The following is a 57,671-nucleotide window of genomic DNA, read 5'->3' as shown; positions in this document are numbered from 1 at the left end:
GGAGAGGGTTGTTGCGGCGCACGCGTACGGTGTGTCGTTGGTTGCATCATTCGCACCTGTCGCACCATGCGAAACTCCTTCGTTGGGCTGATTCGGTGTGAGATGGTAACGGTTTGACGCGCGGAGTAACAGGACTGCCGGCAGAACCGTGCGCCGGTCGAGATCGGCCGGCGCACGGTTTACACCACTTCAATACTTCGCATTTACTCGTAATCAGCCACAGGCACGCACGAGCAGAACAGGTTGCGATCGCCGTACACGTTGTCGGCGCGGCCAACCGGCGGCCAGTACTTCTTCGCGACAAGCGACGGCAACGGATACGCTGCCGTTTCGCGCGCATAGCCATGCTGCCATTCGTTCGCGACGACGACCGCTGCCGTATGCGGCGCGTGCTTCAGCGGATTGTCTTCGCGATCGCTGCGGCCTTCCTCGACGTCGCGGATTTCGTTGCGAATCGCGATCATCGCTTCGATGAAGCGATCCAGCTCTTCCTTCGATTCCGATTCGGTCGGCTCGACCATCAGCGTGCCCGGCACCGGGAAGCTCATCGTCGGCGCGTGGAAGCCGTAATCCATCAGACGCTTTGCGACATCGTCGACGGAAATGCCGCTCGTTTCCTTGATGGGACGCAGATCCAGAATGCACTCGTGCGCGACCAGTCCGCCCGGGCCCGAATACAGCACCGGGTAATGCGGCGCGAGCTTCTTCGCGACGTAGTTCGCGTTGAGGATTGCGGTTTCGGTGGCAGCCGTCAGATTCTTCGCCCCCATCATCGCGATGTACATCCACGAGATGGGCAGGATCGACGCCGAGCCATACGGCGCAGCGGAGACAGCACCGATGCCGCTTGCGTCGCGCTCATAGCCCGTCGAGGTTTGATTCGGCAGGAACTTGGCCAGATGCGCGCCGACGGCGACAGGGCCGACGCCCGGACCGCCGCCGCCGTGCGGAATGCAGAACGTCTTGTGCAGGTTCAGGTGCGAGACATCGCCGCCGAACTGACCCGGCGCCGCGAGGCCGACCATCGCGTTCATGTTCGCGCCGTCCACATAAACCTGGCCGCCGTGTGCGTGCACGATCTCGCAAACTTCGCGGACGTTCTGCTCGAACACGCCGTGCGTCGACGGATACGTGATCATGATGGCTGCGAGCTTGGCCGAATGCTGTTCGGCCTTCTTCGTCAGGTCTTCGATATCGACGTTACCTTGCGCGTCGCAAGCAACGACGACGACCTGCATGCCCGCCATCTGCGCCGACGCCGGGTTCGTGCCGTGCGCCGAAGCGGGAATCAGGCACACGTTGCGATGACCTTCGCCGCGCGATTCGTGATACGCGTGGATGATCAGCAGACCCGCGTACTCGCCTTGCGAGCCCGCGTTCGGTTGCAGCGACACGGCCGCGTAGCCGGTTGCGGCGACCAGCATCTGTTCGAGCTGATCGATCATTTCGCGGTAGCCGACGGTTTGCTCCGCGGGCGCGAACGGGTGAATCTGGCCGAACTCGGGCCACGTGACGGGCAGCATTTCCGACGTCGCGTTCAGCTTCATCGTGCACGAGCCGAGCGGGATCATCGAGCGGTCGAGCGCGAGATCCTTGTCCGACAGGCTGCGCAGATAGCGCAGCATTTCCGTTTCCGAATGGTGACGGTTGAACACGTGGTGCGTCAGATACGCGCTTTCGCGTTCGAGCGCTGCCGGGAAGGTGTTCGACGCGCCGAGCTTTGCATCGAGTTCGTCGATTTGCGGCACGGCTTCGACGAATGCAGCTTGCGCGAACGCGGCGAGCAGATCGGCGAGATCGGCGCGCGTGGTCGTTTCGTCGAGCGACAGACCGACGCGCGTGTCGCTCACGTGGCGCAGGTTGATGCCCTTCGCCGTCGCGGCGTCGTGCAGTGCTTGCGTGCGCGCGCCCGTTTCGAAGGTGAGCGTGTCGAAGAACGATTCGTTGACGAGCGTATAGCCGAGTTGCTTCGCGCCTTCCGCGAGCAGCGCGGCGATGCGGTTCACGCGTTGGGCGATCATCTTCAGTCCACGTGGGCCGTGATAGACCGCGTACATGCTGGCCATGATCGCGAGCAGCGCCTGCGCCGTGCAGACATTCGACGTCGCCTTTTCGCGGCGGATGTGCTGTTCGCGCGTTTGCAGCGCGAGACGCAGCGCGGGATTGCCTTGTGCATCGACGGTGACGCCGACCAGACGGCCCGGCATCTGACGTTTAAATTCGTCGCGCACGGCGAGATACGCCGCGTGCGGGCCGCCGAAGCCAACCGGCACGCCAAAGCGCTGCGAGTTGCCGACGGCCACGTCCGCGCCCCATTCGCCCGGCGGCGTCAACATGGTCAGCGCGAGCAGGTCGGCGGCGGCGACGACATGGCCGCCCGCTGCGTGGATCGCTTCAGCGAGCGCGCGGTAGTCGTGCACATCGCCGTTCACGCCCGGATATTGCAGCAGCACGCCGAACGCATTCGAGCCCGCCGCATCGGCAGCCGGGCCGACCTTCACTTCGATGCCGACGGGCTTCGCGCGCGTCTTCACGACTTCGATGGTTTGCGGCAGCACGTCGTCTGCCACATAGAAAATGTTCGACTTGGGCTTGCCCACGCGTTGCAGCAGCGTCATCGCTTCGGCGGCGGCCGTCGATTCGTCGAGCAACGACGCGTTCGAAATTGCGAGGCCCGTCAGGTCGACGATCATCTGCTGATAGTTCAGCAGCGCTTCGAGACGGCCCTGCGAGATTTCCGGCTGATACGGCGTGTAGGCCGTGTACCACGCCGGATTCTCGAGCACGTTGCGCAGGATGACGGCAGGCGTGTGCGCGTTGTAGTAGCCCTGGCCGATATACGAGCGGAACACCTGGTTCTTGTCCGCGAGTTCGCGCAGCGCGGCGAGCGCTTCGGCTTCGCTCTTCGGCTGGGCGAAGGGGCCGAGCGGCAGCGCGTCCTGGCGGCGAATCGCCTTCGGAATCACCGCGTCCATCAACGCGGCGCGCGATGCAAAGCCGAGGGCTTCGAGCATCGACTGCTGATCGGCCGTGTCCGGGCCGATGTGCCGTTCGGCGAAGGCGTCATGCACTTCGAGCGCGGCGAGCGAGAGAGGAGTGCGGTTCATCAGACGATCCGGGTGTTCGAGCTTCATGGAATGTTCCTGCTGGCGCGGCTTGCGTCTGTCATTGCGAACGCCGCGCCGGTCGTGAGTAAGTGGCTTATTCGCCGATCGACTTGCCGTACGCGGCGGCGTCCATCAGACGGTCTTCCGACGCGCCCGCTGCCGGCTTGATCTTGAACAGCCAGTTGTCGTACGGCGCGCTGTTCACGGCGTCGGGCGTATCGGCGACGTTCTGGTTCGCCTCGATGATCTCGCCCGAAACCGGTGCGTAGATATCGGAGGCGGCCTTCACCGATTCGATGACGGCGACGGTATCGCCTGCCGAGACGGTCTGGCCCAGCTGCTGCACTTCGAAGAAGACGATGTCGCCGAGTGCTTCCTGCGCGTGGTCGGTGATGCCGACCGTCAGCGTGCCGTCCGCCTCGGTGCGGACCCATTCGTGCGATTCGGTGTATTTCAGATCGGCCGGGATGCTCATCGGATGCTCCTATGCGGTAATTCGGTTGATTTAAATGGTGGGACGCACGCGACGTTTTCGTGTCTGTCCGGTGTCTGTCTCGTGACGCTCATCGTGTGACCGATCAGCCGACGAGCACTTTGCCGTTGCGCACGAATGGCAGTTTAACCACGCTGGCGGGAAGTGCCTTGTCACGGATCTGAACGTGGACGACATCGCCCGGCTGCACGCCCTTCGGCACGCGCGCAAACGCAATCGATTCCTGCATGGTCGGCGAGAACGTGCCGCTGGTGATTTCGCCGTCGCCTTGAGGCGTGACGACCTTCTGATGCGCGCGCAGCACGCCCGCTGCCTTGCCGTTGTCCTTGTGCAGGATCAGGCCGACAAACGACGACTTCGAACCGTCCGCTTCGAGCTTCGCGCGGCCGATGAAATCGCGCGGCGCGGACAGGTCGACCGTCCATGCGAGGCCGGCGTCGAGGGGTGACACGTTGTCGTCCATGTCCTGGCCGTACAGGTTCATGCCGGCTTCGAGGCGCAGCGTGTCGCGCGCGCCGAGACCGGCCGGGCGCACGCCCTGTGCCTGCAGCGCGTTCCACAGCGCTTCGACGTGATCGGCGGGAACGATGATTTCGAAACCGTCTTCGCCCGTGTAGCCGGTGCGCGCGACGGTAAGTTCGCCAAACGGCGTATCGGTGACGCGCGCGGCGTTGAACGGCTTGAGGGCTTCGCTGGCGGCGCGCGCGTGGGGCACGGTCGCCCAGACTTTTTCGCGCGCATTCGGGCCTTGCACGGCGACGATTGCGTAGTCGCGGCGCGGCTTGATGGTCAGGCCGAAGCCTTGTTCGTCATTGAGCTTGTTGAACCACGCGACGTCTTTCTCGGCCGTACCGGCATTCACGACGACGCGGAAATGATCTTCGCCGAAGTAATAGACGATCAGATCGTCGATCACGCCGCCTTCGGGGTTGAGCAGACAGGAGTAGAGCGCCTTGCCCGGGGTTTGCAGCTTGCCGACGTTGTTCGCCAGCGCGTGCTCGAAGAACGCGCGCACACGCTCGCCCGTGAAATCGACGACGCACATGTGGGATACGTCGAACATGCCGGCGTCGGTGCGCACGGCGCGATGTTCTTCGATCTGCGAGCCGTAGTTGACGGGCATGTCCCACCCGCCGAAATCGACCATGCGGGCATTGAGCGCACGGTGCGTGGCGTGGAGCGGGGTGTGTTTGAGTTCGGTCATCGGGGCCTCGGGGCGTCGCTAAACAGGAAAGGCCATGCGGCGAAACCCCTCGCGGCCTGATCCCATCTCGGGCCAACGAGCGATAACTGCATGCCCCCTCTGTCCTCGATACCTGAGAGATTGCGCTGCCGTCAGCGAGTGCTGATGGGCTGGCGCGCGCCCCTTCGGTGGGCAGCCTGCGCGTGCGGGTTAGTGCACGGGCGCTACTGCCGCTCTCCAGAGTGCGAAAAACGGGCGCTCATTCGAATGAGGTCGTGATGACCGGATGACGAGCGGGTTTTTCGACGCGGTCGGTCCTTTTGCCTGAGAGTTTGCGGGTGTGCCCCTTCGGCGGCGCTGGCTGCTGGGCGTTCTGAAAACGACAGCGGACGGCGCGCTCTCCCGACGCGTGCGGCGAATGTACGCGAGGGCCGGAGGGATGTCAAATCGGGGCGAGGGACCTTTTGGGAAGGCGGCTCGGCGGGCGGCGCAACCCCTCGCACAGTCAAAAAAACCCGGGCTGCGCGTTGCGGTCTGACATGGGGCGCGATCGACCGAACTGGTGCCGGATCTACCGGCTGATCGAGTAATTGGCTTGCCGGATTGCCCCGGATACTTGCAAAACGGCTGCATGCGGCCACTCGTGTCCACCCATCACCATCCAATCGATGACCAAGGCGCACATTTACCAGATCTACTATTCGGATCAGACGCGCAGCGGCCTGGACGAAGGTTTCATTCCGCTCGACAACGTCGGACAGCGGCCCGACTGGCGCGAGTACTGGCCAATCCGCCGCTTTCTGCAAGAGCAGACGCTGGACGACACGGCATTCTACGGTTTCCTGTCGCCCAAGTTCGCCGTCAAGACGAATCTCGAAGCAAGCGACGTTCATGCGTTTCTTGCCACGGTACCGGAATCGACGGATATCGTGTCGTTCTCACCCTTCTTCGATGCGGGTGCATTGTTTACGAACGTCTTTCTACAGGGCGCGCAGGGACATCCGAACGCATGGGGGCCGTTCGATGAAATCGTGCGACTGTTAAAGCCGGGCATCGAACTGAGCACGCTCATCATGGATTCGTCGAACAGCGTGTATTGCAACTACTTCGTCGCGAAGCCGCGCTTCTGGCGGCACTGGCTGGGCCAGGCGGAGATCGTGTTCGGGATCGCGGAATCGAACAGTACACCGCTCGGCAAGGCGCTCAACGCGTCGGGCCGCCACGCAATGGGCGATACGCCCGTGAAAACGTTCCTGATAGAGCGGCTCGTATCGTTGTTGCTCGCAACCGAGAAGCACTGGCAGGTGGCATCGTTCAATCCCCTACAACTGCCGCTGGTGTATCCGGGTTCAGGAAAGGTCGCGCAGGAACTCGTGATGCTGGATGCACTCAAGCGCGCTGCCGTCGGAAGCGGACGCGCCGAGTACATGACCGTGTGGTCTCAGTTGCGCGAGCGCGTCGTGGCCACGATAACGGGGCCCTGATCCCGCTCGCGCCGAAGTGCGATCAGCGGTTGATGGCCGCCGACGCCGTGTCCAGTTCCTGATTCAGCACGCGCTGCTCGTCGCCCGTGAGGCCGCCGCCGTGCTGTCCGGCCATGTCGTGCGCTTCGTGGCGGATCGTGTCGAGCCGGCGGTGCAGCGCGGCGCCGTCGGGCGGCGGAAAGTGACCCTGATTCACGCGCGCATCGATGCTGCGGCCCATGTTGTCGATGCGGCCGTCGACCTGTTCGAGGCGATGCACGGCCATTTCATGTGGATTCGGCGCGCGAGACGGCTCGGCGAGCTGCTGCGACGGGGAGACCACGCACGCGGCGAGCGACGAAACCAACGCGAAACAGCCCAGCGCGCGGACGATATGCTGCATATTCCTTCCTTTCTTTCTGTTTGATCCACATGGATGCGGGAGGGCCACGAAGGCCCATACCTGACGGGTGGCAGCGAAATCGCCGCCCCCCGACTGCTACGCCTCGCGCCTGAACGCCAGCCTCGCCCCTTCCTTCTCACTGCGATCCGCCAGTTCGATGATGGCCATCACGTCCACCGCGTCAGCCGCGCTGACCGGGAACGGCGCGCCATCACGAATCGACGCCGCCAGCGCGCGGTAGAACTCGACGTACGCGCCGTCGCGCGTCGGCAGTTCGCGCTGCACTTCCTGTTCGCCTTCGAGCACGCGCAACGTGCCAGCGTCATTGCCGCCGCCGAAACCGGCGTCGCCCGGACGCAAGCCCGCCTTCAGCTGATCTTCCTGCGTGTCCAGTCCGTATTTCACATAACTGCCGCGCGTGCCGTGGATCGTATAACGCGGCGCGACGATCGCCGTCAGCGCGCTAGCGTGCAGCACCACCTCGTGATTCGCGTAGCCAAGCAGCAGATGCACGTAGTCCGGCGCGCTCGCGTTGTCGCGATACGCCTTCACCGTTGCATAGACCGTTTCGGGCGCGCCGAACAGCGTCAACGCCTGGTCGATCAGGTGCGGGCCGAGATCGAACAGCAGGCCGCCGCCACGCGATGCTTCTTCGCGCCAGCGTTGCCGGATGCCCGGTCGAAAGCGGTCGAAGTGCGATTCGAAATGCGTGATGCGGCCGAGTTCGCCGCTCGCGATCAGTTCGCGCACGGTCATGAAGTCGCCGTCCCAGCGACGGTTGTGGAACGGCGCGAATACCAGCCCCTTGCTTTGCGCGAGATCCGCGAGCGTGCGGGCATCGGCGGCGGAGAGCGTGACGGGTTTGTCGACGACGACATGCTTGCCCGCTTCGAGCGTGCGGCGCGCAAGGTCGAAGTGCGTGTCGTTCGGTGTCGCGATGACGACGCATTCGATGTCCGGCAGCGCGAGCAGCGCGTCGATATCGGCGACGATCGTTGCGTTCGGATAATCGGCGCGCGCCTTGTCCGGCTGGCCCGTGGCGATCGCGGCGACGCTCGCCCGCGAGCAGTGTTCGATCACCGGCGCGTGAAATGTGGCGCCGGCAAAGCCGTAGCCCATCAAGCCAATTCTCAGCGATGAAGACATGCGTGTTCCCTGCAAAACCGGCGCGCCGCGGGGGCGGCGCACAACGTCGCAATTTTGGCATAGCTGCGCAGCGCATCGTGGCGCATCGGGCGGCGCGCGCCGGGAGGATGCCGTCCGAAAGGTATAAGCCGAGGCATCGGAAAGGGCATTCGTGTTAACATCGCGGTTCTCACGCGAACGGCAAAAAGCGCATGGAATCAATTGCGTGGCGCATCGGCGGCGGGTTGGCGGCGCGCCGCGCGGCCACCTGATCCGACGCGTCGCAAGCGCCGTCGCGCTGGATGTTCTCGGGCCGTTCGTAACGAAGCGCCCTCAATCCCTTACTCATCCACACACGATGTCCGCAGGCCTGAATTCCGCCCAAAGCGAAGCGGTGCGCTATCTCGACGGTCCGTGTCTCGTGCTCGCGGGCGCGGGCAGCGGCAAGACGCGCGTGATCACGCAGAAGATCGCGCATCTGATCGAAAACAAGGGCTTCGAGCCGCGCCATATCGCCGCCGTCACCTTCACGAACAAGGCCGCTGCGGAAATGCGCGAGCGCGTGAGCAAGCTGCTCGAAGGCAAGACGCTCACGACGCCCGGCAAGGAAGGCCGCAAGGTGCCCGTCAACCAGCTGACGGTGTCCACGTTTCATTCGCTCGGCGTGCAGATTCTGCGTCAGGAGGCGGAGCACGTCGGCCTGAAGCCGCAGTTCTCGATCATGGATTCCGACGACTGCTTCGGCATGATCCAGGAGCAGGTTGGCTCGACGGACAAGGGCTTCATCCGCAAGATCCAGACGATCATCTCGCTGTGGAAGAACGGCCTCATCATGCCGGACGAAGCAATGGCGATCGCCTCGAATGAAGACGAGCATCAGGCGGCGATCGTCTATCGCAACTACGTCGCGACGCTGCACGCCTATCAGGCCGTCGATTTCGACGATCTGATCCGCCTGCCCGCCGAGCTGTTCAAGAACAACGAGCAGGTGCGCGACCGCTGGCAGAACAAGCTGCGCTATCTGCTGATCGACGAGTATCAGGACACCAACGCGTGTCAGTACGAGCTGGTGAAATTGCTGGCCGGGCCGCGCGCCGCGTTCACGGCCGTCGGCGACGACGATCAGGCCATCTACGGTTGGCGCGGCGCGACGCTCGAAAACCTCGCGCAGCTCGGCAAGGATTTTCCGAAGCTGCACGTCATCAAGCTCGAGCAGAACTACCGCTCGACGGTCCGCATCCTCACGGCCGCGAACAACGTGATCGCGAACAATCCGAAGTTGTTCGAGAAGAAGCTGTGGTCCGAACACGGCATGGGCGACTCGATCACCGTCACCGGGTGCAACGACGAGGAGCATGAAGCGGAGTCGGTCGTGTTCCGGCTGTCGGCGCACAAGTTCGAGCGACGCGCGCAGTTTCGCGATTACGCGATCCTCTATCGCGGCAACTTCCAGGCGCGCATCTTCGAACAGGTGTTGCGCCGCGAGCGGATTCCGTATGTGCTGTCGGGTGGCCAGTCGTTCTTCGACAAGGCCGAGATCAAGGACATTTGCGCGTACCTGCGCCTGATCGCCAATGCCGACGACGATCCCGCGTTCATCCGCGCGATCACGACGCCGCGCCGGGGCGTCGGCAATACCACGCTCGAAGCGCTCGGCGCGTTCGCGGGGCAGGCAAAGGTGTCGCTGTTCGAGGCCGTCTACATGGGCGGCATCGAGGCGCGATTGTCGGCGCGCCAGGTCGAGCCGTTGCGCGTGTTCTGCGATTTCATGCAGCGTCTGCGAGACCGGGCCGACAAGGATGCGGCGACGTCCGTGCTCGACGACATGATGGAAGCGATCCACTACGAAGCCTATCTGTACGACGCATTCGACGAGCGCCAGGCTCAGTCGAAATGGCAAAACGTGCTGGAGTTCCTGGAGTGGCTGAAGCGCAAGGGCACGAAGCCTGAGCCGGCAGCGGGCGCGGAGCAGACCGGCTACGACAACGCCGATGGTCTGGCCGACACTGGCAAGAATCTGCTCGGACTGATTCAGACGGTTGCGTTGATGTCGATGCTCGAAGGCAAGGACGAAGACCCCGATGCGGTGCGGTTGTCGACGGTGCATGCGTCGAAGGGGCTGGAATATCCGCATGTATTTCTGGTTGGCGTCGAGGAGGGCATCATGCCGCATCGCGGCGGCACGGAAGACGACGGCCCGATCGACGACGAGCGCATCGAGGAAGAGCGGCGGCTGATGTATGTCGCGATCACGCGTGCGCAGCGCAGCTTGCATCTGAACTGGTGCAAGAAGCGCAAGCGGGCGCGTGAGACGGTGGTGTGCGAGCCGTCGCGGTTTATCCCCGAGATGGGTCTCGACGAAGCGCCGCCGCCGACACCGGAAGAAGCGCCGATGTCGCCGAAGGATCGCCTGGCGAGTCTCAAGGCGCTGTTGCAGAAGGCCTGACTGGCGCGAACGCGCGCTGTGTGTTCATGCTGAAGGCATAAAAAATCCCCGCTCAAGGCGGGGATTTTTTGTTTGCGCGTTGAACGATGGATGCGCGCTGCTTATTTCGACGCGTTGACCATGTAATCGACGGCGGCCTTCACGTCGGCGTCCGACGCGCTCGATCCGCCTTTCGGGGGCATCGCGCCCTTGCCGTGCAGCGCGTAGTTGTAGACGGTTTCCATCGGCTCCTTCAGGCGCGGCGCCCAGGCTTCCTTGTCGCCGAACTTCGGCGCGTTCAGCACGCCCGCCGCGTGACAGGCCTGGCAGACCTGCTGATACAGCGCCTTGCCCGCCTGCGATGCGTCCGCGCTCTGCGTCGCGCCCGATGCGGGCGCCGCGTTCTGCGGAACATTGGCCATGGCGGCCATCGCGGCGGCGGCCTGCGTGCCTGCTGCATCGGACGCGCCTGCTGCGGCTGCGCCTGATGCCGCTTCGGCGCCGGAAGCCGCTGCTGCACCCGAAGCGCCCGCCGGACCTGCGGCTGGCTGGCCCGGCACAGGCTTCGGCGGATCTGCGAACTTCGCGCCCGCGTTGTTCGCCATGTACGCGACGGCGAGGCCGATTTCGTAGTCGCTGTAGTCGTCAGGGCTCGTGCCGCCGCGCGCGGGCATCGCGCCCTTGCCCACTAGCGCGTTGTGCCAGAGCGTGTCGAAACCTTCGGCGATGCGCGGCGCCCAGTCGGCCGTGTTGGTGAATTTCGGCGCGCCCGCCGCGCCCGCCGCGTGACACGCGGAACACACGGCTTTGTAGACTTCCTCGCCCGTCTTGTAGACGCGTGGCGCGTTGGCGTCGCGGATGTCGACTTTGGCGAGGGGCGCGGTGCGCGCGTCGACTGCGGCGTCGGACAGACCGTCGGTGCCCGCGCCCGTGCGGGTCGAGTTGTCGACGTAATAAGCGAGCAGGACGATGATGACGATGGGGACAGCAAAACCAGCGATGACTGCGGCGATCAGCTGTCCGGGGGTTTTGATCGGGGCTCCGTGTGGTGCTTCGCTCATGCTTGTCTCGTCTCCCGTGGGTATTGTGAGCGGTACAGCGCGACGGCAACAACTTTGTTCTTGATCAGCCACGGACGATTATAGACGGAAGGTTTCGGCGTCGGCGAGCGGGCCCGGGAGGTCTTCAGTAGGCGTTTACGCGAACACTTTGAGCGATTGGGCGGCGTTTAATGCGTGGCTGGCTGGGGCCGGCGGGCTGTCATGAGCCGTTCGGCGGCGCTTTAGGCCCTGCGCACGCCCGCTCCGGTGGACGGGCCGTCCGAAACCGGGTATGCTCTCGGTCTCGCTTTAGCGCCATAACTCGCATCAACTGCGTGATTTTGCAGCGCTTTTTGCCGAATGCGCCCGTAGCTCAATGGATAGAGTACTGCCCTCCGAAGGCAGGGGTTGCTGGTTCGATCCCAGCCGGGCGCGCCATATCTGTGGGGACGTGATCAGCAATTGATCCGTCGCTTCATCCATTCCCCCCAAGCCCTCTATCTCTGCTTTCCGTTCGCGCGATCTACCGAGCGTGCTTGCATCGCGTAGTTCATGCCGCGTGTAGAACCGCCGGTAAAGGTTTTAGCGCGATGCCTCCGGCAGTGCGCCATGCAACAAGCGTTCGTGCCGAAATGGCACCGAAACCCGATTCTTTTCACCTGATTGCCGCCCGGCGATCGCCGCTATGCTTGAGACCATTGAAATTCCGGCGCGGCGATCTGTGTTTGCGGCGCTCAGCAGTGAGTTTGTGCTGCGAGCGCCATTCGATACGCATCGATCGTTCGGCACTAACTCGCGTAATACTCCTTCCTGAATGGCTTGCACGAATGGAATACCCGAAATCCGACTACAAGGAGTATCCGAAGACCCTGCCTCCCGACGACCTTTGGGGACAAGTGCGGCGCACGGTTTACGGAAAGCCGGTATCAGACGACCAGATCCAGATGATCGTCGATTCGATTCGCTCCGGACTCGCTCTGACAGGCGAAGACCGACTGTTGGAACTGGGTTGCGGCAACGGTGCGCTTTCGCAGTTCCTGTTTGACGGGTGCAGCGAATTTGTCGGCGTGGATTTTTCGGACTATCTGATTTCGGTGGCGCAGCGCAAGTTTCAGCGGGCTGGCTTTGCTTTCGTCGCAGGCGACGCGATGGCGTATCTCAGCGCTGAAAGTCTCCCCGCGCGCTTTACCAAGGCGCTGTGCTACGCAATGCTGTCCTATTTGAGCGATGACCAGGCGGAAGCGTTACTGACTGGACTGTCGAACCGCTTCACGGGCATCACGACTGTCTTTCTCGGCAATTTGCCGGATCGCGACCGCGCGCATCTGTTCTTCCCAGACGGCAAGGATTTCAGCCGAGAACTCGACGATCCAGCGTCGCAGATTGGCAAGTGGCGCTCGCCCGCGCAACTTGAAGCGCTCGCCGCCCGAAGCGGCTGGCGCACACGTATCGAACTGATGCCCGAGGATTTCTATCAGGCGCATTACCGCTACAACGCCGTGCTTGAACGTGCACGCTAACCGGATTTTGGGGTAACCAATTCATGTTCGGCAAGACTCAGCCTGCTGATCTCGCAATCTTCGGCGGCGCGCCGCTTTTCGATACGATCCGCTCGATCTCGAATCTGGTGCAGCCCGATGTCGAGCAGTTCCTTTTGTATTCGAAGCTGTTTCATGATGCGCGCCAATATACAGACCATGGGCGCGTCGAGCACATGCTGGAACGTCGGCTTGCCGAATTCCATCAGGTGGAGCATTGCGTCTCGTTCGCCGGGGGCTTCTGGGGGTTGGTGCTATCGATGAAGTGCCTGGCCCTGCCGGGCAAGAATGAAGTTGTAATGCCATCGCTGACGTACCGGCGGCTCGCTGACATTGTGGCGTGGGCCGGTCTGGTCCCACACTTTTGCGAAGTCGACCCTGTCACGCTCGCGATTACCGCCGAGACGGCGGCGCCCTGCATCAACGAGAACACCGCACTGATTCTAGGGGTCCACCCCATCGTCAATTGCTGTGACGTCGACGGTCTCGAGCGACTCTCTGTGCAGACGGGCATTCCGCTCCTGTTCGATGCCGTCGAGTCGGTCTACGAAACCTACCGGGGCCGCAAGGTTGGCTCCTGCGGACGGGCCGAGTGCTTTTCAATGCAGTCCAGCAAGCTATTCAACGCGTTCGAAGGCGGCTATGTAACGACTAACGACCATGCGCTCGCGGCGCGATTGCGCGACATGCGTCACTTCGGCATCCGGGACGATGGTTCGCTCGACGATATAGGCATCGACGCCAAACAGAATGAGATGCACGCCGCGATGGCGCTGGCCGCGATCGACGACGTAGAGGCGCAGGTCCTTCGCAATCGCGACCGCTATCGCGCCTACCAGCGACTCATTCCAGCGGTGCCTGATATGCGTTTGGTGCCGTTCGACGAGAGCGAACGCTGCGGCTACAAGAACATCGTCGTGGAACTGAAAGACGGCTGGCCCGTGAAGAGAGAGCGCGTACTCGCGATCCTGCACGCCGAGCACATGCTCTCGCGTCCGTACTATTTCCCGGCGCTGCACCAGAAACGCGTCGATTACCCGACCGTCGCGGGCGATTTGCGGGCGACCGAGCAATTGGCAGAGCGCTTCCTGATGCTGCCGTGCGGTCACTTCGTCGACGAAGCCGACATCGCGCAGATCGTCGCGCTGCTGGGATTCATTCACAAGCATGCCGTGCAAATCAACGAGCGCTACCCGACATGAGCACAAGCACTTTCACCACTGGCAACCTCGCGGTTCTGGGCGGGGTCCCGGCGCTTCCGCAGCGTCTCGCGTTGGGTCAGCACAATTTCCCGTCCTGGGATCGCTACGAAGCTGCATTTCGGGATATCTTCGCGCGGCAGTACTACACGAATCACGGTCCGCTTGCCCAGGTGCTCGAGGCTCGCCTCGCGGAGCGCCTGCAGGTACGCCATGCGATGTGCTTGACCAACGCCACGATCGGTCTCGCGCTCGCCGCCCAGGCACTCGGGTTGAAGGGTAAGGTCATCGTGCCGGCCTTCAGCTTTGTGAACACCGCACAGTCGCTCGCCTGGGCCGACGTCGAGGTTGAGTTCTGCGATGTGTCGCGCGAAACCGGGCATCTGAGTCCGGAGACTGTCGAGCCGTTGTTGAGAGACGGCATCAGCGGCATTCTGGGCGTCAACCTGTGGGGCGACGCCACCGATGTCGAAGCTCTGCAGGCTCTCGCCGCGCGGCATGGCGTTGCACTCTATTTCGACTCTGCACAGGGGTTTGGGTGTGAGATCTCGGGCAAGCCGCTTGGCGGCTTTGGCCGGCTCGAAGTGATCTCCTTTCATTCAAGCCAGATTCTTGGCTCGACGGAAGGCGCGGTGATCTGCACCGACGACGACGACCTGGCGGCCCATATTCGCAATATCCGCAGCAACTACGGAATGGGACGCCCGGTACCGGTCGGCAAGACCGGCAACGGGCGGCTGTCGGAAGCCCAAGCCGCGATTGCACTGATGAATCTGGATGATCTGCCGGAACTCATCGCGCGCAACCGTCGCGTGTTCAATGCATATGAAGCGTTGTTGCGCGACGTGCCGGGCCTGCGACTGAGAAAACCGGAGCAGGTCAGCGCGAGCAATTTCCAGAATGTTGTGTACGAGATGGACGCGAGCGCGTTCGGCCTGTCCCGCAATGCGCTGATTGAGGTACTTCGCGCGGAGAATATTGAAGCCGCTGGTGACCGGGGCCTCGGCGCGCAGCGCGGCGCGGCCAGCGTTGTGCTGCCGAATACCGGGTATTGGTGTGACTCGATCCTGCAGTTGCCAACGGGCGCGCAGGCAGATGAAGCGGTGGTCGAGCGTATCGCCACGGTGATACGAACGGCGCAATGTCACTCCGCGCGCATTGCAGCAATACTCGGAGCCTGATGTGAAGCTCGGCATCATGCAGCCGTATTTCTTTCCGTACCTGGGGCATTTTGCACTGATTGCCTGCACGGATGCGTGGGTGGTATTCGACATCACGCAGTACACGCCCAAGACCTGGATGAATCGCAATCGGGTCTTGCATCCGAAGGAGGGCTGGAATTACGTCAGCGTGCCGTTGTCGAATTCGACGATCTCGATCAAAACTAGCGAGGCACGCGTACTCAATCTGGCGGACACACGCCGCAGCGTGCTCGGCAAGCTCAGTCACTACCGGCAGAAGGCGCCGTACTATCGCGCTGTTGATGAGTTGGTGAAGGCCGCGATGGCGGATGACACGATTGACCAATTGACGCATCTGAACGTGCGTGGGTTGCGTGTCGTCTGTGACTACCTGGGACTGCCTTTCAACTACCGGATTTGCTCCGAACTCGACTTGCGCTTGCCGGAGAAGCTTCCGCCGGGCGGATGGGCGCCCGCCATATGCTCGACGCTAGGGGCGAGCGGGTATGTGAATCCCGTCGGGGGACAGGCCTTGTTCGACCCGGATGACTTTGCGTCACGCAATATCTCGCTGGAGTTTCTGTCCTTCGAGCACTTTACGTATGACACTGGCACGTACCAGTTCGAACCCGGTCTTTCGATTCTCGACGTCCTGATGTGGAACTCTCCACAGACGGTCGTCGATGCATTGCGTGCCGGCGCGACGCTGCTCCCCCCAACAGCCCGCAATAGCCCGCAATAGCCCGCAATAGCCCGCAATAGCGTTATGCGGCAGCTTCGCGCAGCGCGGCTATCACCAGATCGATTTCGCTTTCTCCATAACGCTGATCGCACGGCAGCGCGAGGCATTCGGTTGATAGCCGGAACTCGAGGTCATTTGGCGTGCCGCTGCGGCCGCGCGTGTTGGGCCAATATTTCGCGACGAAGATACGCTGCTCCGACAAGGCGGCGTGCAGATCCGTCCGATGATTCCAAAAGGGGTAACAGAGCGGCGCCCGCGCTCGCGCGTCGAGCGATGTAAGTGCATTCGCGTTGCCAAGCAGCCGGTGATAGCGCGCGAAATTCTGCTTGCGGCGCTCGAACGCGGCGGCATAGTCGATATGGGCGAGCAGGCGTTGCGTGAGCGTGGACATGCGCTTCGGACGCTGACCTCGCAACGTGGCGCGGGCCATCCGAATGCCTTCATAGCCCGCTTCGGGTCCTTTATCGATACGGATCAGCAGTGGCTGCAAACGCTCGATCGAACTGCCGTCCTGCTCTTCGGGTTCCGGAATGGGCAGATCGGTTATCAGATAGCCGCCGTCTGGAATGCCGAAAAACTTGCGTGGGGAATACAAAGTTGCGAGGCAGGCAGTCGGAGGAGAAAAGAAAGCCTGCGAATTATCGATCACGACCTGCGTGGGCGGAAATTGTGAGAGAACCCGTTCGACCTGGGCGTCGCATACGCCGAAATAGTTGACGTAAAGCAGCCAGTCATTTTCGCCAAGGACGATGTCTTCGGCGATTTCGAAGTGCTCGTCGATCTGGTATCGATGAACCGGGATGCCCGCCATTGCCGGCGGTTCGAGCATCGTTTCGCAGTTGTACCACGGCATCCAGATACGTTGAGGCGGGTGCGCCGCGAGCAACGCCAGAAGCGCGGCGCGGGCGGACTGGAAGCGCTGCGCACCGGGGTAGCGTTCGCCGTTGCCAGGCGGCAATTCCAGTTCAAGGTATCCGCCGATTGCGTCGCGATTCATGGTCCTGCCTCTGAGGTTCGAATGGTCGTCGGGCAGGCGCCGACTTCGTCACTGCCAAACATCCGTTCAGCTCGCTCGACGATTATGGTGCGCGCACGCAAGGATCACGTCGATGATCCGATCCTGTTCGCTTTGCTCGAGCGCCGGGAAGATGGGCAGGCACAGCACCTGGCGCGACAGCTCCGTAGAAACCGGCAGGTTGTGCGCCCCGGAGGAAGGCAGACCTCGGTACATCGGGAACTCGCTGATAAGAGGATAAAAATAGCGGCGGGCGGCGATCCGGTGCGTCCTCAACTCACCGTACAGTTCGTCGCGGTCGAGTGGAAACTCGGGCCGGACAAGCAGCGGGAAATATGAGTAATTCTTAGTGCAGTATTCGGGCACCTCATGCATGGCAAGGCCGGGCACGTTGCGAAATGCCCGGCGGTAACGCTCGTCAATGAGCGCGCGTTGTGCAAGCACGCGATCCATGTACTTCAATTGCAGGAGGCCGAATGCGGCCTGTACCTCGTTCATCTTTCCGTTGATGCCAGGCGCCACCACGGTCGTTTCGTCGACGAAGCCGAAATTCTTAAGATTGTCGATGCGACGCTTGGTCCTCTCGTCCCGGCAGATAATTGCACCACCCTCGAACGTGTTGAACACTTTTGTGCCGTGAAAGCTCAGCACCGACATGTCGCCGTATTCGAGAATCGAGCGATCGCGAATGCGAACGCCAAAGGCGTGGGCTGCGTCGTAGATGACACGCAGGCCATAGGTATCTGCGATCGTTTCGATACGCTCCACATCGCACGGATTTGCGTACACATGGACCGGCAAGATTGCGGTGGTCTGCGGCGTGATGGCCGCTTCGATCCTTTCCGGATCGAGGTTCATGGTGACGGGGTCGATGTCTGCAAATACCGGTTTGATGCCATTCCAGTGCAGCGCATGAGTCGTAGCCACGAAGCTGAACGGTGTCGTAATCACTTCGCCTGTGATCTTCATCGACTGCAACGCGGTAATGAGCGCCAGCGTGCCGTTGGAGAACAGGGAGAGGTGTTCGATGCCGAGGTACTCGCACAGTTGCTTTTCGAGTTCCCGATGGAAGACGCCGTTATTCGTTACCCATTTGCGCTCCCAGATTTCCTCGAGGTACGGCTGAAATTCGTCGAGCGGCGGCAGGAAGGGCTGCGTGACGGGGATCGGGCTGCCGGGCGCGCCGAGTCCGGACACGCTATGCGAGGCGTGGCTGGCAAGCGCCCGAGCGTCTGGCTGTGCCGGGGCTTCCACCGCGTGAGGATGGGCAAACAAGGTATCGGTGGTCATGAAAGGGATCCGCCTCTTGAGTCGATTTCGTCCGTGCTCGCGCCTCGGAGCAGGAAACTTCGCCTTCAATCAGGGTCGAAGGCGGGCTATTTCAAGTTTGTCACCGACGCGTAAGAGACAGTCGGTGAATTAGCGGGGCGAACACGTGTCAATTCGGCGAAAAGAGGGCGGGCATGCGTTGGCGTCCCTGCAAGTCCAACCACCCGGCTCAGTTCAGGAATGCCGGTGCGGGCCCCTTTGCGAAGAGGAAGAAAGGCTCGCGTTCATTGCAGCCCCAGGCGTTCGGGTCGATATCGCCAAGCACCGTCGTGTGGGGATACAGGTCGCCGTTCAATCCTGCTGCGCGAATGCGGCTGAGAAGATCGCTGCCGAAAAGGCGCACGTGATCACCTTGCCCGAAGTACCGCGTGGCAAAAGGCTTGGACGGGAAAACATTGAGCTCAAACGTGTGCTTGAGTAACGGCGAATAGGGCGTTTGCGCGACAAGATGGCCGCCTGGTGCGAGGCATCGGGTGAATTCGGCGAGCGCTGTATCCGGCCTGTCGACGTGCTCCAGCACATGATTGCAGACGATCAGATCGAAGTAGCCGTCGGGGTAGTCGATCCGCTCGACGTTGATCGCACGGTGGTCGGGCTTTTGTGGAGAAAGATCCCCAGCGACATATTCGAGCGGCGCCAGCGCGCGTACGCGCCGCTCGATCCCGGCCTCGGGCGCAATGTGCAGGATGCGCTTCTGGGCGATGCCTTTGAGGATCTGCGCCCGATCGAGATACAGCCATAGATGCCGCTCGCGATCGTTGCAGTTGCAATGCGGGCATAGATGATTTTCGAGCGTGGAGCCGACCGCACCCATCTGCTGCATGAAGTCGCGGCTGCTATTTGCTTCGGGGTGGGGTATCCAGCCATCAACCGGAGTCTCGCAGACCGCGCAGAATTTTTGTGCTGGCGAGGCCGAGGCTGCCTTCCTGCGGGCTGCTATACGCGTGGTCAAGGCCTTGCGCGCGTGAGCGAGGTCTGCCTGGAACTGGACCGAATCAAGCAACTCGAGCGGATTGCTTTCGACCAGTTCGTCGAGATTGGCGGCAAAGCGCGCAATCTCTGGCAACGGAACGGCCCAGTGCGTATAGAGTTGCGCGAGTTGACGTTTCACAACTTCAAGCGCGGCGCCGCTCAGATGTCCAGCAGCGGCCTCACTACGTGCGATCAGTTCCCATTCGTACAGTCCTGCGCTGATATGCGGGCTGAACTGATTGGAGGCCTGTTCGGCGTGCCGCCTGAACGCACTGAAGTATCCGCCGACGGCGACGATAGGCGCCTGCTCGGACGCGTTCAGATATGTCGCCACATCGCCAAGGTAGTCAAGTCGCTGCGACCGGTATTCGAATAGTCGCGCCGGATCGAACCGCTCACGATCGAGCATGACATTGCTCGGCTCGCCGATGAAGTTGTTCATCCCGCCCACCATGTTTTGGACCAGGAAGCCACGTTCAATGCGGGCGATCTGGCCATCAGCGAGCAGGCGCGGCGGGGCCGACGTCACCTTGTCGTCGGCGTCGACGAACACCCGCTCGTGAAAGGCCAGCAGCGAATCCGGGTTGGCACGCAGCCCGGCGACCAGCGTCTCAACGGAGGTCGGCAAGAGGATGTCGTCGTCGAAGAGAAACTTGATGTATTTGCCTTTCGCGCGCTCCCACAGTGCAAGGATATTGCGCGTGCCCTTCTGAAAGCCGTGGTGAAAGTAGTGGAGACGAGCGTCGCTCACACCTTTGACGATTCCTTCCAGATTTCCGTCGGGCGTGTCGTCGCCCACGAGAATCTCAATGTCTGTGAATGTCTGATGCTGCGCGCTGATGATCGCCCGCACGAGGTATTGCGGTTTGTACGCAGGTATCAAGATACTGACCGTTGCCATTAAAACGAACTCTCCCGTATTCAGTCTGTTGTGGGCGTCACGGCTTTGGTCGGCTGCAGGCCGTTGAGTAGCCTGTACGCGAGCACGGTAGACGCAGCCTGTCAGCGATGCGTCGAGACTACCGCTGGTTGCCGCGCCTTAATCCGGGAAACAGACCACTATTTGACGCTTAATTCGCAGGTCTCAACGTGAAGGCCGCGTGTCACGGGCTTCGCAAACCTGATCAGAGGGCGCATTTGCGTTTTTGCTTGCGCCCATGTCGCGCTTGGGTTTCGCGCCGGCGCCGTCAATCCAGCTGTCAGTCCGCTTCTAACGCGCGTGCTGGTCGAGGTTTGGCCGTTTGAACAGTACGGGGAATAGCGACCGTTTACATGGCCTTATCCATCGATCAAGCGCGGCTTGTAGCAACCAGAATGGCGGCAAGGTTCATGCGTCGCGTGATCCGAAGTTTGGTGTCGGGGCGGCAGCGGCGTAGCTTCCTGCGTGACGACAGCATGCACCCGTGCGGGCGCGCCCCGCTGTTGCTGGATCATTCGTCTTTTCCTGGATTTTCCTTTCATGAAGCCCATTCGCCTGGTTTGCGGCACGCGCGCCTCTTACGACGATTTCCCGCAGAAGACCGCGCTCGGCCGGTCGCTTTCGCTGTTCCGTCACGCGAGCCCGCCGCAGTTGATGCTGTTCGACGACAACCGGGCCGGCCTTTCGTCGATCTACAACTACGCGATCGAACAGTCCCGCAACGACCCGGCGATCCTCGTCTTCCTGCACGACGACCTGCATCTGTGCGACTTCTACTGGATGGACCGCATTCGCGACGCCGTCACGCAATTCGACATCGTCGGTCTGGCGGGCAACACGCGCCGCTTGCCTGGCCAGCCGTCCTGGTACTTCAGGGACGCGTCGTTCACACGCGACGACGCTCAATATCTGAGCGGTGTCGTCGGACACGGCAGCGGATTTCCGTGCACGAACATGTCGATCTACGGGCCGCCCGGCCGCGAATGCAAGCTGCTCGACGGCCTCCTGCTCGCCGCCGATAGCGAGCGCCTGATCGACAGCGGCCTCACCTTCGACGAGCGCTTCGACTTCCATTTCTACGACCTCGATTTCTGCCGCCAGGCAGAGTCGCGCGGACTGCGCATGGGAACGTGGCCGATGAGCGTCGTCCACGAAAGCGGCGGATCGTTCGGCACCCCCGCGTGGCGCGGCGGCTACGAGCGCTACATGCAGAAGTACATGGGCGTGTAAGCGCGTCGTTTCGCGTCACGTCAGGATCCCCGATGCAAGCGCCTGCCGACCACGAATCCCGCTCAAGCGGCGACGTCCAGATGGACGGGACGGCGCACGCGCCGTCGTCGGCTGCGCCCGCATTCGATGCCGCCGCCGTGCTGCAAGCCGCATTCGCGCATCATCAGGCGGGCTGCACGGCCGAGGCCGCCGAGTGCTACAAACTGATTCTCCAGCACGACGGCGCGCATGCCGACGCGCTGCATTTTCTCGGCGTCCTCGTGTGCGACGTCGGCAACCTGCCGGCCGGCATCGACCTGATCGAAAAGTCGATCCAGCTGCATCCGAACGCGATCTACCTGAACAATCTCGGCAACATGCGCGGACGCGCAAGCAATCATCAGGGCGCGATTGCTGCATATCGTGCGGCGCTGTCGCTCGCACCCGATTACGCGGAAGCGCACAGCAACCTCGGCCATGCGCTGCGCCAGGCGGGGGATTCTCTGGCCGCGGTCGGCAGTTGCACGCGCGCTGTCGAGCTCAAGCCGGAGTTCGCGCAAGCCTGGATCAACCTCGGCAACGCGTTGCTGGATCTGGGTAGCGACGAAGACGCGCTCGGCAGTTACATCAAGGCGCTCGCGCTGAATCCGAATGACGCGAACGCACACAACAACGTCGGCAACATCCTGGAAAAGTACGGCCGCGCCGCGCGCGCCGCCGAGGCGTACCGGCGCGCGCTCGCGCTGGAACCGGGGCGCGCGCCACTGCACAACAACCTCGGCAACGTGCTGCGCGATCAGGGCTTGCTCGATCAGGCGACGGCCAGCTACCGGCAGGCTGTCGCGCTTGATCCCGGCTTCGCGCAGGCGCACAGCAATCTGCTGCTGTTGCTGAACACGCGGCCCGATGTGAGCTTGCGCGAGCAGTTCGATGAAGCGCGGGCGTTCGGCGAGCGTCAGTCGGCGAAGGTGCTGCGGGTCGGGCATCCGCCGCACGCCAGCGAGATAAAAAAGCGCCTGCGCGTCGGCTTCGTATCCGGGGATCTGAACTCGCATCCCGTCGGCTTTTTCCTCGAAAGCGTGCTCGGCCATCTCGACCGGGAACGCATCGAACTCGTCGCCTACGCGACGCGCCAGCGCGACGACGCGGTATCGCAGCGCCTGATGCCGCACTTCAACGCGTGGCACGACGTCTCGCGGCTCGACGACGAAACCTGCGCACGCCGCATCCGCGACGACGCGGTCGATATTCTCGTCGACCTGTCCGGGCACACGAATCACAACCGCCTGCCCGTGTTCGCGCGGAAGCCCGCGCCCGTTCAGGCGACGTGGCTAGGCTACTTCGCGACGACGGGCCTCGCGTCGATCGACTACGTGATCGCGGATCGCCACGTGTTGCCGTCCGACGAGTCGTCGCAATTCGTCGAAGCGCCATGGCATCTGCCCCACAGCTATCTGTGCTTCACGCCGCCGCCTTTCGATATCGAGGCCGGTCCTCTGCCCGCCGGCGCACACGGCGCGATCACGTTCGGCTGCTTCAACCATCTGGTGAAGCTCAACGATGCCGTCATCGCGTTGTGGTCGCGCGTGCTCGACGCCGTGCCCGGGTCGCGTCTGCTGTTGAAGACGCGCCAGCTCGACGATCCAGCCGCGCAGCGCGCCACGCTCGAACGGTTCGCCGTGCACGGCATCGACGGCGCGCGTCTGCTGCTCGAAGGCCAGTCGCCGCGCGCCGAACTGCTCGCGGCCTACCAGCGCGTCGACATCGCGCTCGACCCGTTCCCGTATGCGGGCGGCACGACGAGCGTCGAAGCGCTATGGATGGGCGTGCCCGTGCTGACGCGCCGCGGCGAACGCTTTCTGTCGCACGTCGGCGAAAGCATCGTGAACACGACGGGCTTGCCCGAATGGATCGCTGTCGACGACGCCGACTATCTGAACAAAGCCGTGCGCTTCAGCTCGCAGCGCGATGAACTGGCAGCGCTCAGAAGCACGTTGCGCCAACGTCTTCTGGCTTCGCCGCTATGCGACGCGCCGCGTTTCGCGCGGCATCTCGAAGATGCATTTCACGGCATGTGGGCGCGCCACGCCGCATGCCATCACCCCAACAGCGGGCTGCCCGCCCAACCGGATCGACATTCATCAGGAGACGCCCGCCAGCACGCGGAGCGCAATTTCGCATGACAGACTTCAATCAGAATCAGAACGGCTCGTGGCAGCGCATTCCGACGCCTGCCAATCTCGGTGCGGCGTCGCAGCCGCAAGCAGCGCCCGACGCGGCGGCGCGGGCGCAGGTCGCGTCGATGTTGCAGACGGCCGTCGAGCAGCACGAGGCCGAGCGCTTCGACGAAGCGGAAACGCTGTACCGCCAGATTCTCGCAATCGATCCGAACCACGCGGATGCGATGCATCTGCTCGGCCTGATCGCGCATGAGTTCGGCCAGTACCAGACCGCCTGCGATCTGATCATGGCGGCCATCACGCGCAATCCGCAGGCGTTCTATTACTACAACCTCGGCAACGTGATGCAGGCCAACAACCGGCCGGCCGCCGCCGCCGAATGTTTCCGCCAGGCGCTCGTGCTGCAGCCGGATTACGTCGACGCGCACAACAACCTCGGCAACGCGCAGCGCGCGCTGAAGGATCATCACGGCGCTGTGCAGTCGTTCTGTCAGGCCATCAACCTGAAGCCGGATCACGCGCGCGCCTACAACAATCTCGCGAACACGCTGATGGAACTCGACGAGCTCGAGGCCGCCATCGAAGCGTGGCGCAACGCGATCGCGCTGCGTCCGGATTTCGCGGAGCCGCGCAGCAACCTGCTGTTCGCGCTGAACTATCAGCAGCAGACCACGCCGCAAGCGTATCTGGAAGAAGCGCTGCGCTTCGGCGAAGCCATGGAGGCGCGCGCGCAGCCGTTCACGACGTGGCTCGCCGACAACACGGGCTCGCGCGCGGACCGTCCGCTGCGTGTCGGCATCGTGTCCGGCGATCTGAAGAAGCATCCTGTCGGTTACTTCATCGAAAGCGTGCTCGCGAATCTCGATGCTTCGCGCGTGCAGCTGGTGGCCTACCCGACGCGCGATGTCGAAGATGAACTGACGGCGCGCATCAAGCCCGCGTTCTCCGCGTGGACGAGCATCGCCGGCGTCGGCGACGAAGCGGCCGCGCAGCGCATCCGCAACGACGGCATCGACATTCTGATCGACGCTTCGGGCCACAGCACCTATAACCGTCTGCCGCTTTTCGCATGGAAGCCGGCGCCTGTGCAGGTCACGTGGCCGGGCTACTTCGCGAGCACGGGCGTGCGCGCGATCGACTACATCCTCGGCGACGCGCATGTGCTGCCGGAAGCGGAGGAAGCGCATTTCGTCGAAAAGCCGTGGCGCCTGCCCGACAGCTATCTGTGCTTCACCCCGCCCGCCGAATCCGTCGAAACGGGCACGCTGCCGGTGATCGCGAACGGTCACATCACGTTCGGCTACTTCGGCAATGTGACGAAGGTCACGGATCATGTCGTCGCCGTGTGGTCGACACTGCTGCAGAAGGTGCCGGGCGCGGTGCTGTTCCTCAAGTCCGGCCAGTTCGACGACGCGCACGTGCGCGATTCGTTCGTGCGCCGCTTCGCGATGCGCGGCGTTCCGGCGACGCGGCTGATTATCGAAGGGCGCTCGGCGCGCGACGCGTACCTCGCCGCCTACCGCCGTGTCGACATGATGCTGAGCCCGTTCCCGTACGGCGGCGGCACGACGACGGCCGAAGCGTTCTGGATGGGCGTGCCTGTGCTGTGCCGGGGCGGCGATCGCTTCGTCACGCACATCGCAGAAACGATGTGTCACACGGCAGGCCTCGCCGACTGGATCGCCGCCGACGATGCCGCCTACGTGGACAAAGCCGTCGCCTTTGCCGCGGATCGCGAACGGCTGTCGGTGCTGCGCGGCAGTCTGCGCGCGCAACTGCTCGCCTCGCCGCTGTGCGATGCGACGCGCTTTGCACGCAATCTGGAAGCCGCGCTGCACGGCATGTGGGAAGCGCGCGTCGCGCAGGTCGCGGAGGCGGCGCAGTGAGTGCAAAGTCGGTGCTGATTACGGGCGGCGCGGGGTTTCTCGGCTCGCATCTGTGTGACCGGCTGGTGGCAGCCGGTCACGACGTGATGTGCGTCGACAACTTTCACACAGGCAGCAAGCAGACCGTTCACCACCTGATCGGCAAGGTGAATTTCGAACTGATCCGCCATGACGTGTGGCTGCCGCTCTATGTCGAAGCGGACCGCGTGTTCAACATGGCGTGCCCGGCGAGCCCCGTGCATTACCAGAGCGATCCTGTATCGACGGTGAAGACGGCCGTGCTCGGCGCGATCAATATGCTCGGGCTCGCGAAGCGTTGTGGCGCGCGCATCCTGCAGGCATCGACAAGCGAAGTGTACGGCGACGCGCAGCAGCATCCGCAGCCGGAAACGTATTGGGGCAACGTGAATCCGAACGGCCCGCGCGCGTGCTATGACGAAGGCAAGCGCTGCGCCGAGACGCTGTTCTTCGACTATCACCGGCAACACGGCGTCGACATTCGTGTCGCGCGAATCTTCAATACGTACGGCCCGCGCATGCGTCCCGACGATGGCCGCGTCGTCTCGAACTTCATCATGCAGGCGCTGCAGGGCGAGCCGATCACGCTGTACGGCGACGGCAGCCAGACGCGCTCGTTCTGCTATGTCGACGATCTCGTCGAAGGACTGATGCGCCTGATGGATCACGAAGGCGAGCCGGGGCCGTTCAACATCGGCAATCCGAGCGAGATCAGCATCCGCGAACTGGCGGAAACGGTGCTGCGTCTGACGGGTTCGCGCTCGCGCATCGAATATCGGCCGCTGCCGTCGGATGACCCGGTGCAGCGGCGTCCCGACATCGCAAAGGCCCGCCAGCATCTCGACTGGGAGCCGGGCGTGACGCTCGAAGACGGTCTCAGGGAGACCATCGCGTACTTCAAAAAGGTAGTGAAGCAATGAGTTGCGATCTGATCGAAGCGGTTTGCCCTGTTTGCTCGAACACCGTCGCCGCGCGCTTTTTTCCGGCGGGCGAACAGACACTGGCGACACTCGCGTGGCCCGGCTCGGCGGATGCCGCGCAAGCGCTGCCGCGTCATGCGCAGGATTTCGTGCAGTGCCCGTCGTGCACGCACGTGTGGAATCACCGCTTCGAGTACGACGCCATTCCGTATCAAAGCAATCCGAACCGGATGTTCAACAACGGCAGCATCTGGAAAGGCCATCTCGCGGACACGCGCGATCTCGTGCTGTCGCGCCTGCCCGATGCGCCGAACGTCGTCGAAATCGGCTGCGGCGAAGGGCACTTCGTGCGCGGACTCGCGCAGGCACGGCCGGGCGGCCGCTTTATCGGCTTTGATCCGAATGCGACGCCTGAGACGGGACTGGGCGTGGAGTTTCATCCGCGCCTGTTCGAGCCGCTCGCCGACATGAAAATCTTCCAGCCAGACGCCGTCGTGATTCGCCACGTGCTCGAGCATCTGACGGAGCCGGCGCGGCTCATCGAAGCGCTGGCGTGGGGCGCCGTATCGACAGGCAGGGACAGCTGGCTGTTCGCCGAAGTGCCGTGCATCGACCGTGTGTTCGACACGCAGCGTCTCGCCGACTTCTTCTACGAGCATGTGTCGCACTTCACCACGGATTCGTTCCGCGCGCTGATGTCGCGCGCCGGCGAAATCGTCACGCTCGATCACGGCTACGACGGCGAAGTCGTCTACGCGCTCGTGAAACTCGCGGTGCCTGCGCAGGCGCGCTCGCGCGCGGAAGCCGCGACGCGTTTTGCCGCGCGCACCGTCGCGAGCCGCGCGGCCATCGCGCAGCAGTTGTCGCAACTGAGCGCGTCGGGCAAGCGCGTTGCCATCTGGGGCGGCACGGGCAAGGCGGCGGCGTTCATCCATCACTTCGGCGCGGATGCCGAGCGCTTTCCGCTGGTCGTCGATTCGGACCCGGGCAAGGTCGGCACCTTCGTGCCCGGTACGGGACAGCGGATCGAGTTCCGCGATGTGCTGAAGCAAACCGATGTCGACGTGATCGTGATTCCGACTCAATGGCGCGCGCGCGACATCATTGCCGAAATGACGCGCGAAGGCATCGCGACGAAGAGCGTGATGATCGAGCACGATGGCGGTCTCGTCGATTTCTTCGCACAGTCGCATCCCTATTGAAGGCGGCCCGGACGTTGATCATGCACGACATTCCGAGCCTTTTGAACGCAGCGCTCGCCCACCATCAGGCGGGACGGCTCGCCGACGCGCAGACGCTGTACGACACCATTCTTCAGCGCGATCCCGCGCAATCCGACGCGCTGCATTTCTCCGGGCTGCTCGCGTGCCAGACGGATCGCGCGGATGCGGGCATCGCGTTGATGCGCGCGTCGATTGCCGCGAATCCCGATGCGGTCTACTACAACAACCTCGGCAACGTGTTGCTCGGACGCCGCCAGTTCGGTGAAGCGATCGAAGGCTACCGGCATGCCGTGACGCTGCGCCCTGATTACGCGGAAGCGCACAACAATCTCGGCAATGCGCTGCGCGCAGCGGGCGACGCCAACGCGTCGATGCTCAGTTGCGCGAGGGCGATCGAGTTGCGGCCCGGCTATGCGGAGGCATACAACAATCTCGGCAACGCGCTGAAGGATCTCGGCGATCTCGACAACGCGGTGCTCGCGTATGGGAAGGCCGTGTCGTTCAAGCCCGACTACGCGGACGCGTTCAGCAATCTCGCGCGCGCGCAGGCGGGGCGAGGCAAGGCGGACGAGTCGATTGCAGCGTTCCGTCGCGCGATCGAACTCGATCCGGGGCGCGTCGACAGTCACGACAGCCTTGCGACGCTGCTGCACGCAAGCGGCGACGCGGATGCGGCAATCGCCGCGCTGCAACGTGCAGCGCAACTCGCGCCTGCCGATGCCGCGCGTCATCGCAAGCTCGCGCAATGGCTGCGCGGCCGCAAGCGTTGGGATGAAGCGGCGCAATCGCTCACGCGCGCCGTGGAGCGTGCACCGAACGACGCATCGGGTTATCTCGAACTGGGCGACACATACGAACACGGCGACAAGCTCGACGCCGCGATCCTCTGTTACCGGACGGCGACCGAACTCTCACCGCGCGACGGGCCTGCGCACCATCGGCTGGCTGTCGCGTTGCTCAAGCAGCGCCGCGCCGATGAGGCGCTCGAGAGCGCGCAAAAGGCGGTCGAGCTGGAACCGCATTCAGCCGTGCCGCGCGTGAATCTGGGCGATGTGTTGAGCGTGCTCGGCGACGCGGAGGGCGCGATTGCGAGCTACCGGCGCGGCATCGCGCTCGATGGTGAAATGGAGCTCGCGCATAACCGGCTGCTGTTCGATCTCGCGACCCACGCGCCGACCCCGCCTTCCGTCACGCTTGCTGCCGCGCGCGAATTCGGCGCGCGCATGGCCGCGCGTGCCCGCCGCTGCGAACATCCGGCGCCGCAAAACGATGGACGCAAGCTGCGCATCGGTTTCGTCTCCGGCGATCTGCAACTGCATCCCGTGGGCATTTTCATTGAATCGGTGATGGAGCATTTCGCGGACGGCAGCTTCGATCTGATCGCCTATTCGACGCGCGCCAAGGAAGACGATATTACGGCGCGGCTGAAACAGCGCTTCAACGCATGGCGCAGCCTCGTGAACGTGCCCGACGAACAGGCCGTGCAGATGATTCGCGACGATCGTATCGACATCCTCGTCGACCTGTCGGGTCATACGGTGTACAACCGCTTGCCGGTGTTCGCGTGGAAGCCCGCGCCCGTGCAGGTGAGCTGGCTAGGCTACTTCGGCACGACGGGGTTGAATGAAATCGACTACGTGCTCGGCGATCCGCACGTGCTGCCCGTCGACGAAGCGTCGCACTATGTCGAGAAGACGTGGCGGCTGCCAGACAGCTATCTGTGCTTCACGCCGCCCAAAGACGATGTGGCGGTCGGCCCGCTGCCGATGACGCTCAATGGCCACGTCACCTTCGGCTATTTCGGCAAGCTGGTGAAGATCACGCCCAATGTGATCGTCGAATGGTCGCGCATTCTGCATGCGGTGCCGGACGCGAAGCTGATGATGAAAGCGCACGAACTCGGCGCGGAACATGCGCGCCGTTCGACGCTGGAACAATTCGCCGCGCAGGGCATCGACGCGTCGCGTCTGATTCTCGAAGGCGGCTCGCCGCGTCACGAGTATCTCGCGTCGTACAACCGCGTCGACATCATGCTGAGCCCGTTTCCGTATCCGGGCGGCACGACGACGGCGGAAGCGCTGTGGATGGGCACGCCCGTTGTCGCGCTCAAGGGCGACCGGTTTGTCACGCATATCTGCGAGAGCGTGCTGAACGCGGCGGGACTTGCCGAATGGATCGGGCGCGATGAAGACGAATATCTCGCGCTGGCCTGTACGTGGGCCGCGCAAGCCGAGCGCCTTGCTGCGTTGCGCGCGGGTTTGCGCGCGCAGACGCTCGCGTCGCCGTTGTGCGATGCGCGGCGCTTCGCGAAGAATCTCAAAGCGGCATTCGAAGGCATGTGGGCGCAGTACCTCGCGCCGCAAGCTGCATGACGCGAGGCGGGCGCGCTCGTCCCGCCTCCGAAGAACGAAAGGATCACAGTGGATCACGCTAAACTTCTCAACACTGCGCTCGCGCATCATCAGGCAGGCAGGCTCGCCGAAGCCAAGGCGATCTACGACGAGATCCTGCGCGTCAATCCGCGGCATTCGGATGCGCTGCACTTTCTCGGGCTGCTCGCGTGCCAGATTCAACAGCACGACGCGGGCATCACGCTGATGCGCCAGTCGATCGCGATTCTCCCGAACGCGATTTATCACAACAACCTCGGCAACGCATTGCGCGAGCACGGCCAGCTGAAGCAGGCGATCGACAGTTATCGCGAGGCTGTGGCGCTCAATCCGGGTTACGCGGAAGCGCACAACAATCTCGGCAATGCGCTGCGCGAAGACCGTCAGCCGGATGCAGCGATGCGCAGCAGCGCGCAAGCTATCGAATTGCGGCCGGGATACGCCGAAGCCTATAACAACCTCGGCAATGCGCTGAAGGATCTCGGCGAGATCGACAGCGCGGTGCTCGCCTATCGCAAGGCGATTTCGTTCAGGCGCGACTACGCCGACGCACACAACAACCTCGGCAACGCGCTGATGGAGCAGGGCAAGTACGACGAGGCGATCGACAGCTATCGCAGCGCGATCGCGCTCGATTCGAACCGCGCGCTGATGCACAACAGTCTCGGCACGCTGCTGCTCGCACGCGGCGAACTCGCCGAGGCAGCGGCAAGCCTTCGCAGGGCAGTCGAACTCGACCCCGATCGGCCCGGCGTGCACAACAATCTGGCCAATACGCTGCGCGATATGGGCGAGCGCGAGGCCGCGGCGATGCACTACTCCGAAGCGATGCGGCTTGCGCAGGCGACCGTCGATTCCTGGCTGGGCGGTTCGGGCACAGCAGTGCCCATGAAGCGCGCGCATTCTACCGAGCCGCGCATGACGTTGGCCGAAGCCTATGCGACGCTCGGCAATGCATGGTACGGACTGTTCCGCTACGTGGAAGCGATCGACAGTTATCAGCGCTCGGTCGCGCTCGCGGACGACGACGCCGAGGTGCATCACAATCTCGCGGTCGCGTATCTGAAGACGGAGCGCCCGAGCGAAGCGCTGCACCATGCGCACAAGGCGCTCGAGCTGAAGGACGGCTCGTCGCGGATGCACATCAACCTCGGCGACGTGTTGCGCTCGCTGGGTGAGCTCGACGCAGCGGCGAGCAGCTATCGGAGCGCGATTGAGCGCTCGCCCGATGCCGATGTCGCGCACACGGCCCTGCTGTTTTGCGAGGCCAGCATGTCGCAGCGGCCCGTCAGCGACTATCTCGCCGACGCCGTCTATTTCGGCAAGCGTATCGCCTCTCAAGTCACGCCGTTTTCGCATACGCGCGCGCCACGCGGGCAACGACCGTTGCGCGTCGGCTTCGTGTCGGGCGATCTGCGCACGCATCCCGTCGGCATCTTCACCGAGAGCGTGCTGCGTCACATCGATAGGTCGCGGGTCGAGCTGATCGCGTACCAGACCAACGACATCGAAGACGAAATCACGCAACGTCTGAAGCCGCTCTTCGACGTCTGGACCCCGTTATGGAAGCTCTCTCGCGACGCCGCCGCGCAGCGCATCTTCGACGACGGCATCGACATCCTGCTCGACATGGCAGGCCATACTGCATTCAACCGGCTGCCCGTATTCGCGATGAAGCCTGCGCCCATTCAGGTGACGTGGCTTGGCTTTTTTGCGTCGACAGGTATTGCGGAAATCGACTATGTGCTCGGCGATCGCTACGTGCTGCCGCCAGAAGAAGCGCATCACTTCATCGAAAAGCCATGGCGTCTGCCCGACGGCTATCTATGCATGACGCCGCCGGAGTGCGATGTTCCCGTTGGTCCGCTGCCGATGCGAACCAATGGCTTCGTCACGTTCGGCTATCTCGGCAAGCTCGCAAAAATGACGGATGACGTGCTCGATCTGTGGGCCCGCGTATTGCGCGAGGTACCCGGCTCACGTCTGCTAGTCAAGGCGCACGAACTCGACCGCAAGCATGCCCTCGATGCGACGCTTCAGCGCTTCGCGGAGCGCGGTATCGACGCCTCGCAACTCATCCTGGAAGGCGGATCGAAGCGCAACGAGTACTTCAAGACGTACCATCACGTGGACATCGTGCTCAGTCCTTTCCCGTATCCGGGCGGCACGACGACGGCCGAAGCGCTGTGGATGGGCGTGCCCGTCGTGGCGATGAAGGGCGACCGCTTCCTTGGCCATATCTGCGAGAGCGTGCTGCATTCCGCCGGCTTCGGCGAATGGATCTCCGACGATCAGGATGGCTACGTCGACAAGGCCCGCGAACTGGCGGCCAACGTCGATGCACTGGCGACGCTGCGCGCCGGAATGCGCGAGCATGTGCTCGCCTCTGCAATGTGCGACGCGCGGAGATTTGCGAGCAACTTCGAGGACGCGCTGGAAGGAATGTGGCGCGTCTACGAGGAAGGCGCCAACTAGATCCTGCTCGGGCCTCTGCGGTTGCGCCGGTATGGCGCGGTCGCAGATGCCAGACACGCAGAAGGCAAAAAAAAGCTGCATCGCTGCAGCTTTATCAATCCGCGCATTTTTTTTGGACTACATCGCGCGGTTTTCTTCAGTTCGATTCCTTAGAGCATGCCCGTCGAGTGATACAGGCTCACCGACTTGATTCGCTGCAACGCATTGCCGTGCCGCTCGGTAAGGCGATCCATGCCGGTGCGGGTTTGCTGGCTGATGCCGGCGTCGATGCGCTGGATCGCGCGGATCTTCTCCAGCGCTTCCGGCGTCTGTTCCGGGCGCAGCGACATCAGCAGCGGCGAACGCTCTTCGACGATCGCAGACGCGCGTGCCCAGTCTTGTTGCGAAACCGCGGCTTCGAGAGCGCGGGTCAGGTCGAGTGCGCGTGTCAGCGAATCGTTCATCGTCAGTTCCATTGAGCGGAGTGTCTACCCGCGTTACTTCGCGTTCAGCGAGCCCGTCAGGCCGCCACCGCCGAACAGCTGGTTCAGGTAGGCCGTGTTGTTGGCCATCGTCGTCATCAGTGTGTTCAGCGCCGAGAACTGCGCGTTGTACTGGTCGGTCAGCGTGCTCTGATAGTTTGTGAGCTGCGTCGCCTGATCCGCCAGACTGCTCAGGTCGGTGTTCAGGTTCTGCGTGCGCTGATCGATCGTGCCGCTTGTCTGCGTGTATGTGTTGATGAACGAGTTCAGCGTCGTGCCGATACCGTTCGTCTTGTTGAACACAGCCGCGACGGCCGAACTGTTGCTCGTCAGCGCGGTCTGCAGCGTGGTCGAGTCGACCGACAACGTGCCGTCATGCTGAAGGTTGATGCCGATCGACGACAAGCTGAAGGTCTTGCCGCCGACGGTGATGCCGCCGGCGACCAGGCCGCCCAGACCGTTCGTGATCGTGTTCGTCATCGAATCGCCGAGCAGCGCGCCCGCTTGCGAGCCCGTCGCCGCCGTCGGGTCCCAGGTCAGGCCCGTTTCGGTCGTGATGTAACTGTTGTACGCCGTGACGAAGTCGTTGATGGCCTTCGTCGACGCCGTCGTGTCGTTGGTGATCGAGATCGTCTGCGTGCTGTTCGCCGACGCGCCCGAGATGTCGATGCTCACGCCCGTGAGTGCGTTCGTGATCGTGTTGCTTGCGCTCGTGATCGTGTTGCCGTCGACTGAGAGCGTGGCGTCCTTGCCGGCCGCGACCTGCGTGAAGCTGGCCGTGTTCAGGCCGGTATCGAGGCCTGCCCCTGCGGAAACCGTCACGGTGTTGGCCGCGCCCGTCTGCTTCGACGTCAGGACCAGATGCTGGCCGTCCGCTGCCGTGATGACGGCTGCCGATACGCCCGGATTGTTGTTTGCCGAATTGATCGCAGTGGCGATGTCCGACAGCGAATCAGTCGATGCGACGTTGATCTGCATCGAGCTGCTGCCGACGCCGACCGTCAGCGTGCCGCTGCCCAGGCTCGCGCCCGACGCGTACGCCTGCGAGGAAATCTTGTTGGCCGTCGCGATGTTGGTGACGGCGAGTGTGTAGTTGCCGGCCACCGCGCCTTTGCTCGGGTCGGCTGTTGCCGTGACACCCGTGCCCGTGCCGCTGACCGCGGCCGCGAGCTGATTCAGTGCCGTGCCGTCCGAGAGGCCGCTCAATGCGGTCTGCAGCGACGCCAGCGCCGATTTGATCTTGCCGATTGCAGAGAGTTCGGCGTTGTCCGAATTCTGCTTGTTCACAATTGCCGACGATTGAGCCGCCGTTTTTGCCGTTACGAGCGCCGACACCAGCGAGTTGACATCGAGCGTCGACTTGGTCGAGCCGCTGATAATGGACTGCGCCGCCTGCTGTAGGAGGGACGTGACGTCAGTTGATGAATTCGAAGTCGACGTGGTGGTCATGCGGGTGCTCCGATTGGCGAAACAGGATGCTATTCGTTCGTGGCTTGTAAATGCATGTTGGGAGGCGAACCTCCCAACCATGCGATCCAGTTGCGTACCGAAGCCGGGCGCGAGCCGCGGCTTCGGGGCGCGGCGCCGTGCTGCGCGCCGCTAGTCGTCACTCTTACTGGAGGAGCTTCAGAACCTGTTGCGGCATCGAGTTCGCTTGCGCGAGCACCGAGATACCAGCTTGCTGCAGAACTTGAGCCTTCGACAGGTTCGCCGTTTCCGTTGCGAAGTCTGCGTCGGTGATCTGCGAGCGTGCTGCGCTCATGTTCGTTGCTTGCGTGTTCGTCGTCGAGATTGCTGCCGAGAACGTGTTTTGCGTTGCGCCCAGCGTTGCCTGGAAGGTGTTGACGCTCGTCAGGACGGTGTCGATCGTGCTCATTGCTGCCTGAGCGCCCGAAGCCGTCGAAACCGACACGCCGCTCACGCCGAGGCTGTTCGAGTCCCACTTCTGCGTGCCGAAGTTCGCCGTGATCTGCTGGCCGTTGAATGCGCCGATCTGGAAGTTGACCGAGCCGATGCCGTTCAGGACCGATTGGCCGTTGAACGTCGTTTGTTGCGCGACGCGGGTGATTTCCGTCAGACGGGTCGACACTTCCGACTGGAGGTTAGCCAGTGCGTTCGAGTCGAGCGAGCCGTCGCCTGCTTCCACTGCCAGCTGGCGGATACGTTGCAGGTTGTCGACGATCGATTGCAGCGCGCCGTTCGTGGTTTGCACCATCGAAATGCCGTTGTTCGCGTTTGCAGCACCTTGCGTCAGTGCGTTGATCGAAGCCGTTTGCGACGTCGAGATCGCGAGACCTGCCGCGTCGTCAGCAGCGGTGTTCACACGCTTGCCCGACGACAGGCGGTTGATCGCCTGCGACAGCGCGCTTTGCGAACCCGAGAGGTTGTTCTGCGCGGTCAGCGAAGCGATGTTGGTGTTGATGTTCAGCATTTTGCGTCCTCGTTTTTAAAACGCCTCAGAGAGAGGCTGTTTTTGGCTCGGCGTCGCGCTTACTGTGTGCATTGCGTCGCCGCCTGTCCTGGTTGACGGCGTGGTCAGAAGAAAACTTTAGGGGCGATCTCGCGAAATTTGGGGGCGCATGGGTGTGGCGCGGGGCGCGAGGGCGCGTCTGTGACGAATGTCAGGAGGGCGTATCCTTGTTGGCCCGCCTTCCTTGCTCGTGGAGATGTCATGCAGAAACGCAATCTCGGCACGTCGCAATTGCAGGTCGCGCCGCTGATGTTCGGCGGCAATGTGTTCGGCTGGACGGCCGACGAAGCGACCTCGTTCTCCATCCTCGACGCGTTCGCCGACGCCGGCCTCAATTTCATCGATACCGCCGACGTCTATTCCGCCTGGGTGCCGGACAACCACGGCGGCGAATCGGAGGCGATCATCGGCAAGTGGTTCGCGAAGTCGGGCAAGCGCGACAAAATCGTGCTGTCGACCAAGGTCGGCATGCTGGGGAGCCGCAAAGGATTGTCGGCGGGAAATATCCGCGCCGCTGTCGAAGATTCGCTGCGGCGCCTGCAAACGGACTATATCGACGTGTATTTCTCGCATCTCGACGACGAGGAAACGCCGCTCGCGGAAACGCTGGGCGCGTACCAGCAACTGGTCGAAGCGGGCAAGGTGCGGGTGATCGGCGCGTCGAACTACGGCGGCGCGCGCTTGCAGGAAGCGCTGCAGATCTCGCGGGACAACGGTTTGCCGCAATATCAGGTGATCCAGCCGGAGTACAACCTGTACGACCGCGCGGCCTATGAAACCGACCTCGAACCGGTTGCGCTCGCTGCGCGGCTGGGCGTCGTCTGCTATTACAGCCTCGCGAGCGGCTTTCTGTCGGGCAAGTACCGTTCGCGCGACGACCTGTCGAAGAGCGCGCGCGGCCGTAAGGTCGAGGGCTATCTGAACGAACGTGGCTTCACGATTCTCCATGCCCTCGACGAGGTGGCGCAGCGGCACGGCAGCACGCCTGCCACGGTGGCGCTCGCATGGCTGATCGCGCGGCCCAGCATCACCGCGCCGATCGCCAGCGCGACGTCCGTCAAACAGCTGGAAAGTCTTGTCGCGGCAGTGCATTTGACGCTCACGGACGCGGATTTGCGCATATTGAACGATGCAAGTGCCTGAGCAGAATCGTTAAAATGCTGGTCTGAAAGCGAATTTCCTGGTATGATCGGGAGTGAATTGAGATCTTTGCTCGTTTCGTCATGGGTTACTGGTGGCGAAACGCTAGCTAGGCGCGGCGCCGCAACGTGCGCTGCCCGCGTTTCGCGGTGAACTCCCACCTCTCTTTTCCGGCCTCCGTGGCCGCATTGCCTCTCGTTTCAGTTGTGCTTCGCCAGTCTGAGACGACCGGAGGGCCGGCGCGTGAGTGGGTTGACCGCCACGCCATTAACCGTATCAAGCGTTTTTAGGAATTACATGACGACGATTCTTCTGAAGGAAAACGAGCCGTTCGAAGTGGCAATCCGCCGCTTCCGCCGCGCAATCGAAAAGAATGGCCTGATCGCAGAACTGCGTGAGCGCCAGGCGTACGAAAAGCCGACGACGGCACGTAAGCGCAAGAAGGCAGCTGCAGTGAAGCGCCTGCACAAGCGCCTGCGCAGCCAGATGCTGCCGAAGAAGCTGCACTAAGCACGCTTCCTCCGGTACGCGAAAGCACGCCAACGGCGGTGTGAGCTTCGAAAGAAGCCACACCGCCGTTTTTTGTTTGTGGGTTTTAGTTCGCTTGCCGGATAGGGCGCTCGAAGCTTCGCGCGCTGAGGCCGCTCGTTACGCTGAATGTCAGGCGGCTGATTTCACGCGTTCGTCGGAAAGGACGAATTGGCGGGCAATCGAGCGTAACCGGTCGCGCCATTCCCAGGTCCCGAAAACGTCGTGCACGTTTTGCAGGCAACTGAGCAATTCGACGGTGACGGGATCGTAGATATTCAGGCGCGAGCGCAACAGCGCCTTCTTCAGCGCGGCCACGCCGACGTCCATGTACATGGGCGTTTCTGAAGCGGTCTTGCCGACGTATCGCACGGGAATGCCTTCCATCGCCGTCATGTAGTCGCGCGGATGGATAAAGCTGCCGACCGGGCAACCGCCGCAATAGCCGCGGTAGGCGCCGCCGCCGCGCGGCAGCAGCGCCGCGCGACCCTGGCCGAACAGATGCTCGACTGCCCGGTCGAAAATTTCCTGATGCGTCAGGAAGTTATGATTTTTCATGTTGGTCTCCCCCCGCGCACTGCGCAGCGGTCATTCGTTTCTGGTGCAATCGCCGACAGTATTCCGTGATGTGCTCAGGCCCGAAGCCGCGACGAGGGCATCATTTACCGCCCAATTCACGGCATTGCAAAGCGCACACCCTGCACCAGCGACGCCGCCGACGTCCGGCTGACCAGCCCCGTCCGGAGGTGCGTCGAACGACGTCGCATGCATTAGTTATAACGAGCGCAATGCGGTAAAGGTCAGCCGTTGTGTTGGCTAGCGCTCAATGCGGGCACGGACCGCCCGCGCCGCGCTCGTCAACCTCTGTTCGAGGCATTGCGGAAAGCGGGTTTGCGTGTGACGCCATGCAGCACACTCCGCCCGTTCAAGCCGGGCGCGATTATGCCATGTGTTGCAACGGCGCGACACATACGCACAACACGTTGGAACAAGCCGTGCCCGTCACTTCGCGCTCTTTTTGCGGCCTTTCTTCCCGAGCAGAGCGCACCGCGCATAGCAGGCACAATCGGTCTGATGGTCGTTGACCATACCGACTGCCTGCATGAACGCATAGCAGATGGTTGTGCCCACAAATTTGCAGCCATAGCCTTTGAGCGCTTTGCTGAGCGCGTCCGACACATCCGTCGAAGCGGGCGCATGCGTGTAGCTCGTCCAGGCGTTCTGGATCGGCGTGTCGTCGACGAACGACCACACAAAATCCGCTAACGATCCATGCTCCGCCTGAATCTGCCTGACCGCTTTGGCATTGAGGACCGTCGACTCGATCTTGCCGCGATGGCGCACGATGCCTTCGTCGAGCACGAGCGCGTCGATTTTTTTCGGCGAGTAGCGAGCGACCTTGTCGATGTCGAAGTTCGAGAAGGCGCGCCGGTATCCGGCGCGCTTGTTCAGAATCGTCGACCACGACAGCCCGGCCTGCGCACCTTCGAGCACCAGCATCTCGAACAGATGCTGGTCATTGCGCGAAGGGACGCCCCATTCGGTGTCGTGATAGTGTGCGAGCGCTTCGCTCGTCGTCGCCCAGTTGCATCGCTGCTCCGCCACGTTCAGGCTCCTCCATGGTTGGTTGGTCGCCCGTCTGGCGGGCCACGCCAGCATAGCGGAACGGGTTGCCGCCGCAACCTGGCCGATCGGCTAATTGTCGCGGGCGAAAAGACCTGCCACGCTATGCGATAACACATCAACGAGCATATCGATGAATCAAGACCTCTATCTGATCGGCGTCGACGGTGGCGGCACCGGCACGCGCGTCGTGCTGGCGAACGCCGAAGGGCAGGAACTCGCGCAAGGCACGGCGGGGCCGTCCGGCCTTGCCTTGGGCGTCGAGCGCGCGTGGAACGCGATTCTCGCAGCGAGCGCGCAAGCGTGCGAGCGTGCCGGTATCGTCGCCGACTGGACGCGCTTCGTGTTCGGCTGCGGGCTCGCGGGCGTCAACAATCGCGACTGGCTGGCGGCATTTCGCGCGAAGGCGCCTGCGCTCGCCGGTCTCGCGATCGAAAGCGACGCCTATTCGACCTTGCTCGGCGCACACGGCGGTGAGCCGGGCGTGATCGTCGCGCTGGGAACGGGCAGCGTCGCGGCTGTGCTGGACCGTGACGGCCAAAGCCGGATGGTCGCTGGCTACGGTTATCCATCTGCCGACGAGGCCGGCGGCGCCTGGTTCGGCCTGCGCGCCATCGTGCATGCGCAGCAGGCGCTCGACGGCCGCATTCCCGCCGACGAACTCTCGCAGGCACTGATCGAGCACGTCGGCGCGACCGATCGCGACGGGCTGGTGGTATGGCTGTGCGACGCGAACCAGACGGCTTATGCGAGCCTCGCGCCCGTCGTCGTCGCGCATCGCGAGCACCCGTTTGCCGCCCGGCTGCTGCGCGAAGCCGGCCAGGAGATCGGCAAGATGATTGCAGCGCTCGACCCATCCGGAAGCTTGCCTGTCGCACTGTGCGGCGGCCTTGGCAAGCCGCTGAGCGACTATGTGCCCGCGCCCTATCGCGAGCGTCTGCGCGCGCCGCTTTCGGATTCGGCGCACGGCGCATTGCAGATGGCTCGGCGGGCGGCTGCGCAACCCGGCGGTGCATGACGGGCTAAACGCATGGGAGCGGCTGGAAACGGAAGGTGCCGCGCCGAGAGGCGATAAAATGGAGCTTTCCGACGCCGTCTGCCGCCCGCCCATGTACAAAGTCATTGCCAGCGATCTCGATGGAACGCTGCTGAACAGCAACCATCAGGTGGACCCCTTCACGATCAGCACGGTACGCGCGCTCGAAGCGCAGGGCATACACATCGTGATCGCGACGGGGCGCCACTATAGCGACGTCGCGGGAATTCGCGATGTGCTGGGCATCCGGCCATATCTGATCACGTCGAACGGCGCGCGAGTCCATTCGCCCGACGACGAAATGATCTTCGCCGACGATCTTCAGGCGAACGTGGTCCAGCAACTGGTGAAGCCGGAAATCGCGGGCGAGCATGGACGCGTGATCGTCAATCTGTTCGCCGACCGGGAATGGCTGATCGACCGCGATGCGCCCGAGTTGCTGCGTTATCACCAGGACTCGGGCTTCACCTACAACGTGACCGATTTGCAGCAGCACGACGGCGCGGATATCGCGAAGGCGCTGTACATCGGCGATCCCAAAGATCTTGCCGTGGTCGCTGCCAATCTCGAGCGCAGGTTCGGCGAGGCGCTTTACGTCACGTACTCGTTGCCGGACTGTCTGGAGGTGATGACGGCGAACGTGTCGAAGGGGCGTGCATTGCAGTTCGTGCTCGACCGCCTGAATGTTCCGGCCGCAAAGTGCGTTGCGTTCGGCGACAACATGAACGACATCGACATGCTGGAAACGGCGGGCCATCCGTTCATGATGAATAACGCGAACCCCGATCTCATGAAACGTCTGCCAAATGTGCCGCGTATCGGCAATAACTTTGAAGCGGGCGTCGCGCACCACCTGCGCAAGCTGTTCGAACTGGACGACGAATTGACGGCGTAGATTCCGTCTGCCGAATGCACATGGCGCGCCCCTGTTTGAAACGCGCCATGCCGGAGTGAAGCCTGCTAAACAGGGCGGAAGCCTGAAGCCGGCCAGCGTAAGCGTAAGACGATTTACGCCGCCAAAGCCAACTGCTTAGTCACGATAGCCGCCACGGTGGTTGTCGTTTCCCCGGTAGCCATTGTTGTTATCCCAACGGTTGCCGTGATTCCAGCGGCCGCGATCCCAGCCGCGGTCATGCCGATAGCCGTCGTAGCGGCGGTCTCCCCAATACCGGTTGCCGTAGTACACCGGCTGCGGCGCGGGCGCAACGTACGCGGGCGCCACGTAGGCAGGGGCAGGCGTCCCGAGCGACAGGCCGATGCTCAGATTCGAGTGCGCCTGTGCGACACCGCATGCGCCAGCGGCGAGGCCAACTGCAACGAGCATGTGAGTGACGATGCGCTTCATTGTGATTCTCCTGTGAATGCGGCGTGTTTGCCGTACAGGTTCAATCTACGCGTCGCCGGCGAGCGGCACTGCGACAGGATGTTACGAAGTGAAAGCATGCAATGCCGCCGTATCCGCGGGCTTGCGGCGTTCGCGCAATGCTTTCCAGACAGCGCTTTGCGAGCGTCCGGCATTTGTCCGTATAGCCCGGAGCGGAGCGAAGCGGACCTTTCAAGAAGCTAAGGCGCTTCTTCAATGTCGATGAATCCGGCCGTAAACCAGCCTTACATTTGAACCATCTATTAATGCTGGAAGGGATTCGCGAAAACGAAAACGGGGTGCCGAAGCGCCCCGTTTTCATTCAGACGGGATAACCAGCAATCAGGCCGTCACGCGTACGCGTTCTGCGTCCGCGACATGCCGGGCGTCGCCAGCCACCGCGGGATAAACGATCGCGGCAATCACGGCGCCGAGAATCGGCGCGACCCAGAAGAGCCACAACTGGTCGACGGCAGCGCCGCCGACGAACAGCGCGGGCCCCGTCGATCGCGCCGGATTCACCGACGTATTCGTCACGGGAATCGAGATCAGATGGATCAGCGTGAGGCAGAGGCCAATCGCGATCGGCGCCAAGCCTGCCGGCGCGCGCTTGTCCGTTGCGCCGAGAATCACGAAAAGGAAGAAGGCCGTCATCACCGTTTCGCAGACGAACGCAGCCGGCAACGCGAAGTGGCCCGGCGAACGGTCGCCATACCCGTTGCTCGCGAAGCCGCTCGCGACCAGATGGAAGTCCGGATTGCCCGAGGCGATGACGGACAGCACGTACGCGCCGAGCACGGCGCCCAGCACCTGCGCCACGATGTACGGAACGAGGTCGCGCGCCGCGAAGCGCCCGGCGACAGCCAGGCCTACGCTCACGGCCGGATTCAGGTGACAGCCGGAAATATGCCCGATCGCATAAGCCATGGTCAGGACGGTCAGGCCGAAAGCGAGCGAAACGCCCACGAAGCCAATGCCGAGCCCATGCACGGGACCGGCGAAATTTGCTGCAAGGACGGCGCTGCCGCAACCTCCGAGTACGAGCCAGAAGGTGCCGAACAGCTCCGCCGCGAGGCGCCTGGAGAGGTTCATCGTGTGTAATCCTAATAAGTACGGGAAAGTACGGGAATTCAAGGACGAGAGCGCATGTGCTACCCGGCACTTGGGAGCGCAAATTTTAAGCAACGTTGCACAAATGGACTGTCAAGAATTGTCATTCACGAACGCGGAATTATTTCGCGATAAAAGTCCAGCGGTTTGAACGATTCAGTGCCGCTTTATAAATACTCAGACGAAAACTTTTGATAACGCGGTATTAGCCGCCATTGCGAATTTCGTTAGCACGGGCTAATCTCCGTGCTAACCACTTTTAGAAAAAGAGGGGAGCCCAAATGTCACAATACGCAGATCTCAAGGCGCAGATTGCCCGCTTGCAGCAGGAAGCGGACGAAGCACGCCGTAGTGAAGTAGGCAATGTGATTGCCGAAATCCGCCAGAAAATCGCCGAATACGGCCTTAACGCGCATGACCTCGGTTTTGCGGAGGCGGCTCGCCGCGGACGCCCGCCCAAAAAGGCGCCGTTGCCCGCGAAGTATCAGGATCCGAAGTCCGGAAACACGTGGAGTGGCCGGGGAAAGCCGCCCAAGTGGATTGCCGGCAAGAACCGCGAGCGCTTTCTGATCGGCCAGGCCTAATTAGGCGAAACGGCGAAAGCCGGCTGAAGGCGATCTGGCGATATGCGCCGCCTTTCAGACTCTGTTAATGCGCGGTAAGGCGTCTGAAGCGGGGATAGCTTCATTCGCTAAAAGCGCATTGCGGCGCATTGAAGAAAGCGCTTCCATTGCCGTTCCGGTTCCGAACGCCGGAAAAGAAAAAGCCGCCTGGGGAGGCGGCTTTTTCGTGTGAGCGGCGCAGTAGCTGTCTTTGAATGACAGCGCAAACGTTCAAGTGAACAAATTACGCAATATCTCGCTGCATCGGCAGAGTTGACCTGTGCAATCCAGCATCAACCCACGGCCACGCGGCGCAGCATCGGACGGCGCGTTGCTTCCAGCATCGCCGAATAGCTGTCGACATAGTTTTGCGCCATGATCTTCGAGCTGAAACGGCGCTCGAACTGCGCGCGGATTTCCGTGCGCGACAGCTCGTCGATGCGTTGCAGCGCGGCCACGGCGCCCTGCACGTCTTCGCAGATGAAGCCCGTCACGCCGTGGTCGATCACCTCCGGCACCGAACCCCGGTTGAACGCGATCACGGGCGTGCCGCAAGCCATCGACTCGATCATCACCAGGCCGAACGGCTCCGACCAGTCGATCGGGAACAGCAACGCCTTCGCCCCCGACAGGAATTCCGGCTTTTGCGCCTCGTTGATCTCACCGATGAACTCGACGTGCGCCTGCGACAGCAGCGGCTCGATTTCCGACTTGAAGTATTCCTGGTCGGCCTTGTCCACCTTGGCGGCGATCTTCAGCGGCAGACCGCTTTGTGCAGCGATCTTGATGGCTGTATCGACGCGCTTTTCCGGGCAGATCCGGCCGAGGAACGCGAGATATTCCGGCTTCTTGCCCGTTTGCGGCGTGAGCAGCTGCTCCGGCAGGCCGTGATAGATCGTGTTCAGCCAGTTGGCCTGTTGCAGCGGCAGACGCTGCGAATCCGAAATCGATATTACGGGCGCATCGGTGAACGTATCGAACACCGGCTGCAGCTCCGGCAGGTCCAGACGGCCGTGCAGCGTCGTCACGAACGGCGTGTCCAGCGTCGAAAACAGCGGGAACGGCAGGTAGTCGAGGTGGAAGTGCAGCACGTCGAACTCGTGCGCGAGCTTGCGCACCTTTTCGAGCAGCAGCATATGCGGGGCGAGCGCGTCGCGGACCGTCGGGTCCAGGCGCAATGCGCGCGGCCACGACGCTTCGAGTTTCGCGGACGTCACCGAATCGCCGCTCGCAAAGAGCGTCACATCGTGACCCAGATCGACCAGCGCTTCGGTCAGATACGACACGACGCGTTCTGTGCCGCCATAGAGTTTCGGTGGGACAGCTTCATACAACGGTGCGATTTGTGCGATTCGCATGCGGGATCTCCTTGTGCAAAGGGGCTTCGCGCGCGCTGCCTTGCGTGCAAAAAAGCGGAAGCCTTTCGGACGGTTGGGCGCGGTGTGCCGCCGCCCGTGGCAGGATGCCCAAATGGGGTTATCCCTAGGTCTCATTATCGGGATCGCGGGCGGCAATTCGAGTTATTTTTCAAACGCTTAACGTTGTTACAGCGCGAAACATGATGCGTAACAACTGCGCGGATGGTGCCGGAAAGCTCGCGGGTATGGGCATCGAGGCAATATCCACCGCACTTCGGCTCGATCGGCGCAGCATGTTGCACCGTCATTTCGTCAGATCAAATGGTGCGGTGCCGAACGGATCGCTGCGAAATTCGCTTGGTTTCCGCCCAAATATGGGCGCATAATCCGCTTCCCAAACCTTTCACGCTTGGTCTCGCGTGTAAGCAGTCGGCGCTTTCCGCCCGGCACTGCCCTCCAAAATCCCCCGTCACAAAAATTTGTAGGAAAAACTCCTACAGAAATCCTGGATTTATCCGTCAATCAGTTGGGGTGACTGTCCGATTTTCGTTCGCCGCCCCTTTCGGGAAAATCCATGCTGACCATAAGCGTGCCGTTCGTGGTTTTTTTTAACGCGAGCGAGCAAACGTTTTACCAGGCCTGACCAGCCAGTTTCGAATCGGGGGATTCAATGAGCACTCAAAGTGACATGCTCAATGAAATTAGGGAAGTGAACTTGTCCTATCTGCTACTCGCGCAGCGACTGCTGCGTGAAGACAAGCCAATGGGCATGTTCCGCATGGGCATCTCGGAGCAGCTCGCCGACGTGCTCGCCAACCTGTCGCTCGCACAGACTGTCAAGCTGGCCGCATCGAACCAGGTGTTGTGCCGCTTCCGCTTCGACGATCACCAGATCCTCTCGTCGCTGGCCGACAAGGGCAAATCGTCCGCCGTCGCCCAGGCGCATTCCGCAATCCTGATGGCGGGCCAGCCCGTCGAGCAGATCGGCTGAGACTGGCCGACGGCCGGCGCGCAGGCGCCGGGACAGACGCACCCTACGCGCGCCGGCGACGGCGCTTTTATCGTTTTTTCCGGCCGGTTCGCGGTCTGGAAAACGACAACGGACGCGGGAAGCCAGGCGGATGGCACAGAAAAGCGTGGTGCTCGAAGTCAGGGAAATCACCCTGGCGATTGAACTGATCGAACTCGGCGCGCGCTTGCAGCTGCTCGAGGCGGAGACGACGCTGTCGCGCGACCGGCTCATCAAGCTGTACAAGGAAGTGAAGGGCGTATCGCCGCCCAAGGGCATGCTGCCGTTTTCGACCGACTGGTTCATGACGTGGCAGCCGAACATTCACTCGTCGCTGTTCTACAACATCTACCGCTTCATGTCGGGGCTGGGCGGCTGCGTGACGATCCAGTCGATCGTCAAGTCATACCGGCTCTACCTCGAACACGCGCGCATGCATCACGACGAACCGGCGCTGAGCCTGACGCGCGCGTGGACGCTGGTGCGCTTCTTCGACTCCGGCATGCTGCAGATGACGACCTGCACGCGCTGCCGCGGACAATTTGTCGCACACGCGCACGATCCGCAGCACGGCTTCGTATGCGGCCTGTGCGCGCCGCCGTCGCGCGCCGGTAAGACCCGGAAAGCCGCCGACGCGCGTTGCGAGGAAGCTCAGGCGGCCCTCGGCGCGCCACTCGAGGATGCGCTTGCAGCCTTGCCTGAGGCCGTCGTCACGGCCGCCTGACGCGCGGCGGGTGCGCCCGTCGCGTCGCCTTCTTCGGGTGCGCGGCGGCACTCTGGTTAACACCGCCCCGCTCCGGCGCGCATTCCGCCAAAGTTTTCCGACTGCTTGCCGTAAACCTGAATAACGACGGTCTCCGTCGCTTTTCGAGAGGGCTCGGCAGTGCTGATTTTCGTGGGAACACTCGTTACGCTGTTGTCCGTCTTCGGCGGCTATGCGCTGGAGGGCGGCCACCTGGGCGCGCTTATGCAGCCCGTCGAAGTGCTGATGATCGCGGGCGCGGGTCTCGGTGCGTTCATCCTCGGCAACGGGATGAAGACGATCAAGGCTACGTTGCGCGTGATTCCGACGCTGTTCAAAGGCGCCAAGTACAACAAGGACGTTTACATGGAGCTGATGGCGCTCCTTTACGTCCTGCTGGCGAAGGCGCGCAAGGAGGGCACGCTCACGCTCGAAGCCGATATCGACGATCCGCAGAAGAGCCCGATCTTCACGCAGTACCCGAAGATTCTTGCGGACCATCACATTGTCGAATTCCTGACGGACTATCTGCGCCTGATGGTCGGCGGCAACATGAATGCGTTCGAGATCGAAAGTCTGATGGACGAAGAAATCGAAACGCATCACGCCGAAGGCGAGGCGCCCGCACACGCGCTGATGAAGGTCGGCGACGCGATGCCCGCATTCGGTATCGTCGCGGCCGTGATGGGCGTGGTGCACACGATGGCCTCCGCCGACAAGCCGCCCGCCGTGCTCGGCGAAATGATCGCGCAGGCGCTGGTCGGTACGTTCCTCGGCATTCTGCTGTCGTACGGTCTGATCGGCCCGCTCGCGAGCGTCGCGGAACAGCGCGTCACCGAGTCGACCAAGATGTTCCAGTGCATCAAGGTAACGATCCTCGCGAGCCTGAACGGCTACGCGCCCGCAATCGCTGTCGAATTCGGCCGCAAGGTGCTCTTCTCGACCGAACGCCCGTCGTTCGCCGAGCTTGAAGAACACGTGCGCCGCGTGAAGGCGAAATAAGGAACGCGGGCGATGAGCAAGGACAAAGACCGCGCAATCGTTGTCAAGCGCGCAGCGCCGAAGAAAGGCGGCCATCACGGCGGCGCGTGGAAGCTCGCGTATGCGGACTTCATGACGGCGATGATGGCGTTCTTCCTGCTGATGTGGCTGCTCAGCTCGGCCTCGACGGTGCAGTTGAAGGGCATTGCCGATTACTTCAACCAGCCGCTGAAGATCACGCTGTGGGGCGGCGACCGCAGCGCTGTCGATTCGAGCCAGATTCCGGGCGGCGGGCGCGACATCTCGACCGACAAGGACGGCATCACGCGTCAGACGGACGGGTCGACCAATCGTGCCGAGCACACGGCCGCACGCGCCGACGACCAGGCGCTGCAGCAGTTGCAGGGTGCAGTGGAGCGCCGCGAGCAGGTTCGCCTGCACGACCTGCAGGTCAAGCTGATGGCCGCGATCGAGGCGAACCCGGTGCTGCGCCAGTTCAAGCAGCAGATCCGCATCGATTCGACGCTGCAGGGCTTGCGCATCGAGATCGTCGATACGCAGAAGCGTCCGATGTTCGCGACCGCGCAGGCGATCGTCCAGCCGTACATGCACGACATTCTGCAGGCGATCGGCAACACGCTGAACGACGTGCCGAACCGCATCGTCGTGCAGGGCCACACCGACGCCGTGCCGTATGCCGGCGGCGAGAAGGGCTACAGCAACTGGGAATTGTCGGCGGACCGCGCGAACGCGTCGCGCCGCGAGCTGATCGCGGGCGGCATGGACGAAGCCAAGGTACTACGCGTGCTGGGCCTCGCGTCGACGCAGAACCTGAACAAGGCCGATCCGCTCGACCCGGAAAACCGGCGCATCAGCATCATCGTGTTGAACAAGCGCTCGGAAGACGCGCTGATGCAGGACGACTCGTCGTCGACCACGTTGTCGAACGATGCGGCGGGCGCGAACAAGCCGCTGCTGCAAAAGATCATCCAGCCGGCTTCACCGCCCGCCGCGCAACCGCCATCGCCGCCCGCCAAAGCGCCGCACGCGATGCAAAAGGACGCGGAGCCAATCGGCGCCGTCGCGCAGGGCGAGGTGAAACCGGCTGAAGCGACGGACAAGAGCGCGGCGCCTGCAACGGCCACGCAATGACAGATAGCGGGATAACGGATGCGCCGATGGCGGCGCTACCTCGATCCATCGTGAGCGCAGTGAGGATTGAATGATCAGGCACATTCTGGCAATCGACGATTCGGCAGCGATGCGGCAAATCCTTGCCGCGACGCTGACGGGTGCCGGCTATCAGGTGACGCTCGCGGCCGACGGCGACGAAGGGCTCGAAAACGCGCTCGCGATGCCGTTCGACCTCGTGCTGACCGACCAGCACATGCCCGGCCGGACGGGCCTTGATCTGATAGCCGCGCTGCGCGGCAACCCCGCGTACCGCGAAACGCCGATCCTGGTCCTCACGACCGAATCCGGCGAGCCCTTCAAGGCAGCGGCGCGCGATGCGGGCGCCACAGGATGGATCGAAAAACCGCTGGACCCCGACATGCTGACCGAACTGGTCGCGGCGCTCGCCTGAGCGCGGCAGCCAGCAGGCAGCAACCGATATTTGGAAGTGGCATAGCAGCCAGGACTCTCGCGGTGACACACGCATGACACTCGACATCACTCAGTTCTACCAGACGTTCTTCGACGAAGCGGACGAGCTGCTCGCGCAGATGGAGCAGCTGCTCCTGAACCTGGACGTCGGCCATCCCGATCCCGAGGATCTGGCCGCCATCTTTCGCGCGGCGCACTCGATCAAGGGCGGTGCGGCCACCTTCGGCTTCACGGCGCTGACCGAGACGACGCACATTCTCGAATCGCTGCTGGACCGCGCGCGCAACAACGAGATCGTGCTGCGCAAGGACATGATCGACACGTTCCTCGAAACCAAGGACGTGCTCTCGGGCCAGCTCGCCGACTATCGCGCGAGCGCCGAGCCCGATGCGGCCGTCGCCGCCGCGATCTGCGCGAAGCTCGAACAGCTCCATAAGGAAAGCAGCGGCGCCGCGCCCGCAGCAGCGGCACCGGCACCGGCTCCGGCCGCAGCACCGGCAGCAGCGCCCGCCGTCGCGGATGGGCACGCGCCGGAGCATGTGGTCGAACAGGCTGAACAGGCAGTAGAAGCCGCAGGCGTTTGGGCAGACAACGAACCGGCAGAGACCGGCGCTGCTACATCCGATGCGGCTGCAGGACCCCATCTGAAAATTACGCTACGGGGCGTTGGGGAAAAGGACCAGGAACTGCTCACCGAAGAGTTGGGCAACCTGGGCCGTATCGTCGGGCAGGTGAAGACGGGCAGCGATATCACGCTGTGGCTGGAATCCGATGTGTCGTCCGACGATATCGTCGCCGTGTGCTGCTTCGTGATCGACGAAAGTCAGATCGTGATCGGCCGCGGCGCGGCGCCGGCGAGCGGCGCGGAACAGGGTGCGCCTGGAGCATCCGAAGCCGCGCAAAGCGAGCCGGTCAATGCGGGGGGCACGGCGAGCGGCGGCGCGGGGGCGCCGGCCGCTGTCGTGCAGCCGGCAGTGGCTGCTGCGCCGGCGCCTGCCGCCGCGCAGCCGGTCGCGCAACCCGCAGCACCAGCGACGCCGGCTCCCGCCGAGCCCGCAATCGTTACACCAGCCGCCGCAGCCGCGCCGGCTGCGACTGCGCCCGCCGCGCCGAAGGCCGCGCCTGCATCCGCTGAAGGCGATCGCAAGGCGCGTCCGGCGGCCGCTGCGAACGCAGGCGAAGGCAGTTCGATCCGCGTGGGCGTCGAGAAGGTCGACCAGCTGATCAACCTGGTCGGCGAACTGGTGATCACGCAGGCCATGCTGGCCGAGACCACCAGCACCTTCGACCCGGCGCTGCACGACCGCCTCTTCAACGGCATGGCGCAACTGGAGCGCAATGCGCGCGATCTCCAGGAAGCAGTCATGTCGATCCGCATGATGCCGATGGATTACGTCTTCAGCCGCTTCCCGCGTCTGGTGCGCGATCTGGCGGCAAAGCTCGGCAAGCAGGTTGAACTCGTCACCTTCGGTCAGGCGACCGAACTCGACAAGAGCCTGATCGAGCGCATCATCGATCCTTTGACTCACCTCGTGCGCAACAGTCTCGACCACGGCATCGAAACGGTCGAGGCGCGCAAGGCGGCGGGCAAGGATTCGACGGGCCAGCTGGTGCTGTCGGCCGCGCATCACGGCGGCAACATCGTGATCGAAGTCAGCGACGACGGCGCCGGTCTGCGCCGCGACAAGATTCTCGCGAAGGCCGCCAAGCAGGGCATCACCGTCAGCGACACGATGACGGACGACGAAGTCTGGAACCTGATCTTCCTGCCGGGCTTCTCGACGGCGGAGCAGGTGACGGACGTCTCGGGGCGCGGCGTCGGCATGGACGTGGTGAAGCGGAACATCCAGTCGATGGGTGGTCACGTCGAAATCACGTCGCATGCGGGCAAGGGCAGCACGACGCGCATCGTGTTGCCGCTGACGCTCGCGATTCTCGACGGCATGTCGGTGAAGGTAGGCAGCGAGATTTTCATTCTGCCGCTGAACTTCGTGATGGAGTCGCTGCAGCCGCAAGCCGACGACATCTACACGGTGGCCAACGGCGAGCGCGTCGTGCGCGTGCGCGGCGAATATCTGCCGCTCGTCGCGCTGCACGAAGTGTTCTCCGTCGAGGACGCGCGCACCGATCCGACGCAGGGCATCGTCACCATCATGCAGACGGAAGGACGGCGCTTCGCAATGCTAATCGACGAACTGGTCGGCCAGCAGCAGGTGGTGGTGAAGAACCTCGAAACGAACTACCGCAAGGTACACGGCATTTCAGCCGCGACCATTCTCGGCGACGGCAGCGTCGCGCTGATCGTGGACGTGGCGGCACTGAACCGCGAGACGCGTGCGTCGCATAGTGCGTCGCTGGCGATCGCCTGAAACTGAAATTCAACTCATCCCAACCGTTTGGGGGCTAACGTGGCAGAAGTCCAATCCATCAATTCGAACGGCGTAGCCGGTTCGATCGGCCGCCGCGACGCGCAAGCCGACGCGAGTGGTCAGGAATTCCTGATCTTCACGCTCGGCGCCGAAGAGTACGGCATCGACATCCTGAAGGTGCAGGAAATCCGCGGCTACGACAGCGTGACGCGGATCGCGAATGCGCCGGAGTTCATCAAGGGCGTCATCAATCTGCGCGGCATCATCGTGCCGATCGTCGACATGCGCATCAAGTTCCACCTCGGTCGCGTCGAGTACGACCATCAGACGGTGGTGATCATTCTGAACGTTGCGGGCCGCGTGGTCGGCATGGTCGTGGACGGCGTGTCGGACGTGCTGACGCTCGCGACCGACCAGATCATGCCCGCGCCGGAATTCGGCGCGACGCTGACGGCGGAATATCTGACGGGCCTCGGCACGGTCGACGGCCGCATGCTGATCCTGATGGACATCGAAAAGCTGATGACCAGCCGGGAAATGTCGCTGACGGAAACGCTGGGCAAGTAACGAATCATCTTCAGGCATCTTCAGGCAATCAGGGAGTACAACAATGCTGAGCAGATGGTCGATCCGGACGACGCTGACCGTCGTGGGGATCATTCTCGTTGGGCTGACGGTGATCGTCGGGGCGCTCGGGCTCACCGCGCTGAGCCGTTCGGGCGACGCGCTCGACAGCATGGCGCACGGCGACATGGTCGCGATCCGCACGCTGAACGACTCGGGTTCGTTCCTGCTGCGCTCGCGCCTGTCGCTCGACCGCGTCAACGCGCTGACGGCGGCAGGCGAGATCGAGCAATCGAAGCAGGTGCTCGACCGCGCAGCCGAACTGCTCGGCAAATCGAACGAAAGCTGGCAGGCGTTTCTGAACACGCCGAAGAATGGCATCGATCAGTCGCTGATCGACGCCGTGGTCGCGAAGCGCACGGCGCTCATCAACGACGGCGTGAACCCCGAGTTCACGGCGCTGCGCGCCAGCGACCTGTCCGGCTATCACGCGATCGCCGACACGAAGATCAGCCCGATGTTCGTCGCCTACGACAACGCGGCATCGCCCGTCGCCAAGGCATTGCAGGCACACGCCGAACAGCAGCAGGCGGACACCGTCGCGCAGATGTCGATGCTGCGCGCGGCGATTATCGGCGTCATCGTGGTGGCGCTGGTGCTGGTAGTGGCGCTCCGCTTCGCGATGCGCGGCATGATCGTGCAGCCGCTGGATAATGCCATTACCTGCTTCGAGCGCATCGCGAAGGGCGACCTGTCGCAACAGGTGGATGCGTCGGGCACCAATGAGATCGGCCGCCTGTTCAAGGCCGTCAAGGTGATGCAGGACAGCCTGTCGACCATGATCCGGTCGGTGCATACGAGCGTCGAGTCGATCGACACGGGTGCGCGCGAAATCGCCATGGGCAACACGGACCTGTCGCAGCGCACCGAGCAGCAGGCCGCGTCGCTGCAGGAAACGGCGTCGAGCATGGAGCAGCTGACGGGCACCGTGAAGCAGAACGCCGACAACGCGCGTCAGGCGAGCCAGCTGGCCGTCAACGCGTCGGACATTGCGACGCGCGGCGGCGAAGTAGTGGGTCAGGTGGTGAGCACGATGCAGGGTATCGCGACCAGCTCGAACAAGGTCGTCGATATCATCAGCGTGATCGAAGGCATTGCTTTCCAGACCAACATCCTCGCGCTGAACGCAGCCGTCGAAGCGGCCCGCGCCGGTGAACAGGGACGCGGCTTCGCGGTCGTCGCAGGCGAAGTGCGCAGCCTCGCGCAACGCAGCGCGAGCGCGGCGAAGGAAATCAAGGAACTGATCGGCGACTCGGTCGACAAGGTCCAGAGCGGCTCGGCGCTCGTCGGCCGCGCCGGCACGACGATGGACGAGATCGTGCAGGCCGTGCGCCGCGTGACGGACATCATGGGCGAGATCAGCGCGGCGTCGGAAGAGCAATCGGGCGGCATCGAACAGGTCAACCGCGCCGTCGTGCAGATGGACGAAGTGACGCAGCAGAATGCGGCGCTGGTCGAACAGGCTGCCGCTGCGGCGGCGTCGCTCGAAGAGCAGACGCGCTCGCTGCAGACGGTGATCGGACAGTGGCGCGTGAGCGGCGCGCAGCAGGCAACGAAGACGCTACCGACGGCCAACACGGCGAAGAGCCGCGTGAAGGCGGCCGTCGCTCACGCGAAGCCGGTTCATGCGCAACCTGCCGTCGCGAAGCCGGAAGCGGCAGCGCACCCGCGCGCCGAACCGGTGGCGCGCAAGGCGAGTGCCGCGGCGGCTGAACCCGCGCCGCGTCAGGCGGCTGTGGCAGCCACGTCGGATGCCGACTGGGAAACGTTCTGAAGGACGATGGATCGAGATGCGGACTTCCGGCACATCGTCCCGCGATGGACGTTTCAGCGCGACGCGTCGTGAAGGCGCGCGTGCGGCAGGCTGGACCGGGCCGCTGGCAGTGCAGTGGGAACAGGTAGAACAGAAGGCCGCAGCGCTGACGACGGCGCATGCAACATCGCAAGCAGTATCGACGGCAACAGCGGCATTGGCGGGATCGACGGGCGGTGCGGCGCTCCTTATGGCAGACGGAAGACATCATGATGGCAACGCGCGCGCAATCACGCCCTGAGCGGGCAGAGCCGGGAAGGTCCGGCGAACAGGCACGCGACTTCGAGTTCACTTCGGCGGATTTCGCGCGGATTCGTGAACTGATTCATCGCAGCGCAGGCATTTCGCTGTCCGACCACAAGCGCGACATGGCGTACAGCCGTCTCGCTCGGCGGCTGCGGGCGCGCGGGCTCGACTCGTTCCGCCAGTATCTCGACATGCTCGAGGCGGACAACGATCCCGCCGAGTGGGAAGCCTTCACGAACGCGCTCACGACCAACCTCACCGCGTTCTTTCGCGAAGCGCATCACTTTCCGATCCTCGCGGACTTCGTTGCGCGCCGGCCGGCGCCCGTGTCGGTGTGGTGCTCGGCGGCATCGACGGGCGAGGAGCCGTATTCGATCGCGATGACGCTGATCGAAGCGCTCGGCGACCATGCCGCGCGCCAGGCGACGGTGCTCGCCACCGACATCGACACGCAGGTGCTCGCGAAGGGCGAAGCGGGCATGTACCAGTTCGACCAGGTCAAGCACCTGTCGCCGGAACGGCTCAAGCGCTTCTTTCTGAAGGGCACGGGCGCGCACGCGGGCATGGTGAAGGTGCGTCCCGAAGTGCGCGCGATGATCCGCTTCGAACAACTGAACCTGACGGATCGCGATTACCGGCTGAACACGCAGTTCGACGCGATCTTCTGCCGCAACGTGATGATTTACTTCGACAAGCCGACGCAGGGGCAGGTGCTGTCGCGCTTCGAGCCGCTCGTGAAGCCGGGCGGCCTGCTGTTCGCCGGGCATTCGGAAAACTTCACCTACGTCACGCAGGCGTTCCGTCTGCGCGGACAGACCGTCTATGAACTGACACGCGATGGCGGCACCGCGACGGCTGCCGGCCGTGCGGCGCAACGTGCAACGAGCGGGGTGCCAGCATGAGCAGCACCCTGCCGATCGCAACCAACCTGTATTACGACAACCACTTCCAGCGCCCCGGCGTGAAGCTGTTGCCGAACGAGTTCTACACGACGAGCGAAGACATGGTGCTCGTCACCGTGCTCGGCTCGTGCGTGGCGGCCTGCATCCAGGACCGCACGGCGGGCATCGGCGGCATGAATCACTTCATGCTGCCCGACGATGGCGCAGACGTCGCGCAAGCCGCGTCCGACTCGATGCGCTACGGCGCGTACGCCATGGAAGTGCTGATCAACGAGCTGATCAAGGCGGGTGGACGGCGCGAGCGCTTCGAAGCAAAGGTGTTTGGCGGGGCGGCCGTGCTGGCCGGTATGACGACGATGAACATCGGCGACCGCAACTCCGAGTTCGTTCGCCGTTACCTTGCGCTCGAAAAAATCCGCATCGTCGCCGAGGACCTGGAAGGCAAGCATCCGCGCAAGGTCGCGTTCATGCCGCGCACCGGTCAGGTGATGGTGAAGAAGCTGCGTCTTCAGCAGGAAGAAGGCGTCGCGGAACGCGAACAGGCGCTCGCCCGGCAATCGGCCGAAGAGCGCGCCGAGCGGCTCGCGAAAGCACGCGCGCGCGTCGAGTTGTTTTCGTCGCCCGCTGCCGCGAAGCCGCGCATCGAGCTGTTCGGCTCGGGCGGATCGGCGGGAGCCAACCAGGCTTCGGGAACGGGCGCCGCGCGCCCGGCTGGCGCGAAACCACGTATCGAACTATTTGGCGCCACCGGGCGCCCGGCCCAACCAAATAACGCCAGGACAGTAGAGGAGGCGTGAGCACCGTGCAAAAGATCAAAGTATTGTGCGTCGATGATTCGGCGTTGATTCGTAGCCTGATGACGGAAATCATCAACTCGCAACCCGACATGACGGTCGTCGCCACCGCGCCCGATCCCCTCGTCGCGCGAGACCTCATCAAGCAACACAATCCGGACGTGTTGACGCTCGACGTCGAAATGCCGCGCATGGACGGCCTCGACTTTCTCGAGAAGCTGATGCGCCTGCGTCCGATGCCTGTCGTGATGGTGTCGTCGCTGACCGAGCGCGGCTCGGAAATCACGCTGCGCGCGCTCGAACTCGGCGCCGTCGATTTCGTGACGAAGCCGAAAGTCGGCATTCGCGACGGCATGCTCGACTACTCGGAAAAACTCGCCGACAAGATCCGCGCGGCAGCCCGCGCGCGCGTGCGCCAGGCCGCGCCCGTGCAGCATGCTGCAGCGGCCGCCGGGCACCCGGGCGCCGCCGCGCATGCGGCGTCGCCTGCGCCGCTCTTCAACAATCCGCTCGTGTCGACGGAAAAGCTGATCATCGTCGGCGCGTCGACGGGCGGCACGGAAGCGATTCGCGAAGTGCTCGTGCCGCTGCCGCCCGATGCGCCCGCTGTGCTCATCGCGCAACACATGCCGCCCGGTTTCACAAAATCTTTTGCGCAACGCCTTAATGGTTTGTGCCGGATTACCGTTAAAGAGGCAGAGCACGGCGAACGCGTGCTGCCCGGTCATGCGTATATCGCACCCGGCCACGCTCACCTGTTGCTCGCCCGTAGTGGGGCCAACTATATTGCGCATCTGTCAGACGACCCGCCGGTCAACCGGCATCGTCCGTCTGTCGATGTGTTGTTCCGCTCGGCGGCGCAGCATGCGGGGAAGAACGCGGTCGGCGTGATTCTCACGGGCATGGGACGCGACGGCGCAGCGGGTCTGCTGGACATGAGGAAAGCGGGTGCGTACACGCTCGCGCAGGACGAGGCGAGCTGCATCGTGTTCGGCATGCCGCGCGAGGCGATCGCGATGGGCGCCGCGGACGAAATCGCGTCGCTGTCGGAAATGAGTCGGCGCGTGATGACACGTTTGTCCGCAATGGGCGATCGCGTTCAACGCGTATGATGCGAGCCTCGGCGCAAAATTGAGATAAGCCGAAGACCACCGCACGATCTGGATTGGGGAAAAAGGAACAGGAAATGGATAAGGGAATGAAGATTCTGGTTGTGGACGACTTTCCGACGATGCGCCGGATCGTTCGCAATCTGTTGAAGGAACTGGGTTACTCGAACGTCGACGAAGCGGAAGACGGCGCGGCGGGTCTTGCGCGTCTGCGCAGCGGTGCGTACGAGTTCGTGATTTCGGACTGGAACATGCCGAACCTGGACGGCCTGGCGATGTTGAAGGAGATCCGCGCGGACGCGACGCTCTCGCACCTGCCGGTGCTGATGGTGACGGCCGAATCGAAGAAGGAGAACATCATTGCGGCGGCTCAGGCTGGCGCAAGTGGTTATGTGGTGAAGCCGTTCACGGCTGCGACGCTCGACGAGAAGCTCAACAAGATTCTCGAGAAGATGGCAAAAACCGGGAGCTGACGTGAACCCACCCATCGACGAGCAGGGCGCGAGAGAAGACGGCACCGACCTCGCCACCGACCGCATCCTTGCGCGCATTGGACAGTTGACGCGCACGCTGCGCGATTCGATGCGCGAGCTGGGGATCGACAAGCATGTCGAGCGCGCGGCGGAGGCGGTGCCGGATGCTCGCGACCGTCTGAAGTACATCGCGACGATGACCGAGCAGGCGGCCGAGCGCGTGCTGTCGGCGCTCGAAGTGGCGAAGCCGATGCAGGAGCAGTTGCAGCAGGATGCGGCGGAACTCGACGCGCGTTGGGAGCAGTGGTATGCGGCGCCCATCGAGCGTGAGGAAGTGCGGGCGCTGATGAACGACACGCGGACTTTTCTCCGCGGGGTGCCGGAGGTGACGACTGCGACCAACGCGCAGATGCTCGAGATCATGATGGCGCAGGACTTTCAGGATCTGACGGGGCAGGTGATCAAGAAGATCACGGATGTTGTTTATCTGATCGAGCAGCAGTTGCTCGGGGTGCTGATCGACAATATCGCCGCCGAGCGGCGGGAGCAGTTTGCTGCTACGGCGCAGCAGCTTGTTGCCGAGGCGCAGCATGAGGCGATTTCTCCGACGGGGAGTCCGGAAAGTTTGCTGAATGGGCCGCAGATTAATCCTGAAGGTAAGGCCGATGTTGTGCAGGATCAGGGGCAGGTTGATGATCTGCTGGCTAGTCTCGGGTTTTGATTTGGGTTTGGTTTTTGGTTTGTCTGCGACGCGGGGTGGTTTGCCGGGGTTTGCGCTGGCATCCGCGTTTTGCTTTTGCTTTCGCTGGCATCCGCGATTCGCTAGCGTGCTTCACGCGTCGCCCCTGTGCGGGGCGGCACCTACTTTTCTTTGCCGC

Annotated in this window: 49 protein-coding genes, 1 tRNA gene and 2 riboswitches (1 of these 52 running past the window's edge); of the genes, 32 read left to right on the top strand and 18 right to left on the bottom strand. The window is 63.0% G+C overall.

Translation table 11 applies throughout. The annotated features are described in order from the left end of the window. The 4 genes from KFO72_RS01500 to gcvT form a co-directional block, all read right to left on the bottom strand. Window positions 1–68 carry the beginning of an alginate lyase family protein gene (locus KFO72_RS01500; RefSeq protein WP_060599503.1) on the bottom strand. 1,069 nt of this gene lie to the left of the window's left edge, so only the first 68 of its 1,137 coding nucleotides appear in the window; it begins with the start codon at window positions 66–68; the stop codon falls past the left edge of the window. Window positions 69–203: 135 nt separating this feature from the next. Next, window positions 204–3,134 (bottom strand): aminomethyl-transferring glycine dehydrogenase, encoded by a 2,931-nt coding sequence (gene gcvP, locus KFO72_RS01495; RefSeq protein WP_225031241.1) that lies wholly within the window; start codon window positions 3,132–3,134, stop codon window positions 204–206. 67 nt (window positions 3,135–3,201) lie between these two features. After that, complete coding sequence (gene gcvH, locus KFO72_RS01490; protein WP_054929301.1) at window positions 3,202–3,582, bottom strand: glycine cleavage system protein GcvH; 381 nt, start codon at window positions 3,580–3,582, stop codon at window positions 3,202–3,204. A 103-nt stretch (window positions 3,583–3,685) separates the two neighbouring features. Continuing rightward, entirely contained in the window at window positions 3,686–4,804 is a 1,119-nt protein-coding gene (gene gcvT, locus KFO72_RS01485; RefSeq protein WP_060599505.1) for a glycine cleavage system aminomethyltransferase GcvT, read from the bottom strand. Window positions 4,805–4,893: 89 nt separating this feature from the next. Then, window positions 4,894–5,034: riboswitch (glycine riboswitch) on the bottom strand. A gap of 50 nt (window positions 5,035–5,084) precedes the next feature. Beyond that, a riboswitch (glycine riboswitch) is annotated at window positions 5,085–5,198 on the bottom strand. Window positions 5,199–5,451: 253 nt separating this feature from the next. Here gcvT and KFO72_RS01480 point away from each other — a divergent pair. Next, window positions 5,452–6,267: a hypothetical protein gene (locus KFO72_RS01480; RefSeq protein WP_225031240.1), complete on the top strand. Its 816-nt coding sequence runs from the start codon at window positions 5,452–5,454 to the stop codon at window positions 6,265–6,267. Window positions 6,268–6,289: 22 nt separating this feature from the next. Here KFO72_RS01480 and KFO72_RS01475 read toward each other — a convergent pair whose 3' ends face one another. Both KFO72_RS01475 and KFO72_RS01470 read right to left on the bottom strand, forming a co-directional pair. Then, complete coding sequence (locus KFO72_RS01475; RefSeq protein ID WP_060599507.1) at window positions 6,290–6,649, bottom strand: hypothetical protein; 360 nt, start codon at window positions 6,647–6,649, stop codon at window positions 6,290–6,292. A gap of 96 nt (window positions 6,650–6,745) precedes the next feature. Then, window positions 6,746–7,795, bottom strand: a complete 1,050-nt coding sequence (locus KFO72_RS01470; RefSeq protein WP_060599508.1) for an oxidoreductase — start codon at window positions 7,793–7,795, stop codon at window positions 6,746–6,748. A 337-nt stretch (window positions 7,796–8,132) separates the two neighbouring features. On the opposite strand from KFO72_RS01470, the gene KFO72_RS01465 reads away from it, so the two are divergent. Continuing rightward, the gene (locus KFO72_RS01465; protein ID WP_060599509.1) at window positions 8,133–10,220 is read left to right on the top strand and encodes a UvrD-helicase domain-containing protein; all 2,088 of its coding nucleotides are present in this window, start codon (window positions 8,133–8,135) and stop codon (window positions 10,218–10,220) included. A 101-nt stretch (window positions 10,221–10,321) separates the two neighbouring features. Here the strand turns inward: KFO72_RS01465 and KFO72_RS01460 are convergent, their stop codons facing one another. Further along, window positions 10,322–11,260 carry a c-type cytochrome gene (locus tag KFO72_RS01460; protein WP_054929295.1) on the bottom strand — a complete coding sequence of 313 codons (939 nt, stop codon included), beginning with the start codon at window positions 11,258–11,260 and terminating at the stop codon, window positions 10,322–10,324. 341 nt (window positions 11,261–11,601) lie between these two features. Here KFO72_RS01460 and KFO72_RS01455 point away from each other — a divergent pair. From KFO72_RS01455 to KFO72_RS01435, 5 genes are all read left to right on the top strand, one after another. After that, window positions 11,602–11,677: transfer RNA gene (locus KFO72_RS01455), tRNA-Arg, on the top strand. A 194-nt stretch (window positions 11,678–11,871) separates the two neighbouring features. Next, window positions 11,872–12,759: a class I SAM-dependent methyltransferase gene (locus KFO72_RS01450; protein WP_158512151.1), complete on the top strand. Its 888-nt coding sequence runs from the start codon at window positions 11,872–11,874 to the stop codon at window positions 12,757–12,759. Between the two features lie 23 nt (window positions 12,760–12,782). Next, window positions 12,783–13,979 carry an aminotransferase class I/II-fold pyridoxal phosphate-dependent enzyme gene (locus KFO72_RS01445; protein WP_060599523.1) on the top strand — a complete coding sequence of 399 codons (1,197 nt, stop codon included), beginning with the start codon at window positions 12,783–12,785 and terminating at the stop codon, window positions 13,977–13,979. Next, complete coding sequence (locus tag KFO72_RS01440; RefSeq protein WP_225031239.1) at window positions 13,877–15,157, top strand: DegT/DnrJ/EryC1/StrS family aminotransferase; 1,281 nt, start codon at window positions 13,877–13,879, stop codon at window positions 15,155–15,157. The genes KFO72_RS01445 and KFO72_RS01440 overlap by 103 nt, the downstream gene beginning before the upstream one ends. Window position 15,158: 1 nt before the next feature. Beyond that, entirely contained in the window at window positions 15,159–15,899 is a 741-nt protein-coding gene (locus KFO72_RS01435; RefSeq protein ID WP_225031238.1) for a WbqC family protein, read from the top strand. Window positions 15,900–15,921: 22 nt separating this feature from the next. Here KFO72_RS01435 and KFO72_RS01430 read toward each other — a convergent pair whose 3' ends face one another. The 3 genes from KFO72_RS01430 to KFO72_RS01420 all read right to left on the bottom strand — a co-directional run bounded on the left by KFO72_RS01430 (window position 15,922) and on the right by KFO72_RS01420 (window position 20,116). Continuing rightward, window positions 15,922–16,896 carry a hypothetical protein gene (locus KFO72_RS01430; protein ID WP_225031237.1) on the bottom strand — a complete coding sequence of 325 codons (975 nt, stop codon included), beginning with the start codon at window positions 16,894–16,896 and terminating at the stop codon, window positions 15,922–15,924. 66 nt (window positions 16,897–16,962) lie between these two features. Then, window positions 16,963–18,204: a DegT/DnrJ/EryC1/StrS family aminotransferase gene (locus tag KFO72_RS01425; RefSeq protein ID WP_225031236.1), complete on the bottom strand. Its 1,242-nt coding sequence runs from the start codon at window positions 18,202–18,204 to the stop codon at window positions 16,963–16,965. Window positions 18,205–18,412: 208 nt separating this feature from the next. After that, window positions 18,413–20,116 carry a methyltransferase domain-containing protein gene (locus tag KFO72_RS01420; RefSeq protein WP_176052117.1) on the bottom strand — a complete coding sequence of 568 codons (1,704 nt, stop codon included), beginning with the start codon at window positions 20,114–20,116 and terminating at the stop codon, window positions 18,413–18,415. 558 nt (window positions 20,117–20,674) lie between these two features. Between KFO72_RS01420 and KFO72_RS01415 the strand changes: the two genes are divergently transcribed. The 7 genes from KFO72_RS01415 to KFO72_RS01385 are packed head-to-tail and all read left to right on the top strand — an operon-like array spanning window position 20,675 to window position 32,435. Further along, window positions 20,675–21,364 (top strand): glycosyltransferase family 2 protein, encoded by a 690-nt coding sequence (locus tag KFO72_RS01415; protein WP_054929289.1) that lies wholly within the window; start codon window positions 20,675–20,677, stop codon window positions 21,362–21,364. Window positions 21,365–21,396: 32 nt separating this feature from the next. After that, window positions 21,397–23,526, top strand: coding sequence for a tetratricopeptide repeat protein (locus KFO72_RS01410; RefSeq protein WP_225031235.1), 2,130 nt, complete (start codon window positions 21,397–21,399; stop codon window positions 23,524–23,526). Continuing rightward, on the top strand, window positions 23,523–25,409 hold the full coding sequence (locus KFO72_RS01405) for a tetratricopeptide repeat protein (RefSeq protein ID WP_225031234.1): 1,887 nt from the start codon (window positions 23,523–23,525) through the stop codon (window positions 25,407–25,409). Before KFO72_RS01410 ends, KFO72_RS01405 begins: the two co-directional genes overlap by 4 nt. Beyond that, a complete protein-coding gene (locus KFO72_RS01400) occupies window positions 25,406–26,347 on the top strand; it encodes a UDP-glucuronic acid decarboxylase family protein (protein ID WP_098021570.1) in 942 nt (313 codons plus the stop codon). The genes KFO72_RS01405 and KFO72_RS01400 overlap by 4 nt, the downstream gene beginning before the upstream one ends. Further along, the gene (locus KFO72_RS01395) at window positions 26,344–27,549 is read left to right on the top strand and encodes a class I SAM-dependent methyltransferase (protein WP_060599529.1); all 1,206 of its coding nucleotides are present in this window, start codon (window positions 26,344–26,346) and stop codon (window positions 27,547–27,549) included. Before KFO72_RS01400 ends, KFO72_RS01395 begins: the two co-directional genes overlap by 4 nt. A gap of 20 nt (window positions 27,550–27,569) precedes the next feature. Further along, window positions 27,570–29,942: a tetratricopeptide repeat protein gene (locus tag KFO72_RS01390; RefSeq protein ID WP_225031233.1), complete on the top strand. Its 2,373-nt coding sequence runs from the start codon at window positions 27,570–27,572 to the stop codon at window positions 29,940–29,942. Between the two features lie 48 nt (window positions 29,943–29,990). Next, window positions 29,991–32,435: a tetratricopeptide repeat protein gene (locus KFO72_RS01385; protein ID WP_225031232.1), complete on the top strand. Its 2,445-nt coding sequence runs from the start codon at window positions 29,991–29,993 to the stop codon at window positions 32,433–32,435. 149 nt (window positions 32,436–32,584) lie between these two features. Here KFO72_RS01385 and fliT read toward each other — a convergent pair whose 3' ends face one another. The 3 genes from fliT to KFO72_RS01370 form a co-directional block, all read right to left on the bottom strand. Then, the gene (gene fliT, locus KFO72_RS01380) at window positions 32,585–32,878 is read right to left on the bottom strand and encodes a flagellar protein FliT (RefSeq protein ID WP_225031231.1); all 294 of its coding nucleotides are present in this window, start codon (window positions 32,876–32,878) and stop codon (window positions 32,585–32,587) included. Window positions 32,879–32,911: 33 nt separating this feature from the next. Further along, window positions 32,912–34,345: a flagellar filament capping protein FliD gene (fliD, locus tag KFO72_RS01375; RefSeq protein WP_060599531.1), complete on the bottom strand. Its 1,434-nt coding sequence runs from the start codon at window positions 34,343–34,345 to the stop codon at window positions 32,912–32,914. Window positions 34,346–34,508: 163 nt separating this feature from the next. After that, window positions 34,509–35,327, bottom strand: coding sequence for a flagellin domain-containing protein (locus KFO72_RS01370; protein ID WP_054929282.1), 819 nt, complete (start codon window positions 35,325–35,327; stop codon window positions 34,509–34,511). Between the two features lie 240 nt (window positions 35,328–35,567). On the opposite strand from KFO72_RS01370, the gene KFO72_RS01365 reads away from it, so the two are divergent. Both KFO72_RS01365 and rpsU read left to right on the top strand, forming a co-directional pair. Continuing rightward, window positions 35,568–36,509: an aldo/keto reductase gene (locus KFO72_RS01365; protein WP_060599532.1), complete on the top strand. Its 942-nt coding sequence runs from the start codon at window positions 35,568–35,570 to the stop codon at window positions 36,507–36,509. Between the two features lie 294 nt (window positions 36,510–36,803). Then, window positions 36,804–37,016 carry a 30S ribosomal protein S21 gene (rpsU, locus tag KFO72_RS01360; protein WP_007581560.1) on the top strand — a complete coding sequence of 71 codons (213 nt, stop codon included), beginning with the start codon at window positions 36,804–36,806 and terminating at the stop codon, window positions 37,014–37,016. A 150-nt stretch (window positions 37,017–37,166) separates the two neighbouring features. On the opposite strand, the gene KFO72_RS01355 is transcribed toward rpsU, so the two are convergent. Both KFO72_RS01355 and KFO72_RS01350 read right to left on the bottom strand, forming a co-directional pair. Continuing rightward, entirely contained in the window at window positions 37,167–37,592 is a 426-nt protein-coding gene (locus tag KFO72_RS01355; protein WP_054929280.1) for a hypothetical protein, read from the bottom strand. Between the two features lie 444 nt (window positions 37,593–38,036). Further along, window positions 38,037–38,693, bottom strand: coding sequence for a DNA-3-methyladenine glycosylase I (locus tag KFO72_RS01350; RefSeq protein ID WP_225031230.1), 657 nt, complete (start codon window positions 38,691–38,693; stop codon window positions 38,037–38,039). Window positions 38,694–38,790: 97 nt separating this feature from the next. On the opposite strand from KFO72_RS01350, the gene KFO72_RS01345 reads away from it, so the two are divergent. Next, window positions 38,791–39,675, top strand: coding sequence for a BadF/BadG/BcrA/BcrD ATPase family protein (locus KFO72_RS01345; RefSeq protein WP_225031229.1), 885 nt, complete (start codon window positions 38,791–38,793; stop codon window positions 39,673–39,675). 91 nt (window positions 39,676–39,766) lie between these two features. Continuing rightward, complete coding sequence (locus KFO72_RS01340; protein WP_225031228.1) at window positions 39,767–40,588, top strand: Cof-type HAD-IIB family hydrolase; 822 nt, start codon at window positions 39,767–39,769, stop codon at window positions 40,586–40,588. Window positions 40,589–40,723: 135 nt separating this feature from the next. On the opposite strand, the gene KFO72_RS01335 is transcribed toward KFO72_RS01340, so the two are convergent. Next, on the bottom strand, window positions 40,724–41,038 hold the full coding sequence (locus tag KFO72_RS01335; protein ID WP_054929276.1) for a PXPV repeat protein: 315 nt from the start codon (window positions 41,036–41,038) through the stop codon (window positions 40,724–40,726). A 360-nt stretch (window positions 41,039–41,398) separates the two neighbouring features. Further along, window positions 41,399–42,148, bottom strand: coding sequence for an aquaporin Z (gene aqpZ, locus KFO72_RS01330; RefSeq protein ID WP_225031227.1), 750 nt, complete (start codon window positions 42,146–42,148; stop codon window positions 41,399–41,401). A 299-nt stretch (window positions 42,149–42,447) separates the two neighbouring features. Here aqpZ and KFO72_RS01325 point away from each other — a divergent pair, with 299 nt between their 5' ends. Beyond that, window positions 42,448–42,750, top strand: coding sequence for an H-NS family nucleoid-associated regulatory protein (locus KFO72_RS01325; RefSeq protein WP_007581545.1), 303 nt, complete (start codon window positions 42,448–42,450; stop codon window positions 42,748–42,750). Window positions 42,751–43,061: 311 nt separating this feature from the next. On the opposite strand, the gene KFO72_RS01320 is transcribed toward KFO72_RS01325, so the two are convergent. Further along, entirely contained in the window at window positions 43,062–44,126 is a 1,065-nt protein-coding gene (locus KFO72_RS01320; protein WP_107201908.1) for a glycosyltransferase family 4 protein, read from the bottom strand. Between the two features lie 670 nt (window positions 44,127–44,796). On the opposite strand from KFO72_RS01320, the gene flhD reads away from it, so the two are divergent. From flhD to cheZ, 13 genes are all read left to right on the top strand, one after another. Then, window positions 44,797–45,117 (top strand): flagellar transcriptional regulator FlhD, encoded by a 321-nt coding sequence (gene flhD, locus KFO72_RS01315; protein WP_007581541.1) that lies wholly within the window; start codon window positions 44,797–44,799, stop codon window positions 45,115–45,117. 130 nt (window positions 45,118–45,247) lie between these two features. Then, window positions 45,248–45,859, top strand: a complete 612-nt coding sequence (gene flhC / locus KFO72_RS01310) for a flagellar transcriptional regulator FlhC (RefSeq protein WP_054929273.1) — start codon at window positions 45,248–45,250, stop codon at window positions 45,857–45,859. Window positions 45,860–46,018: 159 nt separating this feature from the next. After that, on the top strand, window positions 46,019–46,879 hold the full coding sequence (gene motA, locus KFO72_RS01305; protein ID WP_007581537.1) for a flagellar motor stator protein MotA: 861 nt from the start codon (window positions 46,019–46,021) through the stop codon (window positions 46,877–46,879). 12 nt (window positions 46,880–46,891) lie between these two features. Further along, entirely contained in the window at window positions 46,892–48,010 is a 1,119-nt protein-coding gene (motB, locus tag KFO72_RS01300; RefSeq protein WP_054929272.1) for a flagellar motor protein MotB, read from the top strand. Window positions 48,011–48,080: 70 nt separating this feature from the next. Further along, a complete protein-coding gene (locus KFO72_RS01295; RefSeq protein ID WP_035987510.1) occupies window positions 48,081–48,443 on the top strand; it encodes a response regulator in 363 nt (120 codons plus the stop codon). A gap of 73 nt (window positions 48,444–48,516) precedes the next feature. Next, complete coding sequence (gene cheA, locus KFO72_RS01290) at window positions 48,517–50,832, top strand: chemotaxis protein CheA (protein WP_107201905.1); 2,316 nt, start codon at window positions 48,517–48,519, stop codon at window positions 50,830–50,832. Between the two features lie 39 nt (window positions 50,833–50,871). Beyond that, window positions 50,872–51,399, top strand: a complete 528-nt coding sequence (locus KFO72_RS01285) for a chemotaxis protein CheW (protein ID WP_035987516.1) — start codon at window positions 50,872–50,874, stop codon at window positions 51,397–51,399. Between the two features lie 43 nt (window positions 51,400–51,442). Next, window positions 51,443–53,230: a methyl-accepting chemotaxis protein gene (locus KFO72_RS01280; protein ID WP_060599540.1), complete on the top strand. Its 1,788-nt coding sequence runs from the start codon at window positions 51,443–51,445 to the stop codon at window positions 53,228–53,230. 248 nt (window positions 53,231–53,478) lie between these two features. Further along, window positions 53,479–54,417 (top strand): CheR family methyltransferase, encoded by a 939-nt coding sequence (locus tag KFO72_RS01275; RefSeq protein ID WP_054929351.1) that lies wholly within the window; start codon window positions 53,479–53,481, stop codon window positions 54,415–54,417. Next, the gene (cheD, locus tag KFO72_RS01270) at window positions 54,414–55,214 is read left to right on the top strand and encodes a chemoreceptor glutamine deamidase CheD (protein WP_054929269.1); all 801 of its coding nucleotides are present in this window, start codon (window positions 54,414–54,416) and stop codon (window positions 55,212–55,214) included. The genes KFO72_RS01275 and cheD overlap by 4 nt, the downstream gene beginning before the upstream one ends. Window positions 55,215–55,219: 5 nt before the next feature. After that, window positions 55,220–56,323, top strand: a complete 1,104-nt coding sequence (locus KFO72_RS01265; RefSeq protein WP_054929350.1) for a protein-glutamate methylesterase/protein-glutamine glutaminase — start codon at window positions 55,220–55,222, stop codon at window positions 56,321–56,323. Between the two features lie 74 nt (window positions 56,324–56,397). Next, entirely contained in the window at window positions 56,398–56,793 is a 396-nt protein-coding gene (cheY, locus tag KFO72_RS01260; RefSeq protein WP_028364056.1) for a chemotaxis response regulator CheY, read from the top strand. A 1-nt stretch (window position 56,794) separates the two neighbouring features. Beyond that, entirely contained in the window at window positions 56,795–57,514 is a 720-nt protein-coding gene (gene cheZ, locus KFO72_RS01255; protein WP_054929268.1) for a protein phosphatase CheZ, read from the top strand. The last annotated feature ends 157 nt before the right edge of the window (window positions 57,515–57,671 follow it).

The sequence above is a fragment of the Paraburkholderia sp. XV genome (genome assembly GCF_020177535.1).
Classification (GTDB): domain Bacteria; phylum Pseudomonadota; class Gammaproteobacteria; order Burkholderiales; family Burkholderiaceae; genus Paraburkholderia; species Paraburkholderia caribensis.
The sequence above is the reverse complement of the archived record's forward strand: the minus strand, read 5'-3'. Positions and strand labels throughout refer to the sequence as shown.

Coding starts and splice junctions, on each gene's coding strand:
- gcvP (WP_225031241.1), bottom strand. CDS start 3,134: ATGAAGCTCGAACACCCGGATCGTCTGATGAACCGCACTCCTCTCTCG.
- gcvH (WP_054929301.1), bottom strand. CDS start 3,582: ATGAGCATCCCGGCCGATCTGAAATACACCGAATCGCACGAATGGGTC.
- gcvT (WP_060599505.1), bottom strand. CDS start 4,804: ATGACCGAACTCAAACACACCCCGCTCCACGCCACGCACCGTGCGCTC.
- KFO72_RS01480 (WP_225031240.1), top strand. CDS start 5,452: ATGACCAAGGCGCACATTTACCAGATCTACTATTCGGATCAGACGCGC.
- KFO72_RS01475 (WP_060599507.1), bottom strand. CDS start 6,649: ATGCAGCATATCGTCCGCGCGCTGGGCTGTTTCGCGTTGGTTTCGTCG.
- KFO72_RS01470 (WP_060599508.1), bottom strand. CDS start 7,795: ATGTCTTCATCGCTGAGAATTGGCTTGATGGGCTACGGCTTTGCCGGC.
- KFO72_RS01465 (WP_060599509.1), top strand. CDS start 8,133: ATGTCCGCAGGCCTGAATTCCGCCCAAAGCGAAGCGGTGCGCTATCTC.
- KFO72_RS01460 (WP_054929295.1), bottom strand. CDS start 11,260: ATGAGCGAAGCACCACACGGAGCCCCGATCAAAACCCCCGGACAGCTG.
- KFO72_RS01450 (WP_158512151.1), top strand. CDS start 11,872: ATGGCACCGAAACCCGATTCTTTTCACCTGATTGCCGCCCGGCGATCG.
- KFO72_RS01445 (WP_060599523.1), top strand. CDS start 12,783: ATGTTCGGCAAGACTCAGCCTGCTGATCTCGCAATCTTCGGCGGCGCG.
- KFO72_RS01430 (WP_225031237.1), bottom strand. CDS start 16,896: ATGAATCGCGACGCAATCGGCGGATACCTTGAACTGGAATTGCCGCCT.
- KFO72_RS01425 (WP_225031236.1), bottom strand. CDS start 18,204: ATGACCACCGATACCTTGTTTGCCCATCCTCACGCGGTGGAAGCCCCG.
- KFO72_RS01420 (WP_176052117.1), bottom strand. CDS start 20,116: ATGGCAACGGTCAGTATCTTGATACCTGCGTACAAACCGCAATACCTC.
- KFO72_RS01415 (WP_054929289.1), top strand. CDS start 20,675: ATGAAGCCCATTCGCCTGGTTTGCGGCACGCGCGCCTCTTACGACGAT.
- KFO72_RS01410 (WP_225031235.1), top strand. CDS start 21,397: ATGCAAGCGCCTGCCGACCACGAATCCCGCTCAAGCGGCGACGTCCAG.
- KFO72_RS01405 (WP_225031234.1), top strand. CDS start 23,523: ATGACAGACTTCAATCAGAATCAGAACGGCTCGTGGCAGCGCATTCCG.
- KFO72_RS01395 (WP_060599529.1), top strand. CDS start 26,344: ATGAGTTGCGATCTGATCGAAGCGGTTTGCCCTGTTTGCTCGAACACC.
- KFO72_RS01390 (WP_225031233.1), top strand. CDS start 27,570: ATGCACGACATTCCGAGCCTTTTGAACGCAGCGCTCGCCCACCATCAG.
- fliT (WP_225031231.1), bottom strand. CDS start 32,878: ATGAACGATTCGCTGACACGCGCACTCGACCTGACCCGCGCTCTCGAA.
- fliD (WP_060599531.1), bottom strand. CDS start 34,345: ATGACCACCACGTCGACTTCGAATTCATCAACTGACGTCACGTCCCTC.
- KFO72_RS01370 (WP_054929282.1), bottom strand. CDS start 35,327: ATGCTGAACATCAACACCAACATCGCTTCGCTGACCGCGCAGAACAAC.
- KFO72_RS01365 (WP_060599532.1), top strand. CDS start 35,568: ATGCAGAAACGCAATCTCGGCACGTCGCAATTGCAGGTCGCGCCGCTG.
- rpsU (WP_007581560.1), top strand. CDS start 36,804: ATGACGACGATTCTTCTGAAGGAAAACGAGCCGTTCGAAGTGGCAATC.
- KFO72_RS01355 (WP_054929280.1), bottom strand. CDS start 37,592: ATGAAAAATCATAACTTCCTGACGCATCAGGAAATTTTCGACCGGGCA.
- KFO72_RS01350 (WP_225031230.1), bottom strand. CDS start 38,693: ATGCTGGCGTGGCCCGCCAGACGGGCGACCAACCAACCATGGAGGAGC.
- KFO72_RS01345 (WP_225031229.1), top strand. CDS start 38,791: ATGAATCAAGACCTCTATCTGATCGGCGTCGACGGTGGCGGCACCGGC.
- KFO72_RS01340 (WP_225031228.1), top strand. CDS start 39,767: ATGTACAAAGTCATTGCCAGCGATCTCGATGGAACGCTGCTGAACAGC.
- KFO72_RS01335 (WP_054929276.1), bottom strand. CDS start 41,038: ATGAAGCGCATCGTCACTCACATGCTCGTTGCAGTTGGCCTCGCCGCT.
- aqpZ (WP_225031227.1), bottom strand. CDS start 42,148: ATGAACCTCTCCAGGCGCCTCGCGGCGGAGCTGTTCGGCACCTTCTGG.
- KFO72_RS01325 (WP_007581545.1), top strand. CDS start 42,448: ATGTCACAATACGCAGATCTCAAGGCGCAGATTGCCCGCTTGCAGCAG.
- KFO72_RS01320 (WP_107201908.1), bottom strand. CDS start 44,126: ATGCGAATCGCACAAATCGCACCGTTGTATGAAGCTGTCCCACCGAAA.
- flhD (WP_007581541.1), top strand. CDS start 44,797: ATGAGCACTCAAAGTGACATGCTCAATGAAATTAGGGAAGTGAACTTG.
- flhC (WP_054929273.1), top strand. CDS start 45,248: ATGGCACAGAAAAGCGTGGTGCTCGAAGTCAGGGAAATCACCCTGGCG.
- motB (WP_054929272.1), top strand. CDS start 46,892: ATGAGCAAGGACAAAGACCGCGCAATCGTTGTCAAGCGCGCAGCGCCG.
- KFO72_RS01295 (WP_035987510.1), top strand. CDS start 48,081: ATGATCAGGCACATTCTGGCAATCGACGATTCGGCAGCGATGCGGCAA.
- cheA (WP_107201905.1), top strand. CDS start 48,517: ATGACACTCGACATCACTCAGTTCTACCAGACGTTCTTCGACGAAGCG.
- KFO72_RS01280 (WP_060599540.1), top strand. CDS start 51,443: ATGCTGAGCAGATGGTCGATCCGGACGACGCTGACCGTCGTGGGGATC.
- KFO72_RS01275 (WP_054929351.1), top strand. CDS start 53,479: ATGATGGCAACGCGCGCGCAATCACGCCCTGAGCGGGCAGAGCCGGGA.
- cheD (WP_054929269.1), top strand. CDS start 54,414: ATGAGCAGCACCCTGCCGATCGCAACCAACCTGTATTACGACAACCAC.
- cheY (WP_028364056.1), top strand. CDS start 56,398: ATGGATAAGGGAATGAAGATTCTGGTTGTGGACGACTTTCCGACGATG.